Origin of the sequence: Mycolicibacterium austroafricanum (assembly GCF_902705885.1) — a bacterium.
Classification (GTDB): Bacteria; Actinomycetota; Actinomycetes; order Mycobacteriales; family Mycobacteriaceae; genus Mycobacterium; species Mycobacterium vanbaalenii_A.
The window spans coordinates 1-55991 of the sequence record NZ_CACSIP010000032.1; the positions used below are offsets into that span (position 1 = coordinate 1).

Below are 55991 nucleotides of genomic sequence, written 5' to 3' on the forward strand. Positions count from 1 at the left end.
CCCGTCAAACTCCTACAGGACACCTGGGCCGCCGCCGACCGCGACGGCGCCCCACAGATCGTGGCCCTGGACTTCAAACCCGACCCCGACAAACTGCACCGATGGAAAGACCTCGGCGTCACCGAAGTCCTCTTCGGCCTACCCGACAAACCCGAACCCGACATCGCCGCCTACGTCGAACGCCTCGCCACCAAACTCGACGGCTACGGCCTCCGCTGCTGACAGAACCGGTAACGATCACCGACCGGGAGCGCGATACTCCAGGTGATGATGAGGTTCTCGATGGGGCGCGCCCAACTCGCCTTCGGCGTGGCGGCGCTGGCGCTGACAGCAGGTTGCGCGCAGGCGACGGCCACCCCGCCGGCAGGATTTCCCGACCTGTCGGCCTACCCGACCGTCGACACGCAGACCTACAGTCAGAGTTACCCCCGCTTCATCGGCTTCGACTTCACCACCCCGGACGGCCAGTTGTGCAGCCACAACACGATGAATTCGCTGGGCGATCCGGCGCGGCTGACCCTGTCGTGCGAGGGGCCCCGCCCCGACCTGGGGCCGGGCACGTGGCTGGTCCGCGTCGCCACCGATGAGCCGGCGGTCGTGGAACCGTCGTACCCACCGCTGGACCCGGCCTCCGTGGCAGCCAGTGGAATCCGACAGCTACCCCCGATGCACAAGATCGTGCACCAGGCCATCGAGTGCGGTGTCGACGACCACGGTATGACCGCCTGCCGGGTCGGCGATCACGGGTTCGTGCTCACCCCCACGGCGACGGACCTGTTCTAACGCAGCACCGCGCGATTGCCGTTGTCGGTTGTGCTGACGACGATCTCTGCGCCCAGCGGGTCGCCCTCGGTCATCAGCGACACCAGGTCGGCGTCTTCGGTGGTCGCCATCAACCGCGAGCCGTCGGAATCGAGTCGGCCGACGATGATGCCGGTGCGCACCGGCCAGTCGTAGCGCACCGAGTAGGTCTCGATCCTCGCGGCGCCCTCGGGCGTCTTGACGACGGGCACTTTCGGCAGCTCGGCGACCTGCGCCGTCAACTCCGCGCTGCGCGAGGTGCGCCACGGTACCGGCTCGGTCGAGTAGATGCCGACCGCGTACTTGCTCTGGATGCCGCCGTTTGCGCCGACGAAGCCGAACTGCCCGGGCTTGTCCCGCATCTGACAGACGGTCTCGGCGATCGCGTGCAGCGAGTAGCTGTTTCCGGGACCACCGAAATACGGAAGACCACCGGTGAGCGTGAGGCCCCGCGGATCGTCGGCCGCCAGTCCCAGTGCCTCGCAGATCACGAATACCGGGAACGGGAAACAACTGTAGAGGTCGAAGGTGGCGATGTCGTCGACACCGATTCCCGCTACCCGCAACGCCTCGTGGGCGGCCAGCACCGAGGCCGGAGCGGCCCCGAGATCGGCCCGCACCATCAGGGCCTGCTCGATGAGGTTGGAGTGCCCGTGCAGGTACACCCATTTCTCTTCGGGCACCCCGAGGCGGCGCGCGGCCTCGATCGACATGATCACCGCGGCCGCGCCCTGGTTGACGGTGTCACGCGCGACCAGTAGCCGGGGATAGGGGTCGCAGATCATCCGGTTCTCGTCGGTGACCGTCTCGACCTCCTCCACCGAACGCTCCACCGGCGAGAACGAGAAGGGGTTCTTTGCAGCGACTTTCGACATCGGCGCGAACAATTCGGCCATCTGGTGCCGGTACTCATGGACGCTCAGGCCCAGTCGTGACCTGCGGGCGTTGTCCAGCAGTCCGTACTGGACCGGGGCGCCGGTGAGCCCGTGCTGCACGGTGTATTCGTCGATGTAGCTGAAGATCTGGTGGCCCCGGTCCTCGAGCTGGCCGTCGACGTTCTCGGTGAAGTCGGGTTTGTCGTCCCGGCTCGCGAAGTACTTCGCGGTCGATCCCGGCTCGGAACCCATGATCATGACGACGTCGGCGTCGCCCGCTACGATCGTGTCGCCGGCCTCGATGACGAGCTTCTGCGGACTCTGGCCGCCGACCGGTTCCAGGACCACGCGAGCAGGGTCCCCGCCGAGCCGCCTCATCACCGATCGCGGGTAGTTGTTCGACTTTCCCAGCGTCGCGGGCATCGGCCCGGAGATCTCGAACTGCCGCAGCCCGAAAACGGTGTCCACAGCCTCGGCCAGCCTGGCTTGGTCCACACCGGTGTCGGCCAGCGCAGCTCGCGCCGCTGCCGTCGCCAGGTCGACGGCTGACATGCCGTGGTAGTCGGGGTCATCCAATCGCTCGGTGAACTGCCCGACCCCGACGATGACCGGCGTCCGTGGATCAATTGCCATGCTGTCGTCCTCTCAATTACTTCGAAAGGCTAATAGAACACGTTATATTTTCGCCAACCGGCGCAATGTACGACGTCGTAGACGTACATCTACATTGATGTACGTCTACTTCGACGTATTATTGTCCCGTGAACTGGCAACCACGCCCGATGTCCCTGGTCGTCGGCGGCATCGTGCCCACCGAGGATGTCGTCGGACGCGTCCGGGAATCCACCGAGGTGCTCGCCTCACTACCGCACTCGGGTGCCGTCCTCGTCGGCGACCGCAGGCACGGCAAGACCTCGCTGTCCCGGCTTGTGCAACGACTGGCACACCAACAGGGCGTCGCCGTCCTCGCGGTCAGCGCCGAACGGGAGACCTATGCCGAGTTCGTGTCCGCTCTGATCGCCGAACTGGCCCGACTCGATCCGGCCTGGGCCAAGGAACTCGCCAAGATCAGGTTGACGCTCACCGCCGGACCCGTGCGTCTCGAACGCGACAGCCACGCCGCCGCGACACTGGACGAGTTGCTCGACCGTGCGATCCGCCGAGCTCGGGGGCGCACCCTGGCATTGTTCATCGACGAGGTGAGCGTGCTCGCCCGCAATCTGGAACGCGCGCAACCCGGATCGGGAGACACGTTCCTGCACCTGCTCCGCCGGGTCCGCCAGGACCACCCGGGCGAGGTCGCCACGGTGCTGTCGGGATCGATCGGATTCCATCACGTGTCCGACGACGCACCCAGCACCGTCAACGACATACCGAAGATCGCCGTGGGGCCGATCAGAACCGACCACGCGACCTACCTCGCCGAATGCCTGCTGCTGGGCACTGGCGTCCCGACCACCGATCAGCATGCCGTCGCAGCGGCGATCGCATCGGCCGCCGAGAACGTGCCCTACTACATCCAGCACCTGGTGGCCGCGGCCCGGAAGTCCTGGCAGGACAGCCAGGTCGCGGCCCATCCGGAGCTGATCGACCGGATGGTCGTGGAAGCTATCAAAAACCCCTATGACCCTTGGGATCTACGGCACTATCGGGACCGTCTGCCGCACTACTACGGTGCCGACGCGCACGCGATAGCCGGCGTGCTCGACATCTACGCGCACGCCGACGGACCGTTGGATGTGGATACCGTCTTGATGCGGCTGCGCGCTGAGGGAAGCCCGATCACCGACAGGACTCACCTGGTGTCCTTCATCGAACGGCTGACGCTCGATCACTACCTGGCCCGCGCGGGAAACGCCGACGGCTTCTCCTCACCACTGTTGCAGCGGGCGTGGAAAGCGATGCGCCGGTGAGTATCCCCCTGTTCACGCCTTCCGCAGTGCCCCCCGACGAACTCGACGCGCTGACCGTCGGGCGCTCGAATCTGCTGGAGACGCTGACGAACCGGATCAGCTCGTCCGCCCGGGACGGCTCGCGGCCGCACACCCTGTTGGTCGGTCCGCGCGGTGCGGGCAAGACCCACATCCTGCAGATCGCGCTGCACCGGGCGCTTTCCACCCCGTCGACGTCGAGAAGTGTTCTACCCGTGCGCATTGCCGAAGACTCGCTGGCAATCGCGTCCTACACCGACCTGTTGGTCGAAATCGCCCGTGCCATCAGCTCGGAACTCGGTGAGCGGGCCGGGGCCCTGCGGCGCGACAGGGACCCGGTCGGCATCGAGGCCGCCGTGATCGACGAGGCCGCGGGCCGGACGATCCTGCTCACGATCGAGAATCTCGACCGCGTCTTCGACGGCATCGGCACCGCCGGACAGGGCAGCCTGCGGGCGTGGGTCGAGACGTCAACGGCGATCATGATTTTCGCCACAGCGCCGGCACTCTTCGCCGGCATCTCGTCGCGGGACTATCCCTGGTATGGCTCGTTCATGGTCGAGATGATCCCGGACCTCGGCATCGACGACGTCGCGACCCTGGTGACCCAGGCGGCGCAGCGCCGCGGTGACAACGATCTCGTCGCGTTCCTGGGGTCGGCAACGGGTCGTGACCGGATCACCGCCATCCACCGGCTGGCCGGAGGCACACCACGGATGTGGCATGTGCTGTCCGAATGCGTGGACGTGGGCCGCCTCGACGCGCTCATCCCGGCAATCGAGGCACTGCTTGACCGGCTGGCTCCCCACTACCAGCAGCGGCTGTGGCAGCTGCCGGCCGGGGAGCAACGTCTCGTCGTCGAGCTTGCCCGAAGTCCGGGCCCCCGCACGGTGTCCGATCTCGCTGACGCCGTTGGGGTTTCGAACCAGTCCGCCTCGGCCGCACTCGGACGCCTGGCCGCCGACCACTGGGTGACCTCGTCGAAGACAGACGCCGACCGCCGGACCTCCTGGTACGACCTCACCGAACCGCTGCTGCGCGACTACCTGCGCTACCGCGGCGGCTGAACCACGCGACGAGCGCGCGCATTTGTACGTCTGCGACGGCGTGTCACCGCACAAACGCGCGCGCTCGCGGCACTTAGTTCAGGATCTCCCGGGCGAGGTTGGCCGTCTCCGACGGCGTCTTGCCGACCTTGACGCCCGCGGCCTCCAGCGCCTCCTTCTTCGCGGCGGCGGTGCCCGAAGACCCGGACACGATGGCGCCGGCGTGGCCCATCGTCTTGCCCTCCGGCGCGGTGAAGCCTGCGACGTAACCGACGACCGGCTTGGAGACATTGGCCTTGATGTAGTCGGCCGCGCGCTCCTCGGCGTCACCACCGATCTCACCGATCATGACGATGACCTTGGTCTCCGGATCCTTCTCGAAGGCCTCGATGGCGTCGATGTGGGTGGTGCCGATGACCGGGTCGCCGCCGATGCCGATGGCGGTCGAGAAGCCGAGATCACGCAATTCGTACATCATCTGGTAGGTCAGCGTGCCCGACTTGGACACCAGGCCGATCGGGCCCTTGCCGGTGATGTTGTTCGGCGTGATGCCGACCAGCGACTCGCCGGGGGTGATGATGCCCGGGCAGTTCGGCCCGATGATCCGGGTCTTCTGCCCTTTCTCCAGGTTGTAGGCCCACACATAGGCGGTGTCCTGCACCGGGATGCCCTCGGTGATGACCACGAGCAGCGGGATCTCGGCGTCGATGGCCTCGATGATGGCGTCCTTGGAGAATGCCGGCGGCACAAAGGCGATCGACACATCGGCGCCGGTCTCCTTCATCGCCTCGGCAACAGTGCCGAACACCGGGAGCTCGACGTCCTTACCCTCTTTGTCCTGGTGGGTGACCGTCGTGCCCGCCTTGCGGGCGTTTACGCCGCCGACGATCTGGGTGCCGGCCTTGAGCATCAGCTTGGTGTGCTTGGTGCCCTCGCCGCCGGTGATGCCCTGGACGATGACCTTGGAGTCCTTGTTCAGAAAGATCGACATAAGAAGTGTCCCTTACTTGTTCGCCAGCTCGGCGGCCTTGTCGGCGCCGGAGTCCATGGTGTCGGCCTGGATGACCAGCGGATGGTTGGCCTCGGCCAGGATGCGACGGCCTTCTTCGACGTTGTTGCCGTCCAGTCGCACCACCAGCGGCTTGTTGGCCTCGTCGCCGAGGATCTTCAAAGCGTTGACGATGCCGTTGGCCACCGCGTCGCAGGCGGTGATGCCGCCGAACACGTTGACGAACACGCTCTTGACCTGGCTGTCGCCGAGGATGACGTCGAGCCCGTTGGCCATCACCTCGGCCGAGGCCCCGCCACCGATGTCGAGGAAGTTGGCGGGCTTGACGCCACCGTGCTTCTCACCGGCATAGGCGACGACGTCCAGAGTCGACATGACCAGGCCCGCGCCGTTGCCGATGATGCCGACGGCACCGTCGAGCTTGACGTAGTTGAGGTCGTTCTCCTTGGCCTTGAGCTCCAGCGGGTCGGTGGCGTCCTTGTCCTCGAACTCCTCGTGGCCGGGCTGGCGGAAATCGGCGTTGGCGTCGAGGGTGACCTTGCCGTCCAGGGCCAGGATCTGCCCTGGATCCCCATCACCGCGGGAGGGCGTGCGCACCAGCGGGTTGACCTCAACCAGCGTGGCGTCCTCGCCGACGAAGACCTCCCACAGCTTGGCGATGGTCACCGCGGCGGCGTCGAGCACCTCGGCAGGCAGGTGGCCCTTCTCGGCGATCTCGCGCGCAAACGCCTCGTCGACACCCTTGACGGCGTCGACGGGCACCCTGGCGAGCCGGTCGGGCTTGGTCGCGGCGACCTCCTCGATCTCCACACCGCCCTCCACCGAGCACATCGCCAGGTAGGTGCGGTTGGCGCGATCGAGCAGGAAGGAGATGTAGTACTCCTCGGCGATGTCACTGGCCTCGGCGACCAGCAACTTCTTCACCACGTGGCCCTTGATGTCCAGGCCGAGGATGTTCTGGGCGTGAGTGAAGGCGTCATCGGGTGTCGCGGCGTACTTGACGCCACCGGCCTTGCCGCGGCCCCCGACCTTGACCTGGGCCTTCACCATGACCGGCTTGCCGATCTCCTCGGCGATGGCCTTCGCACCCTCGGCGGAGTCGGTGACCCGGCCCGGGGTGGTGGGGACGTTGTGCTTGGCGAACAGTTCCTTCGCCTGGTACTCGAAGAGATCCATGGACTCCGAAACACCTCTGTCTGTCTGTTGTTGTTGTCTGCAGTCGCTCGACTCGCCCGCCCGCCGAACATTTACGAAGTTGTTTGTCCCGCCGGGCTCGGGGGAACTTTATCGACACGAGCGCAGAGCGTTGTCACCGCCTGCCGCTCATGTGGTGGATCTCACCGCCGGCGAGTCGTGATTCAAGTCACAATCTCCGGCGGAACACGCGCTCGGGTTGCCACTTTGATTGGAATTTGGTTAACGTCCCTGTGGTCTCGGTAACGGTCCGATCACGACGACTCCGATCATCAGGACAGGACGTTTCAGCTTGCCCCAGCATCGTTCGCCTCGACCCTCTGCGGGATTTTCGGCGAATGCGCGCACCGCGAGAACCGGCAGTCGGCTCGCCGTCGCAGCGCCAAAGGCAACCGAAGTCACCGACATCATCCCGTTCAACGAGTTCGGTGAGATCGGCGACCTCGATGATCTGGACCTGCTGCCCCACGCCGCGTTCGACCGTGAGGCGCGCGTCATCCGCGCCCCTGAGCTCGACGATCTGCACGACACCGACGACCTGACGCCGCTGCGCCTCGAGGTGCCGACGCAGTTCCGCACCCCGCGTGACGGGAGCCGGGCACCCTCCCGGGCGTACCGCGACAGCCATACCGATGTCAGCGACGGCGCCGCGGCCACCGACGTCATCGACATGCGCGGCCGCACCGGCGGCATGCACCGCAAGCCCGAAGTACCCGTCAAGGGCCGCCTGATGGTCGCCGCCATGGCCGTCGGAGCCACCGCCGCGGGCGCCTACACCGTGACCAGCGGCACGCCGAAGGCTCCCGCGGAAACAGTCCTCGCCGCCGATCCGACGCCGACGGGCGGCGGCACGGTCATCACGGGATCCGTGGACGGCATGCAGGTCGTCACCGTCACCCCGGCAGCCAACTCGGCCGTCCATGCCGAGGAGATCACCAAGGCTGCGGCATTCGCCCAGGAGCGCGCCGAACGCGAAGCCCGGCTGGTGCGCCCGCAGTTCGCGATGCCGACCCGTGGCGTGTGGACGTCCGGCTTCGGCTACCGCTGGGGCGTGCTGCACGGCGGCATCGATATCGCCAACTCGATCGGAACGCCCATCATGGCTGCCGCCGACGGTGTGGTCATCGCGGCCGGTCCGACCGCCGGATACGGCGCCTACGTCAAGCTCAAGCACTCCGACGGCACGGTGACGCTCTACGGCCACATCAACACCTGGTCGGTCAGCGTGGGTGAGCGGGTCATGGCCGGCGATCAGATCGCCACGATGGGCAACCGGGGCAACTCGACCGGTCCGCACCTGCATTTCGAGGTCATGGTCAACGGCACCGACAGGATCGACCCGGTCGGATGGCTGTCCAAGCGGGGACTGACCCCCGGCGGCTACGTTGGCTGAGTGGCCAGCGATCCCCACGACGTAGACCAACACGGCGTAGACCCTGAACCAACCTCTTCGCGCGACACCGACACCGACGACACCCGGATCATCCGTCGCGCCCCGCTGAGCAATCCGTCCCAGCCGCTGTCGGCGTCCGCCGATCCGCCGACCAGCATCATCCGCCGCCACCCGACCGGCGAGATCCCCACCTCGGACGTCGACTACAGCTCGCGCGCGAAACCCGTCGCAGTAGGCCCGTCCCGGACGCCTGCGGCCGACCCGAAGCCGGCGATCGCGACCGCCGTCGTCAGCATCGTTTCCGGGTGGGCGACCGCGGTGATCGCCACCGACCTGATCACCGGCTGGTGGGGCACCGACCTGCTGTTCTGCATCGCCGTCGGGTTCCTGGCGGCGATCTCCGCAGCCGCCACGATCGGCGGGGTGATCGCACTGCTGCTGCGTCAGCGGGTCGGACGGCTCCTGATCGTGGTCGGGTCGGTGGTCGCGATGTTGATCTTCACGAGCCTGTTCATCGCGGGCGCCAAGCTACCCGGGCTGGTCTACGCCATGCCGCTGCTGCCGCTGGCGTCGATCGGGCTGGCCCTTCTTCCCGACACCGCCCGCTGGGGCCGTACGGGTTGACGCGGCGAAACTGTCCTACAGCTTGGCGATCGGCGCGTGGTTATGCATGAGCTTCACCCGTCCGGCGCTACCGAAGTCGATCAACGACATGGCCGACTCGCCCGCACCGGACACCTCCTCGACCCGGCCGAGACCGTACTTGTCGTGGGTGACCCGATCACCGGGTTCCAGCACGATCAGCGGACGCTTGCCCGCCGACGAGCGGGCCGGCGACGGACGCGGGGTGCCGTACCGCCCCGCGTTGCCGACCGGTGCCGAGAACTTCGAAGTCTGCTCGGTACGACGCCAGTCGATCAGCTCCTGCGGAATCTCCCGCAGGAAACGCGATTCCGGGTTGAGCATCGGCTGACCCCATGACGAGCGCACCTTGGCCCGGCTGAGGTAGAGGCGCTGCCGGGCGCGGGTGATACCGACGTAGGCCAGCCGGCGTTCCTCGGACAGCTCGCCCGGGTCACCCAGGGCCCGCATGTGCGGGAACATGCCGTCTTCCCAGCCGGTGACAAAGACCACCGGGAACTCCAGGCCCTTGGCGGTATGCAACGTCATCATCGTGACCACACCCGACCCCTGTTCGGGAATGTCGTCCGCGTCCGCGACCAGCGACACCCGTTCCAAAAACGCGGCGAGCACGCCGGTGTCGGGAACGTCCTCGTCCTCCGGTTCGGTCTCGGCCAGGACCTTCGCGTTGGCCAGGTCGATACTGAATTCGTGTGCGACGCTGACCAATTCGTTGAGGTTGTCCAACCGCGCGAGGTCCTGGGGATCGCTCGAGGCCTCGAGCTCGGCGCGGTAGCCGGTGCGGTCGAGCACGGCCTCCACCAGGTCGCCGAGTTCGTCGTCGAGCTTGCCCCGCAGTTCGTCGAGCAGCGCGACGAACCCGGCGATCGCCTTCTCCGAACGGGTGTTGAGCATCGGGACCCGGCCTTCGGCGGCGGCGAGCAACGCGTCGTTGAAATTGGCGCCGGTGCTCTCGGCGTGCACCGCCACGCACGCCTCGGCGCGATCCCCGATGCCGCGGCGCGGGGTGTTCAGGATGCGACGCATGCTCACCGCGTCCCCGGGGTTGTCCAGCACCCGCAGGTAGGCGACGATGTCCCGGATCTCTTTGCGCTCGTAGAAGCGCACTCCCCCAACGACTTTGTACGGGATCCCGGCACGGATGAAGACCTCCTCGATGGCGCGCGAGGAGTTGTTGGTGCGGTAGAAGACGGCCACGTCGTTATAGGAGAAGCCCGGCACGGAGTCCGACAGCGCATCGATCTCCTGGGCGACGAATCTCGCCTCGTCGTGCTCGTTGTCGGCGACGAAACCGACGATCAGCTCACCCTCGCCGGCGTCGGTCCACAGCCGCTTCTCGCGTCGCCCGGTGTTGCGTGCGATCACCGAGTTCGCGGCGTTCAGGATGGTCTGGGTGGAGCGGTAGTTCTGTTCCAGCAGAATCGTCGTGGCGTTCGGGAAATCGCGTTCGAAGTCTTCGATGTTGCGGATCGTGGCGCCGCGGAACGCATAGATGGACTGGTCGGCGTCACCGACCACGCAGAGTTCGGCAAGAGGTACCTGATCGGTGTCCGGGGCTGCCACCCCCACGAGCTCGCGCACCAGCATGTACTGGGCGTGGTTGGTGTCCTGGTACTCGTCGACCAGGATGTGCCGGAACCGCCGGCGGTAGTACTGGGCGATCTGCGGAAAAGCCTGCAGCACAGCGACTGTCTCACCGATCAGGTCATCGAAGTCCAGCGCGTTGGCCGCACGCAGCCTGCGCTGGTACTCCCCGTAGACCTCGGCGATGACGCGCGCCAGGTCGTCTGCCGCCTCTGATGCCTCGGCGGCCGCCTGCTCGGGTCCGATCAGTTCGTTCTTGAGGTTGGAGATGCCGTTGGCCAGCAACCGCGGTGAGTGCCGCTTGGTGTCCAGACCCATGTCCTTGCCGATCATCAGCAGCAGGCGCCGGGAGTCGTCGGCATCGTAGATGGAGAAGTTCGAGTTGAGGCCGGGCAGCAGCGACGCCTGGTTGCGCAGGATCCGGACACAGGTCGAGTGGAATGTCGACACCCACATGCTGCGGGCCCGCGGGCCGATCAGCCCGACGATCCGCTCGCGCATCTCGGCGGCGGCCTTGTTGGTGAACGTGATGGCCAGCACCTGGCCGACGCCGACGTCACGGGCGGCCAGCAGATAGGCGATCCGACGGGTCAGGACCGCGGTTTTTCCGGACCCCGCTCCGGCCACGATCAGCAGCGGGGAGCCCTCGTGCAGCACGGCCTGGCGCTGCTGTGGGTTGAGCCCTTCCAACAGGTGCTGCTGATCGATATCGCTGGTGGCGGATAAGGCGGTCATATGCGTTCAAACCTACCGCTGCCCGGGGACACCTTTGCGCTGGCACGGCCGGTAGTGGCACACTCGTTGAGTGCTAACTGCGCAGTGGCGATTTTTTTACGGGTACCGGCCAGCGGTGCCCGTGGTCTAGCTGCTTCCTCCAGCCCCGCGGTCCGCTTCCGGATCCGGGGCTCGTCTCTTGTGTGAGGCCCGAAACCGGATGAGACCAGGTCCACACAACGAGAAATCGGAGAACCAAGACATGACGACGATGGAAACTTCGGACACGGCTGACGCCTCTGCGACGCCCGGCGCCTCCGAGATCGACGAGCTGCGTCAGGAGATCGACCGCCTGGACGCGACGATCCTCGAGGCCGTCAAGCGCCGCACCGAAGTGTCTCAGCTGATCGGCAAGGCGCGCATGGCCTCCGGGGGCACCCGCCTGGTGCACAGCCGCGAGATGAAGGTCATCGAGCGCTACAGCGTGCTCGGTGTCGAGGGCAAGAACCTGGCGATGCTGCTGCTGCGGCTGGGCCGCGGCCGCCTCGGTCACTGACCCCGGCGATTTCGGCGCAGTTGGTCACGCCCGCCGTGACGAACTGCACCCGGTTCACCGCGGTTCGAGCGCCTCGGTCAGCCACGGCGTCAACCACTCGACCGCTTCCGGTGTCGGATGCACGCCGTCGCTACGCATCCTGATGCCCTCGACCCTGGTGGTGTAGACGCCGTTCGGGCTCAGCTTGCGGTTGAGATCCAGCACCGAGGCGTTCCGCCGCTGAGTGACCACGCTGCGCAACAACGTGTTCCAGCGGTCGACCCGGGTGGGCTGGTCCTCCGGGTAGAGACTGCCGTCCGGCTTCTCGGCGCGCCGGTTGTACGGTTCGGTCGTCACCACGATCCGCGCGCCGGTCGAACCCAGGATGTCGAGTGCCCGGTTGAGCTCAGCGCGCAGGTACCCGTCGTAACCCGGCTCGCCGATGTGGGTCCAACGACCCTCGTTCATCCGGTCGACGACCTCCCAACGCCCGACGATCAGCAGCACCACGTCGGGACGTTCGTGGCTGATCCGCTGCGCCCACCTGGCCGGCCACGCGTCGCACTCGGGTTTCTGGTCGAGCTCCCGGCCGACGTACTCGTACGGTCCGCCACGGGCGATCCCGCAGCCGATGGTGGTGTAGTCGGCGAAATGCAGCCCCGGCGTCGGCGGCAGATACCGCATCAGCGTCCACGCGATGGAGTCCCCGAAGACCGCCACCCTGGTCTCTCCGGGGACCTGCGGTCGTGCCGGTGCGGTCACCGCGACGGGGATCTCGGGGGCGATCAGCGCCGCGCTGTCCACCAGCGGCCCCGGCGCCGGCTCCGCGTCCTTCGCCCCGACGGGCAGCACGGTCATCGTCACCACCGCGGCGGTCGCCGCCGTCGCGGTCGCCAGCGGCAGCATCGGCACGGTCAGCGGCCGCCACCGGCGGATCGGTTGTTCGACCAGCCACCACACCACGGTCGCGACCGCGACGGTCGCCGCGCATCGCAGCGCGAACAGCTCCCACCCCGTCGTGCCGGTACGTTCACCGTTGATCAGCAGAAACAGCGGCCAGTGCCACAGGTAGACGCCGTAGGAGATCGCGCCGAGCCCCACCAGAGGGGGCAACGCGAGCAGTCTCGCGACCGGCCCGTCCTGCTCCAGGGCCACCGAGGCGACGACGAGGATCGCCGCGGCCGCGACCACGAGCAGCAGACCGCGGCGGAACTCCTGCGCGGTGCCGGTGGCGAGGTGGGCGGCCCCGCCGAGAACCACCAGGCCGGCCACCGGCGCGAGGCGCGCGAGCCACCTGGCCCACCGGGAACGCAGCACCACCCCGCCCTCGGCCAGCCCCCGCCAGTCGCGCACCAGCAACGCCGCGGCCGCCGCGCCGACCAGCAGGGCCTGCATCCGGGTGTCGGTGCCGAAGTAGACGCGGTTGAGGGTGGCTTGAGACGCTCCGGCGCTGAGAACGTGCGCCGCGGTCGCGGACCCGATCACCCCGGCCGTCGCCGTGACGAAGACCGCGGTGCGCACCGCCCGCGCCGTCAGCGGGACGCCCCGGCGGTAGGCCACCGCCGCCAGAGCGGCGACCACGCCGGCGACCAGCAGCGGCCAGAGCACGTAGTACTGCTCCTCGACCGCCAGCGACCAGGTGTGCTGCAACGGTGACGGCGGAGCGCCCTGGGAGAAGTAGTCCGTCTGCTCGGCGACGAACACCCAGTTGGACATCCAGAAGAAGGTGGCGACGGCATGCTCGCGAAGCGAGACGGTGGACTCGGCGGCAAACAGCTCCCGCGCCGCCACGACGGCGAGGACCATCACGACCAGCGCCGGCAGCAACCGGCGGGCGCGGCGAATCCAGAAGTCCTTCAACCCGATCCGCCCGGTGCGGCCGATCTCGTCGAGCAGCAGCGAGGTGATCAGGAACCCGCTGAGGACGAAGAAGACGTCGACACCGAGGAAGCCGCCGGACAGTCCGGGGATGCCGCCGTGGTCGGCCAGGACCAGCGCGACGGCGACTGCTCGGACGCCGTCGAGCGCGGGGATCCCCCGGCCCGGGCTGGAATATCGGCGTGGGCCCACACGGATCGGCGCCGCGGTCACGGCAGTCACGGTCCAGCGCCCTCCTGATCGTTCGCAGCCAGCTGCGAACCAGGAATTTTATGGGCTGCGCGGCGCCGGATCCGGAAGGCGCGCGGCCGGGGCCGGGTCGAGTTCGGGTGGCTGGCTCGGGCGGCTGGCTCGGGCGGCTGGCTCGGGCGGCTAGTTGGTCAGCGCGATGTACTTGGTGTCGAGATACTCCTCGATGCCCTCGGTGCCCCCCTCACGCCCGAAGCCGGATTCCTTGACACCGCCGAACGGTGCGGCCGGATCGGAGATGACGCCGCGGTTGACCCCGACCATGCCTGCCTCGATGCCTTCGGCGGCACGCAGCGCCCGGTCCAGCGACTGCGTGTACACATAGGCCGCCAGGCCGTATTCGGTGTCGTTCGCGGCCGCGATGCCCTGCTCGTCGGTGTCGAACCCGGCGATGGGGGCCACCGGCCCGAACACCTCCTCCTTGAGGATCCGGGCGTCGGCGGGGACGTCGGCGAGCACGGTGGCCGGATAGAAGTTGCCGGGTCCGCCGGGTGCGACGCCGCCGACGGCGACGGTCGCGCCGCGCGACACCGCGTCGGACACCAGATCCTGGACCGTCGACACCTGCTTGGCGTTGATCAGCGGCCCCAGGGTGGCCGACGGATCCAGGCCGTCACCGAGGGTGAACTCGCTCATCCGCTTGACCAGCTTCTCGGTGAACTCCTCACGCACCGCGTTGGCCACGTGGAATCTGTTGGCCGCCGTGCAGGCCTCGCCGCCGTTGCGCATCTTCGCCAGGATCGCTCCATCCACGGCAGCGTCCACGTCGGCGTCGTCGAACACGATGAACGGCGCATTGCCGCCGAGTTCCATCGACTGGCGCAACAGCGCGTCCGAGGCCTGCTTCGCCAGCGCCTTGCCCACCCCGGTGGACCCGGTGAAGGTCAGCTTGCGGATGCGGCCGTCGTCGATGAGCGCGGTGGTGACGTCACGAGGTTTGGTGGTCGGCAGCACCGACAGCACGCCCTTGGGAAGGCCGGCCTCGTCGATGAGCTTGGCGAGCAGCAGCATGGTCAGCGGGGTCTCCTGCGCCGGCTTGACGATCATCGTGCAGCCGGCCGCCAGCGCGGGCCCGATCTTGCGGGTGCCCATCGCCAGCGGAAAGTTCCACGGCGTGATCGCGTAACACGGACCCACCGGCGCCTTGGTGACGATGATGCGCCCGGTGCCCGCCGGCGCCGGCGTGTAGCGGCCCCCGATGCGCACCGCCTCCTCGGCGAACCAGCGGAAGAACTCCGATCCGTACTTCACCTCGCCTTTGCTCTCGGCGAGCACCTTGCCCATCTCGAGCGTCATCAACGCCGCGATCTCGTCGGTCCGTTCGGTGATGGATTCGAAGACCGCGCGCAGGATCTCGCCGCGTTCCCGTGGTGCGGTCGCGGCCCATTCGGCCTGCACGGCACACGCCGCGTCGAGTGCGGCGACGGCGTCCTCGGCGGTCGCGTCGGCGACGCTGATCAAGACTTCCTCGGTAGCGGGGTTGAGCACGTCGAACGTCGAGGAGCCGGCGCGTTCCTCACCGCCGATCCACAAGCCCGTCGGTACCGATGCCAGCAGTGCGGAAGTATCCATACTCCAATCATCTACTCCGTTGCGCGCCGGCCCGCACTAGGGTTCTTCACATGGCCGCAGAGTTTTCCGATATCTCCACCACCCCGGCATGGCAGGCGCTGTCCCGGCACCACGACGAGATCGGCGCCGAGCATTTGCGCGAGCTGTTCGCCCAGGATCCCACCCGCGGTACGGAACTGGCGCTGACGGTGGGCGACCTCTACATCGACTACAGCAAGCACCGGGTCACCCGGCAGACCCTGACGTTGCTGCTGGATCTCGCCCGGGCGGCCAACCTGACCGAGCGCCGTGATGCGATGTTCTCCGGCGCCCACATCAACACCTCGGAGGACCGGGCCGTCTTGCACACCGCCCTTCGGCTGCCTGGCGGCGTCGAACTCGAGGTCGATGGCCAGGACGTCGTCGCCGATGTACACGAGGTGCTCGACCGGATGGGCGACTTCACCGATCGGCTGCGCAGCGGCGAATGGCGCGGCGCCACCGGGGAGCGCATCACCACGGTGGTCAACATCGGCATCGGCGGGTCGGATCTGGGTCCGGTGATGGTGGACCAGGCGTTGCGCCATTACGCCGACGCGGGCATCTCGGCCCGGTTCGTCTCCAACGTCGACCCGGCAGACCTCGTCGCCAAGCTGGCCGGACTCGACCCGGCCACAACACTTTTTGTCATCGCGTCGAAGACGTTCTCGACGTTGGAGACATTGACCAATGCGACCGCCGCACGTCGCTGGCTCACCGACACGCTGGGGGACGCAGCGGTGGCCGAGCACTTTGTGGCGGTGTCGACCAACAGCAAGCTGGTCGACGAGTTCGGCATCAACACCGACAACATGTTCGGGTTCTGGGACTGGGTCGGCGGGCGCTACTCCGTCGACTCGGCGATCGGCCTGTCGGTGATGGCCGTCATCGGCAGGGAGCGGTTCGCCGAGTTCCTGGCGGGGTTCCACCTCGTCGACGAGCACTTCCGGACCGCGCCGCTGGAGGCCAACGCCCCGGTGCTGCTCGGCATGATCGGGCTCTGGTACAACAACTTCTTCGGCGCCGGAACTCGCGCGGTGCTGCCGTATTCCAACGACCTGTCGCGCTTCGCGGCATATCTGCAGCAGCTGACGATGGAGTCCAACGGCAAGTCGGTGCGCGCCGACGGCACAGCTGTCAGCACCGACACCGGCGAGATCTTCTGGGGCGAACCAGGCACCAATGGTCAGCACGCCTTCTACCAACTGCTGCACCAGGGCACCCGGCTGGTGCCCGCGGACTTCATCGGGTTCAGCGAGCCCACCGACGATCTGCCTACCGCCGACGGCACCGGCAGCATGCACGACCTGCTGATGAGCAACTTCTTCGCGCAGACGCAGGTGCTGGCGTTCGGCAAGACCGCCGACGAGATCGCAGCGGAAGGCACCTCGCCAGATGTGGTGCCACACAAGGTGATGCCAGGCAACCGGCCCAGCACGTCGATCCTCGGGACCAAGCTGACGCCGTCGGTGGTCGGCCAGCTGATCGCGCTCTACGAACACCAGGTGTTCGTCGAGGGCGTCATCTGGGGTATCGACTCGTTCGACCAGTGGGGCGTCGAACTGGGCAAGACGCAGGCCAAGGCACTGCTGCCGGTGATCACCAGTGACGCCTCCCCCGCCGAGCAGACCGACTCGTCGACGGATGCCCTGGTGCGCCGCTACCGCACCGAACGTGGCCGCAGCGCGTGACACCGGCGGCCCCGCCGGAATCGGCTAATCGGGGTCAGGGCGGGTCCACCCCAGGATCATCGCCGGGAGGCACCCACCGATGAGCAGCACGGTCAGCGCCATCAGGCCGCCGGCGTACGCCATGTCGGTGTCCGTGCCATCGGTCCGCACCGCGCCGAAGATCAGGTAGAAGATCGGCAGCAGCATCAGGTTCTGGGTCACGGTCAGGCCGATCGATCGGGCGCTGTTACGTTGCGCCAGTTCGTATTCGTCGAGCGCGGCGTCGGGCGCGTCGCCCTGGCGACCGGAGACGATCTGCAGCATCAGGTACAACGGAAAGAACACCAGGCACGCCGGAAGCCACAGCAGCGGCGCCCACTCGATCCCGAACGCGCACATCACGCTCACCGTCGCCATGAACGCGAACGTGATGGCAAGCCCGACGACGAGCATGCGTCGCCGCTGCCGACTGCGCCACGCCGGTAGCGAATTGGCATACGTGCGTTCATGTTTGAGAAAGCGGCGGGTGCGGTAGGCCTGGTAGCGATCGATCAGGGTCGCTTCAGGCATGATTCCCTCCTTGCGGTTTCCGGTACAGCTCCGTCGACAAGGGGGTGAACGGGACCCGCGAGAACACGGCCTCGACGGGTAGGTCGAAGACATCACAGATGCGGAACGCGAGATCGAGGCTGGGGTAATGGTCGCCTCGCTCCAGCGCGCCGACGGTCTGCGGGTTGACGTCGATGAGTCCCGCGAGCTCCGCGCGGCTCATCCGCCGCTCGGCGCGCAGCACGCCGATCCGATTATGAATCGGAGTTGTTTCCCCTCGCCTGACCGGGCTCATCTAACCAATTGTTAGGAAAACCCAACGATCTGTCAAGGTGCTCACATGGTTGCACCCTCAGGCGAAGCGTTTGGTAAACCGCGGCGGCAACACCTTCATCAGCTCCACCAGCGGCCACCACGGCCACCCGGGCACGACGGCGCGCCCCTTCTCCTTCTCGATCGCGTCGATCATCGCTTTGACGCCTGTCTCGTTGTCGACCATCAGCATCGTGGAGTTGGACTTCGCGGTCATCTCCGACTCGATGTAGCCGGGTTCGAGCACGGTGATCTTGATCGGTCCGGAGGGGTATTCGGCACGCAACGACTGGCCGAGCGAGATCACACCCGCCTTGCTCGCCGAGTAGGCGGCCTTGTGTCCGGGCACGCCGACGTTGCCGAGCACGGACGCCACCAGGACGAGGTGCCCCTTGCCGGCCTTCTTGAACATCTCCAGCGCGGTCTCGATCTGCACCAGTGCCGCAACGAGATTGGTCTCGATGGTGGCCTTGTTGGCCCACGGCTTTCCGCCGCCGAGCGGGTAGCCCTTGCCGATGCCGGCGTTGACGATGACGCAGTCGATGCCGCCGAGTTCGTCGGAGAGCTCCGCGAACACCTTCGGCACCTGCTCGTGATCGTTCACGTCCAGCGCGGCGACGGCGACCTTGATGCCGGGGTGACGCGCGCTGAGTTCGGCCTGCAGTTCACTGAGGTTGTCGACGCGGCGTGCACACAGCGCGAGGTCGCGTCCCTTGGCGGCGAACTGGCGGGCCATTCCGGCGCCGAGTCCGGAGCTCGCCCCGGTGATGAGGATCTTCTGCCGAGTCATGCCGGGCAGGATAACCGAGTTAGACAAGTGGCTTCCACTTACGACAGGCCGCCGGAACTGTATTCCCTGCGCGATTGCCCGAGTGAGCCCCTGCTGGAATACCGTTCCGGCGCTACTTGAGCAGTCGGGACATCCGCCGGTCGGCCAGGATCTTGCCCGCGGTCTGGCAGGTCGGGCAGTACTGGAACGACTTGTCGGCGAACGACACCTCCCGCACGGTGTCACCGCAGACCGGACACGGTAGCCCGGTACGGGCGTGCACCCGCAACCCGGAGCGCTTCTCCCCTTTCAGCGTGGCCGCCTGCTGGCCCACCGACCGCGTCACCGCATCGGTGAGCACCGAGATCATCGCGTCGTGCAGCGCCGCGAGTTGCGCGTCGGTCAGCTTGTTCGCGGTCGCGAACGGCGACAGCTTGGCGACGTGCAGGATCTCGTCGCTGTAGGCATTGCCGATGCCGGCGATCACCTTCTGGTCGGTGATCACGGTCTTGATCCGGCCCGAGTTGGTCCGCAGCGCCTCGGCCAACCCCTGCGGGGTCAGTGACAGCGCGTCGGGCCCGAGCGAGGCGATCTGCGGCACCGCCATCGGGTCGGTGACGACCCAGACCGCCAGTCGCTTCTGCGTCCCGGCCTCGGTCAGGTCAAAACCCACCGTGTGGTCCGAAGCGCTCGGATCCTTCAAGTGCACCCGCAGCGCGATCGGCCCCTTGCCCGGCTTCAACGGCGCGGCGGCGAGCTTGTCCGACCAGCGCAGCCAGCCCGCCCGGGACAGGTGCGTGATCAAATGCGCCTCTCCCACCTGCAGCCCGAGGTACTTGCCCCACCGGTGGGCGCCGGTCACCTGGTGGCCCGCCAGTGCGGACACCGGCGGATCGAACGTCTTGAGCACCGACAGCGCCGCCACGTCGACGCGCCCAACGGTCAGGCCGACCGCGTGCCGGCGCAGATGATCGGCGAGCGCTTCGACCTCCGGCAGTTCAGGCATGGCACTCAGTCTGCCTTGACGACCAGCGAGAGCACCCAACTCACGATCGACAACACGATCGCGGCCCAGATCGCCGTCCACCAGAAGCTGTCGATCGACAAGCCCCAGTGCGTCGTGTGTTCGGTGATCCACGAGGTGATCCACAACATGAACGCGTTGATGACGACGTGGATCAGACCGAGCGTGAGGATGTAGAGCGGGATGGAGATGATCTGCACGATCGGCTTGATCACCGCGTTGACGAGGCCGAAGATCACCGCCACGACGAAGATCACCCCGACCCTGGCCACCGTCGAGTCGCCGCCGACGAATCCGATGCCGGGGACGACGAGCGTGACGACCCACAACGCGAGCCCGGTCAGCGCGGCGCGCAGCAGAAAAGATCCCATAGCCAGCATGATCGCGCACCGCCCCTGATTCCGGGGCCTACATTTGTCGATACCAGAGGTATGCGATACCCGAGGTATTGACATCGTGCGCGACGCGGCCATAGTTTCGATTCAATACCCAGCGACGACGGGACATTCGCGATGACAGCTCCGGCGAGACCCTCCACGGCGGCGCCCGCCGGACCCACCCGCGACGAGTTCGCCGAACGCCTGCTGAAAGGCTCGGCGAAGAAGTCGTTCGCACCGGTCGTCGACATCGACTGGGATGCGCCGCTGGACCCGGACAAGTTCTTCCTGCCGCCCAAGACCGTGTCGCTCTACGGCACCCCGCTGTGGGACAGCATGACCCGGGAGCAGCAGATCGAACTGTCCCGGCAGGAGCTGGCCAACACCCTCTCGGCCGGGATCTGGTTCGAGAACATCCTCAGTCAGGCGCTGCTGCGCAAGATGATGCACCAGGATCCGACGACCCGCGCCACGCACTACGAGCTGACCGAACTCGGCGACGAGACCCGGCACATGGTGATGTTCGGCAAGGCGATCGACAGGATCGGAGCCAAGCCGGTGCGCCCCAGGCGGTATCAGCGGGTCATCATCAACACCCTGCCCTTCGCCTTCCAGGGCTCGATGCTGTGGCTGGCCGCCTTGATCGGCGAGGAGATCTTCGACTCGTTGCAGCGCCAGATGATGGACGATCCCGAGCTGCAGCCGATGGTGCAGCGGCTGATGCGGATTCACGTCGCCGAGGAGGCGCGCCACATCCAGTTCGCCCGCGACGGGCTGCGCAAGCGGGCACCACACCTGCGCCGCGTCCCGAAGTTGTTCGTGGCCAACATCAACGGCGTGGGCGGTGTGTTCTTCGCGCGGCTGTTCACCAACCCCGTGCAGTATCGCCGCGCCGGGCTGCCGGACCCTCGCGGTGCCCGCCGCGCCGCACGCACCAGCGCGCACCGCCACCGGGTGCAGGTGCTGGGCTTCGCTCCGCTGGCGGCGTTCCTGGAGGAGGTCGGGTTGATGGGGCCGATCGCCCGGCGGATGTGGAAGCGCAGTCGCTTCCTGTGACCGACGTCGACACCGTGGCGTACCTACGGAGACCCGACACAGACAACGCCGTCTTCGACGAGACGACCCACACCTGGACCGTCGATGACCGCCGAGTCCGGGTGGTCATCGCGACCGACGGCACGTTGCCCGGCTCACGGCCGACGACCCTCGCTCCCTACCTCGGCGTGGCCGTGCGCGGCGTCCCCAACTACTTTCTGCTCACCGGGCCCGACAACGCCGCCCAGAAGGGCTACATCGCAAAGTGTCTGGCGTACCTGAGCCGTACCGGCAACACCCGCATCGAGGTGCGGGCCGGCACCCAGCAGTACTACGCGCAGCACTCGAGCGGACGAACCGGCCGCCGCGGCCATTTCTGGCGCCGGGTGGGCAAGCGGATCCCGTCGGCGTTCGAGGTCAGCTCACAGGGAGGCGACAGCGACGCAGACGATGCTGTGTATGACGGGTCCGCCGTGGTCCTCGTCGGCGAGCACCGCCACGACACCCGAGTACGGCTCACCGGCAGGGTCGACCCGATCGACGGCCGCTACCACTGGCAGGGAACGATTCTGGAGGCCGAGTTCGACGTGAAGTTGCCGCAGGATGTGACCGTGGTCGTGCAGGAGCATGCCGCCCCGGCCCGGTTGACCGAGCGCACACCGTGGTCGACGTACTCGGTCGTCGGTGTCGGTGCACCGCCGTTCACGCTGGCAGATGTCGAGGTCGACGTTCCGCGGCTCTGAGAGCCGAAACGGGCAACTCGCTTGATCCGCCCCCCGGCCCGCCCGGCACCGGCATACTAGAACACGTTCTAGTATGTGCTCACCGACGAGCAGGAGGCGATGTGCGGTTCACCTACGCGGAAGCGATGACCGACCCGACGTTCTACATTCCGCTGGCCAAGGCCGCCGAATCCGCCGGCTATCACGCGATGACGATCCCCGACAGCGTCGCCTACCCATTCGAATCGGATTCGAAGTACCCCTACACGCCGGACGGGAGCCGCGAGTTCCTGGAAGGCAAGGCGTTCATCGAGTCCTTCGTACTGACCGCGGCACTGTGCGCCGTGACGACGACTCTGAAGTTCAACCACTTCGTGCTCAAGTTGCCGATCCGGCCGCCCGCGCTGGTGGCCAAGCAGGCCGGTTCGCTGGCCGCGCTGTTCGACAACCGGCTCGGCCTCGGTGTCGGCACCAGCCCGTGGCCAGAGGACTACGAGCTGATGAACGTGCCATATGCCAAGCGCGGCAAGCGAATGGACGAGTGCATCGACATCATCAGGGGTCTCACCTCTGGTGAGTACTTCGAGTATCACGGGGAGTTCTACGACATCCCCAAGACCAAGATGACGCCCGCGCCGTCGAAACCGGTACCCATCCTCATCGGCGGACACGCCGACGCCGCCCTCAAACGCGCAGCCCGCAACGACGGCTGGATGCACGGCGGTGGCGACCCCGAGGAACTCGACGCACTCCTGAAGAAACTCAACCAGTTCCGCGCCGAGCAGGACCGCGAGGGGCCCTACGAGATCCATGTGATCTCGATCGACGCCTACACCCCGGACGGCATCAAACGGCTGGAGGACAAAGGCGTCACCGACGTGATCGTCGGCTTCCGGATTCCCTACGTCATGGGGCCGGACACCGAACCGCTCGATGCGAAGATCCGCAACCTGGAGATGTTCGCCGAGAACGTCATCGCGAAGGTGTGACCCCCGCCGTGCCTGGTGGCCCGGAGATGCGGCGGCAGCAGCTATGCATAATCGAGGCAGAACTGGGTATCTCCTGGCTTCGATGACATCGGCGCTGGACCCGCCACGAACGGGGGCAGGTAGGGACAGTGAAGGCCCGCACCACGACGCGACCCCACGCGACGCGCAGGGGACACGGCGCGCCGGCGCACGCCGGCCACGATGCCGATATCGCCAGCTGGCAGACGCTGATCGTCGACGTGGGTAGCGTGGACCGGATCGACCGACACACCCACCGGCGACCGAGACAGGCGCTTGACAGTTCTGGCACCGCGGCGCGGGCCGGCGACGCCGGCACCGAGCGGGTCCTCTGATGCGTACCGTCCCCGGATCCACCGACCGCGTGCTCGTCGTCGGCGCCGGGCTTGCCGGCCTGTCGGCAGCGCTGCACCTGGCAGGCCGTGGGCGAGCCGTCACCGTCGTCGAACGGGGAGCCCATCCCGGTGGCCGCGTCGGCCGAGCCGACATCGCGGGCTACCACCTGGACACCGGGCCGACGGTGCTGACGATGCCCGACATCATCGAGGACACGTTCGCCGCCGTCGGGGAGTCGACTGCCGCGTGGCTGGACCTGCAGCCGGTGCTGCCGGCGTATCGCGCCGACTTCGCCGACGGCAGCAGCCTGGACGTACACAGTGACGCCACGACGATGACGGCCGAGATCGAACGCTTCGCCGGCCCCCGGGAGGCCGAAGGCTACCTGCGCCTGCGCCAGTGGTTGACGCGGCTCTACCAGCTCGAGTTCGACGGCTTCATCTCGGCCAACTTCGACTCGCCGCTGTCGCTGCTGACCCCTGCGCTCGCGAAGCTGGCGGCGATCGGCGGGTTCCGGCATTGGGAGCCGATGGTGCGCCGTTTCATCAGCGACGAACGACTGCTGCGGGTGTTCACCTTTCAGGCGCTCTATGTCGGGGTTCCGCCGAAGAAGGCGCTGGCCGCCTACGCCATCATCGCCTACATGGACACCGTGTCCGGCGTGTACTTCCCTCGAGGAGGCATGCGGGCTCTGCCCGACGCACTCGCCGGTGCCGCCGCTGCTGCCGGAGTCGAATTCCGCTACAACGCGACCGTCACCGCGCTGGAACGCTCCGGCGACCGGGTCACCGCGGTGCGCACCGACACCGGCGAGCGGTTCGCGGCCGATGCCGTCGTCCTCACCACGGAACTGCCGGACACCTACCGACTGCTCGGACGCACCCCACGGAGGTTGCTCGGGCTGCGCCCCGCCCCGTCGGCGGTCGTGGCCCACATCGGCTGCCGGGCGGTCGAACCCCCCGCCGACCAGGCCCACCACACCATCGTGTTCGGAGACGCCTGGGCGCAGACCTTCGACGAGATCATCGACGAAGGCCGCCCGATGGCTGATCCGTCCCTGCTGGTCACCCGGCCCACCGCCGGGGACCGCAGCCTTGCCCCGGCGGGCCGCGATCTGCTCTACGTCCTCGCTCCCGCTCCCAACACCGCTGTGGGGCAGCAGGACTGGGATACACGGCGGAACGACTACGCAAACCACATGTTGGACACCGTGACTGCCCGGCTCCCCCACGTCGGCGACGACGCCGAGATATTGCACATCGTCACGCCGCAGGACTGGGCCCGCCAGGGCATGGCCGCCGGAACCCCGTTCGCGCTGGCGCACACCTTCGGCCAGACCGGTCCGTTCCGGCCCGGCAACACTGTGCGTGGCATCGACAATGCGGTGCTGGCCGGGTCCTCCACCGTGCCGGGTGTCGGCATTCCCACCGCGATCGTGTCGGGTCGGCTCGCCGCCGACCGCATCACCGGAATCGCGACCCGGGCGCGACCTCGGGCGGTGCCGCAATGATCGGCTCCGAACTCGACGCCGCCGGCGTACACGACGAGGCGTTGCGGGATGCCTACCGACGCTGCCGTGCGATCAACGCCGAACATGGGCGGACGTTCTTCCTGGCAACGCGGCTGCTCTCACCGGCCCAGCGTCCCGCCGTACACGCGTTGTACGGTTTCGCCCGCCGGGCCGACGACGTACTCGACGGATTCGACTCCCGCAGCGCGGTTCAGCGCGCCGAAGAACTGCAGACACTGGCGGGGGCGCTGTTCGCGAGGTTGGTGGAGAAGCGGGAGGCCGGCGACGACCCGGTCGTGGAGGCCGTCGTGGACACCGCCCGCAGCTACCAACTGGACTGGCAGCTGTTCGACGACTTCCTCGCCTCGATGCGGATGGATCTGACCGTCACCGACTATCCCGACCGGGCCGCGCTGGACCGGTACATGTACGGATCTGCGGAGGTGATCGGTCTGCAGCTGCTGCCGGTGCTGGGCACGGTCGCCCCGCGCGAGGAGGCGGCACCGTATGCGGCGGCGCTCGGAAAAGCCTTCCAGCTGACCAATTTCCTGCGCGACATCGACGAGGACCTGACGCGCGGACGGATCTACCTGCCCGCCGACGAGCTGGCCGGCCACGGCGTGGACCGCGACGTGCTGACCTGGTGTCAGCAGCAGCGCCGTACCGACCGCAGGCTGCGGGCCGCGCTGATGGAACAACATGCGTTCACCAGACGGATATACACCCAGGCTCAGAGGGGTATTGCGCTGCTGCATCCGAGGTCCCGGCCGTGCGTCAGCACCGCCTTGACGTTGTATTCGGAGATACTGGACCGCATCGAGGAAATGGATTTCGCCGTGTTCGCCCAGCGGGCCCGCGTGTCGACGTCTCGCCGCCTGCAGGTCGCGTCCGTCGGACTGGTCAGAGCTTGGCGTGCCCGGGCAACGCGCTCGCACGAGGTGCGACCATCGACCGGTACCAGTATCTGATGCTGCTGGTCGCCCGCTGCCGTCAGAACACCGCCGCGTCACGAGCGAACAGAAGGTGACATGAACCTCCAACCGCAGGACGTACCCGACGCATTCGATGCCGGGGCCGAAGACTACGACGGCCTGGTCGGCGCCAATCCCGGATACCACGAGCATCTGAGAATATCCGCGGAGCGGATGCAGTTGCCCGACAAGGGCCGTGGACTACGACTCCTGGACATCGGCTGCGGCACAGGCGCTTCCACGGCAGCCCTGTTGGAGGTCGCGCCGCACGCCGAGATCGTCGCCGCCGACGGCTCGGCCGGCATGCTGGCCCAGGCGCAGGCGAAGACCTGGCCGGAGTCGGTGCGCTTTGTCCACAGCCGTGCCGAAGACCTCGCCGCGGCCGGCGTCACCGGGCCTTTCGACGGCATCCTCGCGGCCTATCTGGTGCGCAATCTTGCCGACCCGGACCCCGTACTGCGGTCGTTGTGCGCCCTGTTGCGGCCCGGTGGTGTGTTCGCCGCCCACGAGTACTCGGTCCGCGATTCCCGCGCCGCGACCGCGGTGTGGAACGCGGTGAGCTGGGCGATCATCATCCCTGCGGGCCGGCTCCGCTCCGGCGATGCCGGGCTGTACCGCTATCTGCGCCGCAGCGTCAACAACTTCGACGGTGCCGAGGCATTCCTCGATCGGTTGCAGCGCAACGGTTTCACCGATGTCCACAGCCTCACCGTCCCCGGCTGGCAGCGCAACATCGTGCACACCTTCCTCGCGCGAGCGCCACAGTGAGCGATCCCCGCCGGGTGCGCCACCCCGCCGGGCCCGGGCTGGACGACGCGGGCGCCCTGCCCGCCCGTCCCACGGTGGCCGTCGTCGGCGCCGGCATCGCTGGGCTTGCGGCNGCCACCGCGCTGGCCGAACGCGGCGTGACCGTGGAGCTGTTCGAGAAGCATGACCACCTCGGCGGCCGGGTGGGTGGCTGGCAGGAGCACCTGCCCGACGGCACCCCGCTGGCGATGAACCGCGGCTTCCACGCCTTCTTCCGCCAGTACTACACGCTGCGTGACCTGCTGCGGCGCGTCGACCCGCAGCTGTCGATGTTGCGCCCGCTGGACGACTATCCGCTCGTCGACGCCGCCGGCCGGCGTGACACGTTTCGTGGTCTGCCCCGCACTCCCCCGCTGAACGCCGTCGCTTTCGCGATTCGGAGCCCCACCTTCCGGGTACGCGATCTGATCCGCCTCGACGCCCGGGCCGCGGCTCCGCTGGCGGCAGTGTCGGTACCGGAGACCTACTCCCGGCTCGACGACCTCGACGCGGAATCGTTCCTGCGCGACATCAACTTTCCGGTGGCCGCCCGACATCTGGCGTTCGAGGTGTTCTCCCGCAGCTTCTTCACCCGCCCCGCGGCGCTGTCCGCCGCCGAACTGGCCACCATGTTCCACATCTACTTCCTGGGCTCCAGCGAGGGTCTGGTCTTCGACGTCGCCGATGCCAACTTCGATGTCGCGCTGTGGGAACCGTTGGCCAAGTATCTACAGAACCTGGGGGTGCAGGTGCACACCGGGACATCCGTTCGCAGCGTCACCACCGCAGGCCCCGACATGTTCGTGGTGACAGCCGAGTCCGGCACCGGCGTCGACGCCGACGGCGTGGTGCTGGCCACCGACATCGCATCACTGCAGAGCATCGTCTCGGGTTCACCGGGCCTCGGCGACGACCGATGGCGCACCCAGATCGGCCGGTTGGGCACCGCGGCACCGTTCATCGTGACGCGACTGTGGCTGGACCGTCCGGTTCGCGACGACCGGCCGGCCTTCCTCGGAACCGGCGGCCTGGAACCGCTGGACAACATCAGCGTGCTGAACCGCTACGAACGCGAAGCCGCCGAATGGGCTCAGCGCACCGGAGGGTCGGTGGTGGAACTGCACGCCTACTCGGTCGCCGACGACACGCCCCAGCTTCGCCGCGACCTGCTCGCCCGGCTGTACGCGCTCTACCCGGAGACCTCCTCGGCGCGAGTGGTCTTCGAGAAGACGCTGTGCCGCAACGACTGTCCACGCCTGGCCCCCGGCGACCACGCCGACCGGCCAACGGTGCAGACCCCGCACCCGACCTTGGCGCTGGCCGGTGACGGCATCCGGATCGACCTGCCGGTGGCATTGATGGAGCGTGCCGCCACCACGGGTACCGCGGCAGCCAACACCCTGCTCGCCCATTTCGGCCTGAAAGGGCACGATATGTACACCGTGCCGGTGCGTGGACGCTCACCAGTCCTGCGGAAGCTCGCCGGCCGCGTCGAAAGGCGGACACTGCGATGAAGCCCCTGAACCGGTTGACGACCTCCCTCGGCAAGGCCTGGCCGTTCGAGCTGCTGCCGCGCATCCCGTGGAGCCGGCAGAGCCCCACCTACCGGCAGGCGTCGCCTGCGGTGATCGATGCCGCGATGGCACGCTCCCAGAAGCGGCCCAGCGGCAACTGGTATGTCATCGGCGCGAGCTCCGACGTCGCGTCGAAACCGTACGGGGTCAACATCGCCGGAGCCGAACTGGTCTGCTGGCGTGGCGTCGACGACCAGTTGAGCGCCGGCCCGGCGCGCTGCCCGCATCTGGGAGCGGACCTGTGCACCGGCACGCTCGATCGCGGCGCCCTGATCTGCCCGTGGCACGGACTGCGTCTGACCGGGCGATCCCGCCCCGACTGGATGTCGTTGCCGGCCTTCGACGACGGGGTGCTGGCGTGGGTTCGTCTCGACCGGATCGGTGGTGAAGTACCGACGCCGGCGCCGATCCTTCCGGTCCGGCCCGAGGGAGAACGGCTCGCGGCCGTCGCCAGCCTCACCGGCACCTGCGAACCGGTCGACATCATCGCCAACCGGATGGACCCCTGGCACGGCGCCTGGTTTCACCCGTACTCGTTCACCAGGCTGGAGGTGCTCAGCGCCCCGCCCGAGGGCGGTGACGTGCCGGAGGAATTGGACCGCTTCCTGGTGGCGGTGACCTTCCGTGTTGGCCGGCTCGGCATCCCGGTGATCGCCGAGTTCACCAGCCCAGAACCACGCACGCTGGTGATGCGCATCGTCGACGGCGAAGGCACCGGCAGCGTCGTCGAGACCCACGCCACGCCAAACGGATTCGGCCCGGACGGGCTGCCGCGTAGCACGGTCGTCGAAGCCGTCATCGCGCAGTCCGACCGTCCGGGGTTCGCGCGCGCGTTGCGGGCGGCCCCGCTGATCACACCGTTCATGCGGCGTGCCGCCAACCGATTGTGGCGTGATGACCTGCGCTACGCCGAACGCCTGCACACCGTGCGTCGCCAGGACGCCGCAGGCGTGACAGATCTGCTCAGCCCGCCGGGCGAGCCGAAGGGCTGATTGCCCAGCCTGCGACTACCGATCGGCGGTTCGAGCAACCAACACATCGATGGCCTCCGGACCGAGGACTCGATCGAGCACCATCATGGCACTGCCGATCACCCCGGCGCGGTCACCGAACGCCGACGGCACAACCTGCAGCGTCCGGGTGGCCAGCGTGGTGGCATTGCCGTACAACGTTTCTCGCAATCCGGCGACGAAGAAGTCGTAGGCGCCCGCCACGTCGCCCGCCACCACCAGTGCCGCGGGGTTGAGCAGATTGACCGCGGCAGCGAGCACCTCACCGACATGGCGGCCGCTGTCGCGGATCAGCCGCCGCGCCAACGTGTCTCCGCCATGTGCGGCCTCGACGACGTCGCGTAGGTTCCAGACGTCGCGGCCCTCCTCGCGCAGCATGCGGACCAGCGCCCAGCCACCGGCGACGGTCTCCAAGCAGCCGGTGTCGCCGCAGCGACACACCCGTCCTACCGCCGCCGCGGCCTTGTTGTGACCGAACTCGCCGGCCGCTCGGGTGGCCCCGCGCTGCAGAGCCCCGCCGGCGATGATGCCGGCGCCGAGACCGGTGGATGCCTTGATCACCAGGACGTCGTCGAAGTCGCCGGCCCCGCCGCGCCACTCGGCGAGCGCGATGACGTTGGCGTCGTTGTCCAGCACCACGGGCGCAGCGGTGAGTTCGCGGAAGTACGGCACCAGCGGTGCGCCGTCCCATCCGCTGAGCACCGGCGAATCCACGCTGCAGCCCCGCTCCTGGTCGACGGTGCCCGGCAGACTGAGACCGACGCCGAACACCTGCCGGGCGGTGTGTCCCGCGTCCGCCAGCAGTAGGTCGAGCCGTTTGACCACATCCGGCATCAGATCCTCGGAGGTCAGTCCGGGCGCTTGGTCGATGTCGGCGGCTGCCAGCACCTCAGCGGCCAGATTGCAGACGGCCAACCGTGCCCGGCTGCCACCGATGGCCGCGGTCAGCACCACACCGGCCTCGGCGTTGAAACTCAGCAGCGTGGGCGGCCTACCACCGGTCGACACCGCCTGATCCCGCTCGATGACCAGGTCACGCGCGGTGAGTTCCCTCACCCTGGCCGACACCGCCGTCCGCGACAAGCCAGTCAGCTTGCCGGCCTGCGCGCGCGTCATCATGCGCTTGTCCCTGATCAGGGCGTACAGGTCCCCCACAGAAACCGCGGACGCGGCCGGGAACAGGGGCATGCCCCAAAGCCTAACTACCGCCACTTCTGCATTTCAAATGCTTAAGTCAGATTGAGAAGTACGTTAACCCTGGTTACCGTTGATCTGATGAACGAGCCGAGATCGCTGCTGGACGTCGCCCCGGTGATGCCCGTGATCAGCGTGCGCGACGCATCTGATGCGTCCGTCGCGGTGCCCATCGCCCGGGCACTCACCGCGGCCGGATTGCCGCTCGTCCAGGTGGCGATCGACTCACCCGGATCACTGCAGGCCATCGAACTGATCGCGACCGAGGCGCCGGAAGTCATCGTCGGTGCCGGCGGGGTCGACAGCGTCGACCAGCCGGCACGAGTCCGCGCGGCAGGTGCCGAGTTCCTGATCGCCACGGGCGGCGGTGCGCCGCTGCGGACCGCGATGCGCGAGACCGAACTGCCGCATCTACCCGCGGTCACCTCCGCCACCGAAGCCATGGAGTTGCTCGAGGACGGCTACACCGACATGGTGCTGCACCCCGCCACCGCTGTCGGCGGTGTGCAATACCTCCGGGCGCTCGCAGCATTCGTGCCCGCTGCCCGGTTCTGCCCCTCGGGCGGGATCACCGCCGCGCAACTGACGGGCTATCTGGCGGTATCCAACGTCGGATGCGTCAGCGCGGACTGGCTCACACCGGCAGACGCCGTGCGCAACCGCGACTGGGATCGGATCCGCCGGTTGGCCGAGGTCGCTCTTCAGCTCGGCAAGCCCACCGCCCACGCCCTTCGAGCACTGTGACCGCGACCCTGGACCGACCCGCCGGACCCGTATCGGTGGTGGCACCCGACCCGGTGGTGCGCTGGCTCGCCGTGCTGGCGCTGGCGCTCGGCGGATTCGGCATCGGCACCACCGAGTTCGTGGCGATGGGCTTGCTGCCGGACATTGCCAGCGGCCTGGGCGTATCCGAACCAACTGCCGGACATGTCATCTCGGCGTACGCGATGGGAGTGGTGGTCGGCGCCCCGCTGATCGCCGCGGTCACTGCACGGATGCCGCGGCGCCGGCTCCTGCTCGGGCTGATGACGGTCTTCACCGTCGGCAACCTGGCCAGCATGCTGGCACCGTCCTACGAGTCGCTGATCGCCGCCCGGTTCCTGGCGGGCCTGCCACACGGCGCGTTCTTCGGTGTCGCCGCGATGGTCGCCGCGCACCTGATGGGTCCGCGCAATCGCGCGAAGGCGGTCGCCCACGTGATGTCCGGGCTGACCATCGCCACGGTGCTCGGTGTGCCGATGGCATCGTGGCTGGGCCAGACGCTCGGCTGGCGCGCTGCGTTCGGTCTGGTCGTGGGCGTCGGCGTGATCACGGTGACCGCGTTGTGGTTCTGGCTTCCGTTCCAGTTGCGGTTCATGCCGTCCACAAGCCCGATGACCGAACTCGGCGCGCTACGCCGTGTGCAGGTGTGGTTGGCGCTGGTGGTGGGCATGATCGGCTTCGGTGGCATGTTCGCCGTCTACACCTATATCGCCACCACGATGACCGACGTGGCCGGACTATCGCGTGCGCTGGTTCCGTTGGCGCTGATGGTGTTCGGCCTCGGCATGGTCGTCGGGAACCTGGTCGGTGGTCGGCTGGCCGACCACTCGGTGATCCGGGCGCTCTATCTGTCGATGGGCGCGCTGGGTGCCGCGCTCGCCGCGTTCAGCGTCGCGTCCCACAATCCGTGGGCGGCGCTGGTGCTGCTCTTCGCGATCGGAGCCGCGGGCTCGGCGGTCGCCCCGGCGCTGCAGACCAGGTTGATGGACGTCGCCCACGACGCGCAGACCCTGGCTGCGTCGCTGAACCATTCGGCGCTCAATGTCGGCAACGCCACCGGCGCACTGGTGGGTGGCCTGGTGATCGCAGCGGGTCTGGGCTACACGGCTCCCGCCGCGGCGGGTGCCCTGCTGGCACTGGCCGGGGTCGCGGTGCTGACGGTGTCGGTGCTGCTGCAGAGGCGCTCGAGCAGAGCGGGTACACCACATTCATGACTGTTGCTGTCGGCGAGATCGAGGTCGCTGACCCGGCGGACGCCTGGACGCGGGCCGGGTTCACAGTCGATTCCGGCGTGGACACCTGCCGGGTCGGTGGCGTGGGCATCAAGCTGGTCGGACGCGGCCGCGGCACCGGCATCATCGGGTGGTCGTTGCGCGGCCTGTCGACTGACGGCTCGCTGCGCGACCTCGACGGAGTGCCGACAACGCGATCGGACGCGGCCCCGGCGTCGCCGGCCACGCACCCCAACGGCGTCATCGGAATCGACCACGTGGTGCTGCTTTCACCTGATCTGGAACGGACGGTCGAGTCGCTGGCGGCGGTGGGCTTGCAGCCACGCCGAGAGCGCGACGGTGAACTCGGCGGACGGCCGATCCGCCAGATCTTCTTCCGGCTCGGCGAGGTGATCGTCGAGGTCGTGGGGTCGCCGCAGACGGCGGGCGAGGGTCCCTCGACTCTTTGGGGGGTCACCTACGTCGTCGCGGACATCGACGCAACTGCCTCGTTCTTCGGTGACCGCGCCGCCCCGGTCAAGGCCGCGGTGCAACCCGGGCGCCGGATCACCACGCTGCGGCATCACGATCTCGGGATGTCGGTGCGAACAGCCATGATGTCGGTGCCCGTCCGGGCTGCCGAGGCGCGTCGCTGAGCCGACTGCTCGACTCGATTGCCTATTCTCGGCGCATGACCGAATCCGCGGACCGCGGCTCCGTGTTCGACGGCGTCCGGGTTGGCAGGCCGGCGACCGGTGCGCTCATCGACGCCGGTTACCGCACCGTTGCGGATCTGCCGGCGGACCTCGATACGCTGCTCGCTCTTCACGGTGTGGGGTCGAAAGCTGTTCGTCTGCTCCGACAGGCGCAGGTGGACTGAACGCGTGAGCGATGATGTCGTGGTCATCCACACCGACGGCGGGTGCCGACCCAATCCCGGACCCGGCGGCTGGGGTGCGGTGCTGCGTCACCGCCAGCACGTCCGCGAGATGTTCGGCGGCGATTCCGGTGAGACGAGCAACAACCGGATGGAGTTGACCGCGCCGATCATGGCGCTCGAGGCGCTCACCAGGCCGGTGGTGGTGCATCTCTACACCGACAGCACCTATGTCCGAAACGGCATCACCAAGTGGGTGCTCGGCTGGGAACGCAACGGCTGGCAGACAGCGGCGAAGCAGCCGGTGAAAAACGTGGATCTGTGGAAGCGGCTCCAAATCGCCTGCGCGCTGCACCGAGTCGAATGGTTCTGGGTGAAAGGTCATTCCGGTGTCGCCGACAACGAGCTGGCCGATCAGCTCGCGACCCGAGGCATGCAACAGGCGATCGGCGACCGCGTTTGACCGCCGGCGCCGGCGGTGCCGGGGTTCGGTGAACCTGGCGAACTCGCCGAACCATGCTGTGGCCGTAAAGTATTTGCTCACAGCATTTTTCAGCGCCGCGAACACCAGGCGCCACTTCCCCACCCCGATGGTGATCGGCGGGGCTGGGTCGGTGAAGATGGCGGTCAGGCTGCTTGGTCTTCGGGTGGTGCGGGTCCGCCGGGTTGGCCGGGTTCGGCGGTGTCGGCTTGTTCTGCTGGTTCGGGGTTGATCGGTTCGGGCTCGCCGGCAGCGTCGCCGCGGGTCACCTCGTCAGGTTCGGTGTTTCCGGTGGTGTCGGATTGTGGGGGTGACGGCTCCTCTGGGCGCAGGAGTCGTTCGGGGCGATGGTAGGTGTTGAGGCGGGTTTGGCCGGTGTCCAGCGGCGGCGGCGGGATCCATTCGACCTCGCAGCGCTCATTCATCTCGGTGCGCCAGCCGCCGTCGGCGTCCACCGCGCGGTTATCAGGCCCGCACGCCAAACCCATCTCATCGACGTTGGTGTTACCGCCGCCAGCCCAGTCCGCGGCGGCGTGATGGACCTGGCAGCCGTAAGCACCCACAATGCAGCCCGGTTTGGTACAGCCCCCATCGCGGGCGATCAGCATGATCCGCTGCGCCGGGGAAGCGACCCGTTTAGCCCGGAACAACGCCAGCGCTGAGCCGGTCGCTTTGTCGAACACCGCCAGGTGATGGTTGGCGTGGGCGCCCATCCGGATCACCTCGGCGATCGGCATCACCGTGCCCCCACCGGTGGTCCCGACCCCGGCGCGGGATTCCAGATCCTGCAAGGTGGTGCGGATGATGATCGAGACCGGCAACCCGTTGAGATCGCCGAGGCCGCTCATCAACGCGATCCGCCCCACCACGACCAGCGCGTCGTGGCGGCGCTGAGCCAGACTACGGTGATCGTTGTCGATCTGGGCCTGTGACGGCGTGCCCGAGGTGCAGGGCTGCTCATCGTCGGGGTTACACATCCCCGGCACCGCATACTTGGCGAAGATCGCCTCGAGAGTCGCCCACGCCTCCGGGGTCAGCTCCCCTCGTACCGAAATGTTGCCGTTGCGTTGCTGGCCGCCTTTGGACAACCCGCGGGAACGGACCCGATCAGCGTCATCAGGGACCGGACCGTCCTGATCGAGCAGAAACAACCTCAGCGCCGCGGTGTCCTTGAGGTCCTTGGGCCCCACCCCCACCGCAGTCCGCACCAAATCGACCTCGAACTGCCCACGAGTGGCGGCGTCAACGAAACCGGGCAACTTGGCCACCGCATGGCGGATCACCGCGACATGCTCGGCGGTGATCAGTCCCAACGCCTGGGCGGCCGCGGTCGCCGGGAGTGCCGCCGGCATCGGCTCGCCGGTCAACGACCGCCGCGGCGCCAGCACCGCCGCCTCGCCAAGGCGACGGTTGGCTTCGCCGTGGGAGATCCGCCAGCGGATCGCCAGCACCTCTTTCCACGACTTGGCCCCCATCTGCTTGGGGGTGCTCTCCTGCTGCAACCGGGCCAGCAGCCGCTCCCGCACCGCGGGCAGCTGACACCACAACGTCTCCAGTTCATCGAGCGGCTCGATCAGCTCAGCACGGGTCAACAGGTCAACATCGCAAGCGGCCACCGCATCAAAGGCAGCCCGCAACGCCGACACCGCCTCCCGCAATTCCGTCCCCGACATACCTCGAACATACATTCGACCACCGACAAAAACGCTCCGCTGGGACTGCCATGTCTCAAGACATCGGTGACAGTTCTGCGTCAGGACATCGGTGACACTTCGAGGGTTCTTGGTGGTGACACTTCTGCACCGAGGCTGCGGGAGTGGCTGTCAATCAACCTATCGATCCTCGTGTCCGGTTGGCGATCTCGCAGTGACCTGATGACGCGCCGCGTGGGGCGGTCACGACGTCCAACGACGCACAACCCGCGCGCCAGATCGACATGAGGGCTGCTCGAAACGTTTGGCGTCACGCCAGTCACAGCCGTGATGTCGATGTCGGCGCGAGGGTCCCGACTCGGCGTCCTCAGAGCTTGAACCGGCCGGCAAATCCCCGCAGCGGCAGGTCGGCGCTGGTGACGATCCCCGGCGGTGCCGCGACCACCGACTTGATCGAGTTCAGCGCCGGCATCCCGGTGACGGTCATGCCGATGGACGCGAAGTTGGCGGGGTCGGACAGATCGACGCCCGGCTTCGGGAAGATCATGTGCTTGTTGTAGATGTTCGGGTCACCCTTGATCTGAGTGATGTAGCAGCCCTTGATGTCCCAGCTCGGATCGGTGTGCGGTGTCATCTGCCATTCGAGATGGGTCTCGACGCGCGGTACCCCGTCGACGATGCCCTGGTATTTGATGTAGTTGCCGCCCAGCGAGCCTTTCGGCAGCTGATACCAGCCCAGGTCGACATCCTTGGTACAGGCACCGAGTTCGTAGCTGAACTTGACCTCGTCGAGCACCAGGTCGAAGCAGTCGGCCATCATCAGCACGCTGTCGGCGAACACCCGGGTGTACTTCTCCAGCTTCCCCGGGATCGCCGGGTCGTCGACGGGCTGACCGTATCCCACCTCGATCCAGGTGTCCTTGGAGTGGTGACAGGACACGTCCACCGACTCGATCGTGGTGACGTTCTCGATCTCGGCGACGTCCGCCGAGCACACGACGCCGAGGATCTGGTTGACGCCGGGGTTCATGCCGGTGCCGTAGAACGTCGAACCGCCCTTCTCACAGGCCTCTTGGAGCAGCTGGGTCACCGGCTTGCCGGAATGGTGCGGGTGGTTGCGGTCGCGGTGCCACCCGGTGATCCAGTCAGCGGTGGTGACGATGTTGATTCCGGCCTCGAGGACCCGGACGTAGAGGTCTTCGTCCGGGAAGACTCCGTGGAACGTGAGCACATCGGGTTTCGCGGCGATGATCTCCTCGATCGTGCCCGTCGCCGTCACGCCGGTGGGCGCCAGCCCGACCAGCTCACCGACGTCCTTGCCGATCTTGTCCGGCGAATAACAGTGCACGCCGATGAGTTCGACGTCGGGCTGGGTGGCGATCCGCTTGATCATCTCGGAGCCGACGTTGCCGGTGGCGACCTGGAACACCTTGATAGGACTCATCATGCGCCTTTCTGAAGTGGTCATCTGCTGTCGGTAGCGGCCAGTTCGGCGGCGCTTCCGCCCCTGCCGTCGGGATAGAACTTCATCGCCCACCGGCGGATCGCGGTGAACCCCTCCAACTCCGAGCTGGCCAGAGCCGGCGGGTCGGAGTACCGCTGATGCGCCCAGATGTGGATGTCCTGGCTGAATTGCCGGATCACCTCGGCACCGAACTCGTGTGCCTTGGCCTCGGCCCGCGCGGGGTCCCGGGTGGCCGACGGTCCGGCGGGCCGGCCGATGTACACCATGAACCGCACGTCGGACGTGGACTCGTCGACCGGCGTGATCGCGGAGATGGTCCGGTTGTCGATCATCCCCCAGCTCTTGGTCACCGCGATGCCGAGCCCGCCGTTGATCGCCTCGACACCGCTGTTGATGTCCTCGATCTTCTGACCGTCGTCGCCTTCGAAGGTGATGGTGAAGTCGACGTAGGACACCGGTCCGTCGAAGTCGTGGCGCGTGAACACCGGCACGATCGGGGTGTTGTGCACGTATTTGAAGTGGGCGAAATCGACACCGTTCTCCAGGACGTACTGCGGGTGCATCTGCAGGCCCTGCCGGAACAGCCGTTGCTGGGGAAAGTAATCGGCGGCGCTGCGGTCGTCGCCGAAGTCGGCGAAGATATCGGGTGCCTCGAAGAACGGGTCGCGGCTGTTGATGTCGTGCCAGATGTACACCGACTCGTTGCGCTCCACCACCGGGTAGGTCTTGATGCGGCGGCCACGGTTGGGGCGGTCCTCATACGGGATGCACACGTTGCGCCCCTGCTGGTTCCACTGCCAACCGTGGAACGGACACTGCAGCACCTCGCCTTGGACGGTGCCGCCGTAGCCCAGGTGCGCGCCGAGGTGTTCGCAGTAGGCGTTCATCACCGTGAGGTCACCGGACTCGGACCGCCAGGCGATCATCTCCTGGTCGAAGTACTTCATCGGGTGTACGTCACCGACGCCGATCTCGTCGGACCAGGCGACCTGGAACCATCCCGTCGGTTTCATCGACAGGGGCGGTTTGGCCATCGACAATCCCTTCGCATCCGGCAGCGGTTTCGATGAATGGTAGAGCAGTCTATGAAAGAAACATAGTAGGTTCTACGAAACTTTCGCTATCCTCGATGCATGACCGAGGTGGCCGAACCGACCGGGGTGCCCGCGCGTCGCACCAACCGGCGCGGCCAAGCGACCCGCGAGAACATGCTCGAGGCCGCTCTGCGTTCGCTCGCGTCGGGTGATCCCGGGTCCGTTTCGGCCAACCGGATCGCCAAGGACATCGGCGCCACCTGGGGTGCGGTGCAGTACCAGTTCGGGGACGCCGACGGGTTCTGGGCCGCGGTGCTGCACCGGACTGCGCAGCGTCGCGCCGAGACCTTCGCCACCGTCGACGAAAGCGCGCCGCTGCGCGCTCGCGTGGCGGGCATCGTCGACACGCTGTATCACGGTCTGGCAGAGCCGGATTCCCGCGCGATCGAGAACCTGCGGGCCGCGCTCCCCCGCGACCCTGCCGAGCTGGAGCGGTTGTACCCCCACACGGCCGCCGAACTCTACTCGTGGGGCCAGTCGTGGCTGGAGACCTGCCGGAACGCATTCACGGGTCTGGATATCGACCCGGAGCGGGTCCGGGAGGTCGCCACGCTGATTCCCGGCGCGATGCGCGGACTGGTCTCCGAGCGCCAGCTGGGTTCCTACGCCGATCTCGACGTAGCCCGCCGTGGCCTGACCAACGCGCTGGTCGCCTATCTGCAGTCACCGGACTGAAATTCCGTTAGCTTTCACGGGTGGACATCTTCGACGAGTGGCTCCAAGGCGGAACGCGGCTGCGCTGGAAGTCGACCACGCCCGCCAACGACGGGGCAGAGGTCGAGGTGTTCACCCGCCGCTGCGGCACCCCCGGTGCGCCGGCACTGGTGTGCGTACACGGCTTCCCGACCTCGAGCATCGACTACCACGCGCTGGTCGATGAACTGGGCGCCGAGTTCGACGTGTTCACTGTCGACTTCCCCGGCTACGGGCTGTCCGACAAGCCGCCGCACCCTCACGTGTACTCGCTCTACGACGATGCGCGGCTGCTGGTGCATTTGATCACCGAGGTCTGGCAGCTGCGCGGGTATCGGATGATCACCCATGACCGCGGCAGCAGCATCGGGATGATCACGCTGGCCATGCTGGCCGACCGCGGCGCCGACGCCCTGCCCGACGATGTCTTCCTCACCAATGCCAACATCTTCCTACCGCTGGCCAACCTGACCGCCTTCCAGGAGGCGCTGCTCGACGAGGCCACGGGCCGGGCCACCGCCGCCGCTGCCTCGCCCGACATGCTGGCCGCGGGCCTGGGGATCACCACGTTCATGCCCAGGCGCACCCCGCAGGATCCCGAGATCGCGGCGTTGGCGCGGTGTTTCGCACACAACGATGGGATCGACGTGCTGCCCGACACGGTCAAGTACCTGCACGAGCGTGCCGCCGACGAGGCGAGCTGGCTGCAGCGGCTCTCCACTATCGACGTCGACATCACGCTGATCTGGGGTCTTCACGACAGCGTCGCGCCACTGCGGGTCGCCAACCACGTGTGGCAGACCTATCTGAAGCACAGCCCCGGTCACAACCGCTACTGGGTGGTCCCCGGTGCCGACCACTACGTGCAGTGTGATGCGCCCGGCGAACTGGCCCAGATCATCCGGCTCACCGCCGCCGGCACCGAGATCGCACTCCAGACGATCGGCGATCGACCCGAAGGCTCGGTGCTGGTGGACCAGTCAGGCGGCGATGGCCAATGATGCTGCGGTGCTCAGGATCCCGACCGAGTCGAATGCGTCGGCGATCGCGGCGAGCTGCGGCGCGGTCAGCCCCTGTGCGCTCGCGGCACTGAGCACAGCGGCGCGTCCGTCGGTGAACTGCGCACCCGGACTCAGCCGGTACAGCGAGTGGTAGAACACCCTTGCCCAGGTTTCGTCGGAAACTCCGCTGGTGGCGGTGTCCGTCATCATGCGGTAGACGGCGTGACTGAAGATGGTGCTGTTGATGTGTTCGCCCCCGTCGTCACCGGTACCGGTGTAGCGCGTCGAATAATGATCGCGGTGGGGGCCGTACACCGTGACCACCGACGTCGGGTCGGCGAGATTGCGGACGATCCCGTAGTCGGAGTCCTCCCCCAGCAGCCACCGCCCAGCGCCCGACTTCCCCTCGATCAACACCCCGAGAACGTCAGCGTAGGCCTCGTTGAGAGCACCGGACTCGCCGTAGTCGAGCACCGACCCTCCCGTGCCGACCACGTAACTGACGACTGCGTGGGTGAATTCGTGTCCGACGATGTCCAGCGCCGCCTGCAGGTAACCGCTGTTGCCGTAACCGAACTGCTGTCGGGTGGGGTCCCAGAATGCGTTGGCGTAGCTACCGGCCAAGCTGTACGGGCTGTACCGGATGCTGACCTCGATGAGCGCGCCGGCACCGTCGAACGAAGTGCGTCCCAGAACGTCGACGAAGTAGTCGTAGACGACGGCGGTGTTGGCGTGCGCTGAGACCGCGGAGCGGTCCCAGCCGAACAACCAGCCGCGCTTGACGACGGAGCCGGGCAGTACCGGGCCGCCGAGACCGAAGAAACCGTAGGACGTCTTGTAGGTCGTGATGTTCCGGATGCTGTCGGCCATCTTTCGACTGGTGAAGATGAATACCCGACTGGAGTCGACGGTGATCGTCCGCTGCTCGCCGAGCCAGTCCGTCGCGACGTTGGTGGTGGTGAGATCCTGAGCGTTCGAAATCGCGACGATGATGTCGCCGGCGTCCTCACCGGCGGCACGGATCAGATACGTTGCGCCGGAGGGTGACAGGTCGCCGGTGTCGGGGAGTTGCACGATCACCTGCCACGCCAGTCCGGGATCGGTGTCCTCGTGCCGGTACACGACGAGTTGGTTCGCGAATGTGACTCGGGCGATGAAGGACTCGAGGTCCTCCGGGTCGGTGGAGCCGAGGTAGGCGCTGCCGGCGATCAGGTGCACCTCGGTGTCGGTGTCCACCGCGGCATGGGGCGTGACGTCGAACCCCGCCGCCAGCCCGAGATAGTTGTTGAACAGACTGGTCACGGCGCCCTGGGAATCGGTCACCAGAATCACTTCACTGCCGACGACGGTGATACCGGCGATGGTCTCGTTGAGCTGGTAAAAATGCTCGCGGTAATCCCCTGCGCCTGCCTGAGTGACGGTGATGGCCGACGGATCGGCGAATCCCGCTGCGGCACCGAGAGCCGGCGCCACCGAGTTCATCACCGCGGCGGCGTCGGCCGCCGACCTCACCAGGGTGTCGGTGAAACGGCCGTCGATGATGCCGACGCCACCCGTGGCGTCGGCAACGACCGACACGTCCTCGCGTGAGAGCAGATCGGTGAAGCCGATGCTCGCCAGGTCGTCACGGTTGGCGGAGGCCGGCGCAGCGACGACGATGGTCACCTCGGTGGGGCCGGTGATGCCGAGAAGGCCGAGCAGTCCGTGCACGTGGAACGGGTTCCCGACGGTGTCGTCCACGGTGATCGTGAATCGGTCACCGCGAAGAGGTGAGCCGGCGTCCGGGGTGTAGGTGAAGTTGCCGAGCGCATCGACGACAACGCTGCCGCGCTCGGGTGCCGCACTGACGGTGTAGGTCAGCGTGGTGTCGTCGAAGTCGACGGCGTTGAGGCGGCCGGTGAGCACACCGTCGGGACCCGGCCCCGACGTGGCTACGTGGGTTGTGGGCCGCTGGTTGTTCAGCACGTACTGCGCTTGGCGCACGGCAAGCCAGAGCGACTGCACAAGCGCGGACACCGGCGCCGCGGGAATGGGCAGATCGTCGGCCAGCGGCCGCACCCCGGCCCACGTGAGCACGTCGGTGACGATGCTGTTGACCGTGACGGGCCGGGAGCTGACCAGCTCCTCGAGGGTGGGGCCACGCAGCGCCACGGCCGCCGTGGCCGGCTCCCGGGTCGGTGGTGTCACGGCGGGCAACACGGCCTCGTCCGCCGCACGCGGCTCGATGGGCGCGCTCTCGGTGGCGGCTGGTCTGTCGGTGGTCGGTTCGTGGGCTGCTTGTTCGGCGAGGTGAGCTGCCGGCTGCGCGGACTTCCTCGATTGGCGGAGCTCCTCGCCCGTGCGATCCGGTTCGTCGGCAGCGGGGTCGTCGGCAACGTCGGCGTCGGGGTCGGCGTCAGTGTCGGCAACATCAGCGTCGGCGTCGGTGTCGTCGGCAACGTCGGCGTCGGCGTCGGCGTCGGCGTCGGCGTCGGCAACATCAGCGTCGGCGTCGGCAACGGCGGTCTCGGTGTCGTCAGACTGCTCAGCGTCCCGCGCTTCCCCCGCGTCCTTGCCGGGTGCCCGGGAGGCGGTGTCGGCGCGTTTGGTCGGCTCCGACGTCTCGGCGGACTGCGACGCGCCCGACGGTTCCGACGGGGTTGCCGCGGCGACGCCCGGGCCGACGGCCAGGCTCATCCCGATCCCGAGCAGCGCGACACCGGCGTAGAGGCCTGGCCCCGGACGGATCGGACTGCGTTGTCTATCGCACCTGGCCACGTTGACCCCCCAGAGTTGAGGAAAACCTACCACCCCGCAGCAAACATCCGAAGCGTCTGCGCGATTCTCAGATCTGCCCGGTCAGTGCGGTGCGGAATCCAGACCGGCCTGGTGGAGGACAAACCCAGCCGATCCTGAAAACTGCTGCCCGGCACTCGGCCTCTAGCCTGGGCCGGTGACACTTGTGCTGGGTCCCATTCTGCGCCACGTGGGTGACACCACCGCCCTGGTGTGGGTGCAGACTGATGCACCGGCCGAGGTGGCGGTGCTGGGCTGCACCGCCAGGACTTTCGAAGTGCAGGGACACCACTATGCGCTGGTACCGGTGCAGGGACTCACCCCGGACTCGGTGACCGAGTACCAAGTGCGCCTCGACGACGTGTTGGTCTGGCCAGAACCGGACTCCCACTTCCCACCGAGCGTGATCAGGACTAGAGGTCCGGACAACGCAGACCGGCTGAGGGTGATCTTCGGCTCCTGCCGCTACCCGAAAACCGGTGACGAAGCGCTCGACACCAAGCTCGGGGTGGATGCCCTGGACAGCTACGCCACCCGGTTGACAGCGTTGCCGATCGACGAGTGGCCGGACGCACTGCTGCTGCTGGGCGATCAGGTGTACGCCGACGAACTCACCCCGCAGGCACGCCGCCACCTGGCCGGCCGTCGGGCCAGGGGCCGGCGGCCACCGGACGAGGTGGTGACCTTCGACGAGTACGAGGGCCTCTACCGGCATACCTGGGGTGATCCGGAGATCCGGTGGATCATGTCGACGCTGCCGACGGCGATGATCTTCGACGATCACGACATCCGTGACGACTGGAACACCTCCGCGACGTGGCGCGCGGAGGTCGACAAGACACCGTGGTGGCGCGACCGCATCCGCGCGGGTCTCGGATCGTATTGGGTTTACCAGCATCTCGGGAACCTGAGTCCACAGGAGCTGGCCACCGACGATGACTACCGCAAGGTGCTGGCCGCCGAGGGCGACTGCTGGCCTCATCTGGTCGACCTGGCCGACCGCGCCGACACCGAGGTCGACGGCAGCAAAGGGCTGCGCTTCAGCTACCGCTGGGATCTGGGGCGCAGCCGTCTCGTCGTGGTCGACTCGAGAAACGCCCGGATCCTCGACGGCGGTGCGCGAAAGATGTTGGGCGACGGCGAGTTCAGCTGGTTGGAGGCGCAGGTCAACGACGACCTGGATACGATCGACCACCTCGTCATCGGCTCCTCGCTGCCGTGGCTGTTACCCCCGGTGCTGGCAGATCTGCAGACGGTCAACGAGATCGCCGCCGGCCGCGGCGGGGTGCGCGGACGGCTCGGCGAGAAGATCCGCCAGGCAGCGGACTTGGAGCACTGGCCGGCGTTCATGGAATCGTTTCTGCGGCTGAGCAATCTGATCGTCGGCGCGGCCGCGCAACCGGAGCACGGACCTGCGACCGTGTCCGTGTTGTCCGGCGACGTGCACCACAGCTATGCCGCGCGCGCCGACTTCGACCAAGCGGCCACCGGCCGGGTGCATCAGCTGGTGTGCTCGCCCGTGCACAACTACGTGCCGACCTACGTCAAACCGGCCTTCAGGCTCGGCTGGTCACCGCGGCTCGCGAGGCTCTCCCGGCGATGGGCTCGCAGTCACGGCTCTGCCGCGCTGCCGGTGTCGTGGCGCAACCTCAGCGGCCCGCTGTTCGGCAATACGATCGCGACGTTGCAGGCCCACGGTCGCAGCGCCGACGTGATCTTCGAGCAGCCCCGCGAAGACGGCGAGTTGACCACGGTGGCCAGGATCGACCTCACCGACTGAGCAGGTCCGCGATCGGTTCGATGCGCACCGCCACACCGTTGAGCACCGACATGCCGGCCAGGCGCTCCAGGTCGGCGGCGTCGTTGGAGGTCAGCTCGTTGACGTTGGCACCGCCGGCACGGTTGGCCAGCTGCCAACCACCCTGGTGTCCCCAGCCGTGCGGGATCGCCACGGTGCCCGGCGACATCTCGTCGGTGATGTGCACTTCGGTCTCGATCGCCCCGTGGGGCGAGGTGATCCGCACGGTCGCGCCCTCCGACAGCCCCGCTGCGGCCGCGTCGGCGGGGTGAATCCTGGCGCGATGACGGCGGTTGCCCTTCATCAGCGTCGGGCTGTTGTGCATCCACGAATTCTGCGAGCGCATCTCGCGCATACCGATCGCCATCAACGGGAAGTCGGGGTCGTCGGGGTGGCGATCGCCGAGACTGCACACCTCGGTGAGGATCTCCTCGGGCGCCAGCACGACCTTGGACTCGGGCTGCCTGACCGCTGCGGCACGGATCCCGGTACGAGCATGCTCGGCCAGCACGATGCCGTGCGGGTTGGCCTTGAGCTTGCGCGGATTGATGCCCTTGCGCCGCAGGCCGAACCGGTCGCCGTAGGGCCCGATCCGCATCAACAGCTCGACCAGCCGCCGGGGTGTGATGCGGCCGATCCCATGCCGATCCAGCCAGTGCAGGACGGCGTTGAAGCGCTCGAGCGGACCGGCGGCGAAAAGGGACAAGCCCATTCGGCGGGCGAGCTCGTCGAACACCTCCCATTCGTTGCGCGCCTGGCCGTATGGCGCGAACACAGGCTCAGCCGCCTGGATGAACACCGTCGGCGAGCAGTTGGCGAAGCTGTACGGCACGTCGTGACGCTCCAGGAACGTGGTGGCAGGCAACACGTAGTCGGCGTGACGATTGGTCTCGTTGACATACAGATCCAGCGAGACCAGCAGATCGAGTTCGTCGAGCGCCTTCTCCAGCATCGGCCCGTTGGGCACGGTCAGCACCGGGTTGCCCGCAGTGACGAACAGTGCGCGCAGCTGTCCGTCGCCGGGGGTGATGATCTCCTCGGCGATCAACGCGGCCGGATAGGTGCTGATCACCTCGGGCAGGTCCCCGATGCGGGAGCGGGCGCTGTTGTACGTCAATCTTCCCGCCTTCTCGCCCATGTCCTCCAACGGAATCACAGCCTGGGAGAACAGCATTCCGCCTTCGCGGTCGAGGTTGCCGGTGACGATGCTCAGCGCGTCCAGCAGGAAACTGACCAGGGTGCCGTGCCTACCCAGACACGCCCCGGTCCGTCCGTAGGCCACCGCGCTGCCGGCGGTGGCGAAATCGCGGGCGATACCGCGGAGCACTTCGGCGTCGACGCCGGTACGGGGCTGGGTGTCTTCGGGCGGGAAGCCGGCGGCGATGTGGCGCAGCGTCTGCCAGCCTGTCGTCTGTGCGATCAGTGCATCGGTGTCGGCGAGATCTTCGGAGAAGATCACCTGCAGCATCGACAGCAGCAACCACGCGTCGGAGTCCGGCCGCACGGGCAGATGTTCGTAGGCGCGCGCCGTTTCGGTGCGCCGCGGGTCCACCACCACCACACGTCCGCCGCGGCGGGTGATGGCCGACAGGTCATCTCTGATCCGCGGTGAGCGGACTGCGCTGCCATGCGATACCAATGGGTTGGCGCCCAGCATGAAGAGGAAATCGGTGCGGGGAAGGTCGGGAAACGGGATCTGGCTGGCCGCTCCGTAGAGCAGCTTGCTCGCGACGAAACGCGAGTTGATGTCCTGCGAACCCGACGAGTACTGGTGGTGACCACCCAGTCGGGTGAGGAACATCCCCGACCACAGACCGGTGGCGTAGCCGAAGGCGATCGGGTTGCCGAAGTACTGTCCGACCGCGCTGCCGCCGTGTTCGGCGACGATACGGGTGAGCCGGCCGGCGATGTCGTCGAGCGCGTCATCCCAGCTGACCTGCTCGAAAGTGCCGTCCGCGCGTCGGCGCAGCGGTGCGAGCACCCGGTCGGTGTCGTTCTGGATATCAGCGAACGCGACGCCCTTCGGACACGCTCTGCCCCGCGACAGCGGATTGTCCGGGTCGGGGCGCAGCGACTGCAGGCGACCGTCCTCGACGGTGGCGATCATCCCGCACAGCGCTTCGCAGATCCGGCAGTAGGTGACGTGTTGCTCGACAGCCATCGAGATCCTTCCTGTTCGCCCCTACAGTCGCACCCCCGCCGACATTTTGCTAGACATAATCGAGAAAGTGTTCACTGGGATGAGAGTCAGTGCACACCCTCCATCTGGCGACTGATCCACCCTGCGATCACGAACACGACCAGGCCGGCGGCGACCGCGACCCCGCCGAGGATGCCGAAGTAGGCAACCTCGCGGGACGGCTCGTAGTAACCGGCCAGCACACCCGACATGGCCGTCCCGAGGCCCACCGAGAAGAAGTACAGCGCCATCATCTGTGCGCGGAACGCATCCGGCGCCAACTTGGTGGTCACCGACAGGCCGATCGGCGACAGCAGCAGCTCGGAGACCGCGAACACCGCCATGATCGCCATCACGAGCAGCGCCGGCACCGCGGAGATACCGGCCAGTGGAACGAAGCACAGGAAGGCCAGGCCCATACCGATCACGCCGTAGGCGAACTTGTGTGGTGTGGTGGGCGCCCGTTTGCCGAGCCGTGTCCAGACGATCGCGAACACCGGCGACAGCACGATGATCCACACCGGTTCGATCGATCCGATCCAGTTCGCCGGTGCGGTCCAGCCGAAGATCGACCAGTTCATCCGCTCGTCGGAGTACACCGCCAGCACGGTGAAGATCTGCTGGAACAGCGACCAGAAGATGGCGTTGGCGATGAACAACGGGATGAACGCACGCACCCGAACGCGTTCCGGCACAGTGACCTTGGCACTGGTCAGCATGATGGCGAAGTAACCGATCGAGGCGACCACGATGACGCCGGTGGTCACCTGGGACAGGTTGGCCAACGTGATGAGCTCCAGCACGACAGCGACGCCGATCACCAGCAGCCCGGCAACCATGACCGCGATGGTCTTGGTGATTGCACTGCGCGGCAACGGGTTCGGCACGTGACGGCCGTGCTCACCCAGGTTGCGCCGGAATATCACGTACTGGGTCAGACCCAGTGCCATTCCGACGGCCGCGGCGCCGAACCCCCAATGGAAGCCGATGCGGGTCTGCAGCAGGCCGGTGAGCAGCGGGCCGACGAACGCGCCCAGGTTGATGCCGAGGTAGAACAGCGTGAACCCGCCGTCGGCCCGCGGGTCCCCCTTGCCGTACAGCGTGCCCAGCAGCGACGAGGCGTTCGCCTTCAGCGCACCCGAACCCAGCGCTACGCACACCAGGCCCACGCCGACACCGACCAGACCCGGCAGCACCGCGAGCCCGATGTGGCCGATCATCACCACGACACCGCCGTAGAACACGGTGCGTTCCATGCCCAGTAGCCGGTCGGCGACCCACGCACCCAGCACGGTGGACAGGTACACCAGGCCGCCGTAAGCGCCGACGATGCCGGTTGCGGTGCTCTGCGGCAGGCCGAGCCCGCCGTCGGTCACCGAGTAGTAGAGGTAGTAGCCGAGGATGGTGAGCATCCCGTAGAACGAGAACCGCTCCCACAGTTCGACGCCGAAGAGGTTGGTCAACCCGATCGGATGACCGAAGAAGGTGCGCGGGTGCTCCTGCTCGCGGATTGTCATGCCGATACCTTGCACCTTCCCCGCCCCGCGCGCGGCGATTGTGGAGGCAAGTTGCATGCGGTCGTGTGACACGAAGAGACTGAGGTCGGCGACGTGAGCATGCCGACTGTCGCCCTATGTGACCGTCGTCGTCTGTAACCATGGGGTGAGTGGTCCCAGAGGAGACGCCGCACATGAGCGAACTGAAGTTTTTGGAGCTGCACGGCGATCGCGTCGCCTACCAGGACGCCGGCGCCGGTGACGAGGCGTTGTTGCTGATCCACGGAATGGCCGGGAGTTCGGAGACATGGCGGGCGGTGATCCCGCCGCTGTCGAAGAAGTACCGCGTGATCGCACCCGATCTGCTGGGGCACGGGCAATCCGCCAAACCCCGCAGCGACTACTCGCTGGGCGCGTTCGCGGTGTGGCTGCGAGATTTGCTGGACGAACTGAAGGTCTCCCGCGCCACGGTCGTCGGCCAGTCGCTCGGCGGTGGTGTGGCAATGCAGTTCGCCTACCAGCACCGCGACTACTGCGCGCGGCTGGTGCTGATCAGCAGCGGCGGCCTGGGCCCGGACGTCGGGTGGACGCTGCGTCTGCTGTCCGCCCCGGGCGCCGAGCTGCTGCTGCCGGTCATCGCACCGCCTCCGGTGGTCACCGCCGGCAACAAGCTGCGCTCGTGGTTCTCGGCAAGCGGCATCCAATCCCCGCGCGGTGCGGAGATGTGGAGCGCGTACTCGTCGCTGGCCGACTCGAAGACACGGCAGGCGTTCCTCAAGACGCTGCGCTCGGTGGTCGACTATCGCGGCCAGTCTGTGAGCGCGCTGAACCGACTGCACCTGACATCCGACCTGCCCACCCTGGTGATCTGGGGCGACCAGGACAAGATCATCCCGATCGAGCACGGCTACGCCGTCCACGATGCGCAGCCCGGATGCCGCCTCGAGGTGTTGGGCGGAGTGGGTCACTTCCCCCACGTCGAACGCCCCACCGAGGTGTCAGAGCTGATCGACGACTTCATCACGACGACGAACCCGTCGCCCGAGGCGGTGCTCTCGCCGGTGCCGGAGCAGACCGACAACTGAGCCCCGGGCACGGTCCGATCCCTACACTCGGCGACATGCCCGTTCCCGACAAACCTCGCCGCGGACAAGAGTCGGTGTGGGACTACCCCCGACCACCCCGGTTGGAGGAGTTCGCCGGCTCGATCACCGTCGAGTTGGGCGGTCTGGTCGTCGCCGCCACGGACCGGGCCTGGCGGGTGCTCGAGACCAGCCACCCGCCCACGTACTACCTGCCCCAGGAGTGCTTCGGCGACGGCGTCCTGCGCGCGGCCCAGGGATCGTCGTGGTGCGAGTGGAAGGGGCGGGCCAGCTACTTCGACCTGGTCACGCCATCGGTCGTCGCACCGCAGGCGGCGTGGACCTACTTGAAGCCGACGCGTCCGTTCGCCGACATCGCGGGTGCCCTCGCGGTGATGGCCGCGCAGGTGGACCGGTGCACCGTCAACGGTGAAGAGGTGGTGCCGCAGCCGGGCGGTTTCTACGGCGGATGGATCACCAGTCGGGTCGCCGGTCCGTTCAAGGGTGTGGCGGGCTCGATGGGATGGTGACCCCGGACTGGGTCACCGTCGCGCTGGTGGTCGTCGTCGTGCTGCAGTTCGTCGGGCTGGTCGCGCTCGGTGTCTGGCTCATCGTGTCGCGGCGGACGCTGGCCGACGCCCGCAGGCAACTCCGCCGACACCGCGACGCCGCACCACATCGGCCCCGCCGCAGGCCGGTCGGTGTCGCGCCCCGCGCGGTGCGCACCGTGGTGCACACCCTGCAGGGTGCGGATTCGCTCATCCGCAAGGGCATCGTCGGATCGGTACGAAGCTCGGTGGAGGACCTCGCCGGGTGGGCGAGGGTGGAACGGCCTGACCTCGCCCGCATCACCGCCGACGGCCGCGTGGTGCTGGTCTTCTCTGACATCGAGGGTTCGACCGAGCGCAACGAATCGCTCGGCGACCGCGCGTGGGTGAAAGTCCTGGAACGGCACAACGACCTGATCGAACGGCGGGTTGCCGGCCATCAGGGCTACGTCGTGAAGAACCAGGGCGACGGTTTCATGATCGCCTTCGCCCGCCCCGACGAAGCGCTGCGCTGCTGCGTCTCGGTGCAGCAGGCGCTGCGAGCCGAGCCGGAACGCTATGACGGCATCCGGGTGCGCATCGGTGCGCACGCGGGCTCCTCCGTCCGTCGCGGCGACGACCTGTTCGGCCGAGATGTCGCGATGGCGGCGCGGATAGCGGATCTGGCCGACGGCGGCGAGATCCTCGTCAGCCAGGCGCTGCGGGACTCGGTCGACGACGCCGACGTCAGGTTCGGCGATCCCATCGACGTGGAGTTGAAGGGTCTCAACGGTACGCAGACGGTGTACGCGGTCGGGATTCCCGCTGGTCACTGACCCAGCAGCGGTGTTTCTGAAATCGGCTGCCGGGCCGGAACGTTTGAATTTGACGGATGTGGCAACTCTGTCCCGGCAGTTGTAAACACTACGTACCGGATCGGATTGACCATGATTGTGCTCGGCATCATCCTCCTGTTGATCGGCTACTTCACCAGCCTCTCGATCCTCTACACCATCGGCGGAATCCTCGTCGTGATCGGCATCGTGCTGTGGATCCTGGGCGCAGTCGGCAAGCCCGTCGGCGGACGAAAAGTCTGGTTTTAGGACCGCGACGTCTCAACGTCGCGGGCTGCCCGGGTAGTCGACGGGTGATCCGCGCCATGTGACGGCCGAATTTCTTCCGAAAGGCGCGGGGTGTTCGCACCCCGCGCCTTTCCGTGTGTGCGGAGCACGAGACCAACGCCGCGGTTGGTTGCTCACTGGATCGCGCCCGCGGGTCGCCGTGTATTTCCCCGTTCATCTGCGCTCGAGCGCGTAAATTGAGCGCGGGCGGGTGTTGACAAGCAGTGGGGATCCGGGATGAGACGTTCTACGCGCACGATCCTGACGACCGGTATCGCGGCGTTGTCGGTCGGTGCCCTGGTGACGACCCCGTCGCTGCCGCCGGAGTCCTTGCGGACCGTCCTCGGCTTCCGACCGGTCACCTTGGCGACCGAGATCACCCAGCCCACGTCGGGCGTGTCGGTGACGAGGGTTTCGGACGCCGAGTTGGAGACCGCCCTGGCGCTCATAGAACAGCTCGCCCCGGTGACCGACGGCAGATTGGTCACCGTCGGTATGGGTGGTCACGACGGACCGGGCGCCGCCACTGTCGCACCGGCGAAGTCGGATGACACCGGGCCGGCGGACAGCCCGGCCGATGCGCAGACGATCGACGATCCCGCCCCGCTCAACGCGGCGTCGGACCTCATCGACGGCGTCTACTCGTTCACCCGGTACTGGGCCAACTACGTCTCGCTGGAACTCGGTCCCTGGCTGATCAACTGGATCCCGTTCGGATACCTGATCTCCGATCAGATCTACATCTGGTATCCGGACTTCGTCCTTCCCGTGGTCGACAGCTTCGTCTACGACTTCCTCGATCCGGTGGTCAACAACCCCCTGGACCTCGGGGTGTGGATCAACGGCATCGGCGACATCATCAACACCGCCGTCACCGGGGTCTACAACGGCATCGTCAGCGAGATCGACTACGTGCTGAGCTTCGGCTGGTTCCCGATTCCGCTGCCACCGCTGCCGGACTTCCCGCTGCCCGGACTGACCTCGGACTCGGCGGTCACCGCGACCGCGCTGACCGCCGACGACCTCGGCGCACCGGCCACTGATGCCGTAGACGATGCCCCCGCTGCGGAAGATGCTGGGACGGAGGACGCCGGCGAGGAGGCCACCGAGGATGGCGCCGAGGATGGCGGCGCCGAGCTGCCGGCCACGGAAGATCCGGGTGAAACGGTCGTCGACGATACCGAGGCACCGGCGGAAGCGAAGCGGCACGACGGCGCCGATGCTCCCGTCGACGACGTGGACGAGGGCGCCGAGATCGACGAAGAATCCACCGAGGTGGACGAGGAAGCCGATGACCCCGCGGCCGAGGTCAGCGAGGATGCACCGGAAGGCGCCGCCGACGAGCCCGACACCACCGACGCCGATCAGTCCGGCGACGAGGACACCGCGTCCGACTCAAGCGAGCAGTCCGACTCAAGCGAGGCGTCCGGCGACGAAACCGGCGGCGACACCGACTCTTCCGAGTCGGACGACTGACCTCACGAGTTCTGCTCGATGTAGCTGTCCGCGTCCCGGTCCCGGCCGCTGATGCCCCGACCCGCCTGATGTTCGGCATAGAAGCGCAGCCACTGCATTCCCAGCTCGTGGCGCAGGTCCAGAGACGCACTCTTGATGAAGTCGGGCATGGCCTCGCGCTCTTCCTCGTCGAGGTGCACGCCGTTCTCCTTGCGCGCGGCGATCACGGCCTCGAACCACGCTTCGCTGCCCGGGGCGTGCTGACGTGACCGGCGCACCGCGTCGCGGATGGAATTGTGGTCGGTGATGGCGTCTTCGGTTTCATCCTCGGGGTCACCTTCGGGGTTGCCCGGGTGGTCCCTGCCCCCGTGCTTGAGCAACGCCGGGTAGAACACCGACTCTTCAGCGTCGGCGTGAGTGTCCAAACGGGTGCTGAGGACATCCCAGATCGCCGCGAGTTCCTCGGCGGTAGCGGCCGTCGTCGAGACGGAAGAACTCCCGGCGCAGCCAGTCGTGGTCGGCGTAGATCAGCTCGATAATGTCCGCCATGGTTGCTCCCTACCTCCCCCGGGGGTCCAGGCGCAGGATCGTCTGCACCGCACCGTTGCAGAATCCGCACACCCCGTCGTAGAGCAGCACCGGTACCGTTGCCGAGGCCGCCATGGTCAGCGGGCTGTGTCTGGTCGCGTGTGTCTGTCACCGGATCCTTCTTTCTCGCCTGCGGTTGGCATTCCCCGCCCTGCCGCGGGCCAACCAGCATGTGAGCGATTCGACGGTGCGCGGCAGCGCGGGGAGATCGGATGCATAGTGAGGAGGATGTCGGACCAGTCCCCCACCACTGACGAGCTTGCCCGCCGTGTCGGCGAGGCGAAATTCGTATCTCTGGTGACCTACAAGCGCGACGGCAGCGCGGTGGGGGCGCCGATGTGGGTGGCGCAGGACGGGCCTGACCTCGTCGCGTGGACGCCGACGGAGGCGTGGAAGGTCAAGCGGGTGCGTCGCGATCCGCGCGTCGTGCTGATCCGCTCGGGCCGCGCCGGGAAAGTTGACCCCGTCGAGCCCAGCCTGCTGGGGACCGCGGTCGTCGAGGACGCCCCGGAGACAGTGGCGAGGGTCGAGCAGTTGATGCGCCGCAAGTACGGCCTCGAGTTCATCCTCATCACGACGATCGAGGCGGTGGTGGCCCGTGGCCGCAAACCCCGGGTCGTGCTGCGAATGTCGCCGCAGCAGGTGGAGTCCAAGGGCGTCTAGCGTGGCGCGGCGTCCGCCCCGCCTTGTCGCAGGGGGCGCCCGCGACCCTGGTAGAGGGCGGCGTCGGCCTGTGCGTACAGATCGGCGACGTCGGCCTCGATCGAGGTCTGCGTTGCAGCCCCGTAACTGACCCCCGGCGTCTGCCGTTCGACGTCGCGGCGGAACTGCTCGACAACCTCGGGTTTTTCCCCGGCGATGCAGACGGCGAACTCGTCGCCGCCGAGTCTGGCCAGGACAGCCTGCCGGGGAACGGCCCGTCGCCAGCGGTGCGCGTACTCCACGATGCGACGGTCCCCGGCTTGATGTCCGTAGGTGTCGTTGATCTGTTTGAGGCCGTCGATGTCGAGGACCACAACCGTGACCGCGGTGGACGTCTCGCGTGAGCGGCTCAGCAGGTCCGCCGTGCCGATCTCCCACCCCGCGCGATTGAGCAGGCCGGTCAACGGGTCGGTGCAGGCCGCGGTGAACATCGCGCGTACCAGCAGGCCGAATGACTCTGCGGCGCCGACGATCGCGACGGCGATGATGAGAAACGTGATCACGCCGACGTGCGGCGCCGGGGCGACGGCGACGGCCACCACGCAGGCGACGGTGAGGGCGGCGATCAGGACCCACGCCTGCCGAGTCGGGTGGAACGCCCGGATGTACATCGCCAGGAACATCGGGGCGATCAGGCAGACGTACTCGGCGGTGATCGAGATATGGAACGCCATGACGATGGGGGTCGCCGCCATCGCCGCGACGGTGGCCAACCCGAACCGGTCCGGCTTGACGGCCAGATAGACCAGCGCCGAGAGTCCGAGGACGATGGCGATGATTCCCCCGACCGGGTTGCCGTAGGCGATGTCGGTGCGCACCGGGAACAGCGTGAAGACCACACCGTAGGTGTAGAGGAAAGTGGTTGCGCCCAAATAGATCCGCAACAGCCGCACGCGCTGCCTGCCGAGAACGTTGCTGCCTGCGCCGGCGAGCGAACTGAGGCGGTACATGAGGTCAACCTGCCTGGCGGCTGAGGTGGCCGTCAACCGGAGGGGCGCCGGCTGCACTACAGTCGGCCGTGATGGGAAAATTAACAGTACTGACAATTGGACTCGCCGTGAGTCTGGCGTTCGCTCCGGCTGCGGCCGCCGATACCGGCGGTGTGCCGTTCGCGCAGTTCGCGGGCACCTATGCAACGCCTGTACCGCAACAGCAAGGCTCGTGTGACCCCAACTATTCGGGCGCCTGCGTGCCGATCGACAGCGATGTCGATTGCGCTGGCGGTAGCGGTAACGGTCCGTCCTACGTTTCAGGTCCTGTGACTGTCGTCGGCGAGGACATCTACGGCCTTGATCGCGACGGTAACGGCACCGGTTGCGAATAGCCGCCATCGGCAGCGCGGGCTCGTAGGACAACCCCGTTGCGGCCGGCCAGTTACGTCAGCCTGTGGTGATGATGAGTTTGCCGCCCTTGGGAGTGTGGTGGCATTCGAGCTCGGTGAGTGCTGCGATGGCGTCGCTGAGCGGCACCGTCTGAGCGATCGGTAGCCGCAGCGTTCCCTTTGCGCAGGCTTGCGCGAGCTCTGCCAGGTCCGCGGCGTCGTGGTGGGCGATCAACACGTTGTAGGGACCAGGTAGGAAACTTTTGATGAACTTCGCAGCAGAAGGGACGATATCGACGATGCGGCCTCCGGACTTGAGCAGCATCCGCGCCGTCGCCGGCGCAAGCGTACCCACGGTGTCGAAGACAATGTCGAATTGACCCGTCAATGTAGTTGGGATGGAGTCGAATTCGACGATCGGGTCGACGCCGAGGTCGCCCGCATCCGGAAAGCCACTGATGCGGCAGCTGCCGCCCACCGACGCGGCACCGCGCTCTGAGGCGATCTGGACGGCGGCTCGCCCGACTCCACCGAGACAGCCGTGCACGAAGACCGCTTGTCCTGCTTGCAGTTTCCCTTTGGTGACCAAAGCCTGCAGGGCGGCGAGCCCGATCGTGGGAATCGCAGAAGCTTCCTCGAAGGACAGCTCTGCGGGCTTCTTGGCAATTCCCGTCTCGCTGGCGACCACCACCTCGGCGAACGCGCCGCCCGTCTTGATCTGCGACCCGCCGAACACGTGGTCGCCGACAGTGAACAGGGTGACACCCGGCCCAACAGCCTCGATGACACCGGAGAAGTCGTGGCCCACTGCCTGGGGAAATTTGCGGCCGGTCACCAGCTTCATCTCGCCTCTGCGGATCTTCCAGTCGAGCGGGTTGGCCGCGGCTGCACGTACACGGACCGACACCTCGCCGGGACCGGGACTGGCGGGCTCGAAGTCTTCCAAGCGCATCACCTCGGGCCCGCCATATTGGTGGTACTGGATGCGCTTCATCGTCGCGGCCCGCCCTCGCCGCCGACGAGTGGAGTTTCTTTCATGGTGTCCTTCAGTTCGGTCAGAGGTGATTCGCGCCTACGTGATGTGTTGGGGCCGAGTCTGATTGCTCGACCAGCAGCCTTGCCTAGTGCGCGGTGGGATCGGCGACCGAGAGGTCCCAGGTTCCCTCGGCGATGTCAGCGAGACGCTGCAGGTAGGCCTCCCGCATTTCCTGCGAGGTCGCCATGCGCTCCCTGTCCAACACCGGAGCTGCGGCGTCTGCCGGCGGAAGGGTCTGAGCCGTTGCCTCGGCGCCGTAAAACGGAAGGTGATCGTCGAAACCGCCCGGAGCGTAGAAGTTCAGCAGTCGCGCATCCTCGTCGGAGACGACACGGAACGAGTGCCTGGTGGATTTCGGAACCCAGACTGCAGATCCCGATCCTGCACG

Annotated in this window: 54 protein-coding genes and 2 pseudogenes (1 of these 56 running past the window's edge); 32 read left to right on the plus strand and 24 right to left on the minus strand. The window is 67.3% G+C overall.

The features are described from left to right. Together BEMPMBAN_RS20150 and BEMPMBAN_RS20155 are read left to right on the plus strand one after the other, a co-directional pair. Window positions 1–222, plus strand: a pseudogene (locus BEMPMBAN_RS20150) (LLM class F420-dependent oxidoreductase); the annotation flags it as partial. A gap of 45 nt (window positions 223–267) precedes the next feature. Further along, window positions 268–783, plus strand: coding sequence for a hypothetical protein (locus BEMPMBAN_RS20155; protein ID WP_234897598.1), 516 nt, complete (start codon window positions 268–270; stop codon window positions 781–783). Here BEMPMBAN_RS20155 and BEMPMBAN_RS20160 read toward each other — a convergent pair. Continuing rightward, window positions 780–2309 carry an acetyl-CoA acetyltransferase gene (locus BEMPMBAN_RS20160; RefSeq protein WP_159233029.1) on the minus strand — a complete coding sequence of 510 codons (1530 nt, stop codon included), beginning with the start codon at window positions 2307–2309 and terminating at the stop codon, window positions 780–782. The genes BEMPMBAN_RS20155 and BEMPMBAN_RS20160 overlap by 4 nt on opposite strands. 149 nt (window positions 2310–2458) lie before the next feature. Here BEMPMBAN_RS20160 and BEMPMBAN_RS20165 point away from each other — a divergent pair, with 149 nt between their 5' ends. Then, window positions 2459–3589 (plus strand): ATP-binding protein, encoded by a 1131-nt coding sequence (locus tag BEMPMBAN_RS20165; protein ID WP_159233080.1) that lies wholly within the window; start codon window positions 2459–2461, stop codon window positions 3587–3589. Then, window positions 3586–4674 (plus strand): AAA family ATPase, encoded by a 1089-nt coding sequence (locus BEMPMBAN_RS20170; RefSeq protein ID WP_234897599.1) that lies wholly within the window; start codon window positions 3586–3588, stop codon window positions 4672–4674. Before BEMPMBAN_RS20165 ends, BEMPMBAN_RS20170 begins: the two co-directional genes overlap by 4 nt. A 73-nt stretch (window positions 4675–4747) precedes the next feature. Here BEMPMBAN_RS20170 and sucD read toward each other — a convergent pair whose 3' ends face one another. Next, window positions 4748–5644 carry a succinate--CoA ligase subunit alpha gene (sucD, locus tag BEMPMBAN_RS20175; protein WP_159233031.1) on the minus strand — a complete coding sequence of 299 codons (897 nt, stop codon included), beginning with the start codon at window positions 5642–5644 and terminating at the stop codon, window positions 4748–4750. Between the two features lie 12 nt (window positions 5645–5656). Then, entirely contained in the window at window positions 5657–6838 is a 1182-nt protein-coding gene (gene sucC, locus BEMPMBAN_RS20180) for an ADP-forming succinate--CoA ligase subunit beta (RefSeq protein ID WP_159233032.1), read from the minus strand. 310 nt (window positions 6839–7148) lie between these two features. On the opposite strand from sucC, the gene BEMPMBAN_RS20185 reads away from it, so the two are divergent. Then, window positions 7149–8249, plus strand: a complete 1101-nt coding sequence (locus BEMPMBAN_RS20185) for a M23 family metallopeptidase (protein ID WP_159233033.1) — start codon at window positions 7149–7151, stop codon at window positions 8247–8249. Continuing rightward, window positions 8250–8873 carry a hypothetical protein gene (locus tag BEMPMBAN_RS20190; RefSeq protein ID WP_234897600.1) on the plus strand — a complete coding sequence of 208 codons (624 nt, stop codon included), beginning with the start codon at window positions 8250–8252 and terminating at the stop codon, window positions 8871–8873. It begins immediately after the preceding gene. A gap of 15 nt (window positions 8874–8888) precedes the next feature. Here BEMPMBAN_RS20190 and pcrA read toward each other — a convergent pair whose 3' ends face one another. After that, window positions 8889–11210, minus strand: a complete 2322-nt coding sequence (gene pcrA / locus BEMPMBAN_RS20195) for a DNA helicase PcrA (RefSeq protein WP_159233034.1) — start codon at window positions 11208–11210, stop codon at window positions 8889–8891. 199 nt (window positions 11211–11409) lie between these two features. Here pcrA and BEMPMBAN_RS20200 point away from each other — a divergent pair, with 199 nt between their 5' ends. After that, complete coding sequence (locus BEMPMBAN_RS20200; RefSeq protein WP_159233035.1) at window positions 11410–11745, plus strand: chorismate mutase; 336 nt, start codon at window positions 11410–11412, stop codon at window positions 11743–11745. 54 nt (window positions 11746–11799) lie between these two features. Here the strand turns inward: BEMPMBAN_RS20200 and BEMPMBAN_RS20205 are convergent, their stop codons facing one another. Both BEMPMBAN_RS20205 and BEMPMBAN_RS20210 read right to left on the minus strand, forming a co-directional pair. Continuing rightward, the gene (locus BEMPMBAN_RS20205; RefSeq protein WP_159233036.1) at window positions 11800–13824 is read right to left on the minus strand and encodes an SGNH/GDSL hydrolase family protein; all 2025 of its coding nucleotides are present in this window, start codon (window positions 13822–13824) and stop codon (window positions 11800–11802) included. A gap of 150 nt (window positions 13825–13974) precedes the next feature. Then, a complete protein-coding gene (locus tag BEMPMBAN_RS20210) occupies window positions 13975–15423 on the minus strand; it encodes an NAD-dependent succinate-semialdehyde dehydrogenase (protein WP_159233037.1) in 1449 nt (482 codons plus the stop codon). Between the two features lie 50 nt (window positions 15424–15473). Between BEMPMBAN_RS20210 and pgi the strand changes: the two genes are divergently transcribed. Further along, the gene (pgi, locus tag BEMPMBAN_RS20215; protein ID WP_159233038.1) at window positions 15474–17132 is read left to right on the plus strand and encodes a glucose-6-phosphate isomerase; all 1659 of its coding nucleotides are present in this window, start codon (window positions 15474–15476) and stop codon (window positions 17130–17132) included. A gap of 24 nt (window positions 17133–17156) precedes the next feature. On the opposite strand, the gene BEMPMBAN_RS20220 is transcribed toward pgi, so the two are convergent. The 5 genes from BEMPMBAN_RS20220 to BEMPMBAN_RS20240 all read right to left on the minus strand — a co-directional run bounded on the left by BEMPMBAN_RS20220 (window position 17157) and on the right by BEMPMBAN_RS20240 (window position 20136). Beyond that, on the minus strand, window positions 17157–17681 hold the full coding sequence (locus tag BEMPMBAN_RS20220; RefSeq protein WP_159233039.1) for a hypothetical protein: 525 nt from the start codon (window positions 17679–17681) through the stop codon (window positions 17157–17159). After that, complete coding sequence (locus tag BEMPMBAN_RS20225) at window positions 17674–17955, minus strand: helix-turn-helix transcriptional regulator (protein ID WP_159233040.1); 282 nt, start codon at window positions 17953–17955, stop codon at window positions 17674–17676. The genes BEMPMBAN_RS20220 and BEMPMBAN_RS20225 overlap by 8 nt, the downstream gene beginning before the upstream one ends. Before the next feature lie 57 nt (window positions 17956–18012). After that, a complete protein-coding gene (locus BEMPMBAN_RS20230; protein WP_159233041.1) occupies window positions 18013–18762 on the minus strand; it encodes an SDR family oxidoreductase in 750 nt (249 codons plus the stop codon). 112 nt (window positions 18763–18874) lie between these two features. Continuing rightward, window positions 18875–19747: an Fpg/Nei family DNA glycosylase gene (locus BEMPMBAN_RS20235; protein ID WP_159233042.1), complete on the minus strand. Its 873-nt coding sequence runs from the start codon at window positions 19745–19747 to the stop codon at window positions 18875–18877. A 5-nt stretch (window positions 19748–19752) separates the two neighbouring features. Next, a complete protein-coding gene (locus BEMPMBAN_RS20240; protein ID WP_159233043.1) occupies window positions 19753–20136 on the minus strand; it encodes a phage holin family protein in 384 nt (127 codons plus the stop codon). A 141-nt stretch (window positions 20137–20277) separates the two neighbouring features. Here BEMPMBAN_RS20240 and BEMPMBAN_RS20245 point away from each other — a divergent pair, with 141 nt between their 5' ends. The 9 genes from BEMPMBAN_RS20245 to BEMPMBAN_RS20285 all read left to right on the plus strand — a co-directional run bounded on the left by BEMPMBAN_RS20245 (window position 20278) and on the right by BEMPMBAN_RS20285 (window position 29075). Further along, complete coding sequence (locus BEMPMBAN_RS20245) at window positions 20278–21198, plus strand: AurF N-oxygenase family protein (protein ID WP_159233044.1); 921 nt, start codon at window positions 20278–20280, stop codon at window positions 21196–21198. Then, window positions 21195–21920, plus strand: coding sequence for a DUF4873 domain-containing protein (locus tag BEMPMBAN_RS20250; RefSeq protein WP_159233045.1), 726 nt, complete (start codon window positions 21195–21197; stop codon window positions 21918–21920). Before BEMPMBAN_RS20245 ends, BEMPMBAN_RS20250 begins: the two co-directional genes overlap by 4 nt. Window positions 21921–22021: 101 nt before the next feature. After that, a complete protein-coding gene (locus tag BEMPMBAN_RS20255; protein ID WP_159233046.1) occupies window positions 22022–22888 on the plus strand; it encodes an LLM class flavin-dependent oxidoreductase in 867 nt (288 codons plus the stop codon). Window positions 22889–23016: 128 nt separating this feature from the next. Continuing rightward, a complete protein-coding gene (locus BEMPMBAN_RS20260) occupies window positions 23017–23241 on the plus strand; it encodes a hypothetical protein (RefSeq protein WP_159233048.1) in 225 nt (74 codons plus the stop codon). Continuing rightward, window positions 23241–24752, plus strand: coding sequence for a phytoene desaturase family protein (crtI, locus tag BEMPMBAN_RS20265; RefSeq protein ID WP_159233049.1), 1512 nt, complete (start codon window positions 23241–23243; stop codon window positions 24750–24752). Before BEMPMBAN_RS20260 ends, crtI begins: the two co-directional genes overlap by 1 nt. Further along, window positions 24749–25720 (plus strand): phytoene/squalene synthase family protein, encoded by a 972-nt coding sequence (locus tag BEMPMBAN_RS20270; RefSeq protein WP_159233051.1) that lies wholly within the window; start codon window positions 24749–24751, stop codon window positions 25718–25720. The genes crtI and BEMPMBAN_RS20270 overlap by 4 nt, the downstream gene beginning before the upstream one ends. A 60-nt stretch (window positions 25721–25780) precedes the next feature. Then, window positions 25781–26491 (plus strand): class I SAM-dependent methyltransferase, encoded by a 711-nt coding sequence (locus tag BEMPMBAN_RS20275; RefSeq protein WP_159233052.1) that lies wholly within the window; start codon window positions 25781–25783, stop codon window positions 26489–26491. Further along, the gene (locus BEMPMBAN_RS20280; protein ID WP_159233053.1) at window positions 26488–28023 is read left to right on the plus strand and encodes an FAD-dependent oxidoreductase; all 1536 of its coding nucleotides are present in this window, start codon (window positions 26488–26490) and stop codon (window positions 28021–28023) included. The genes BEMPMBAN_RS20275 and BEMPMBAN_RS20280 overlap by 4 nt, the downstream gene beginning before the upstream one ends. Next, window positions 28020–29075 (plus strand): Rieske (2Fe-2S) protein, encoded by a 1056-nt coding sequence (locus tag BEMPMBAN_RS20285; RefSeq protein WP_159233054.1) that lies wholly within the window; start codon window positions 28020–28022, stop codon window positions 29073–29075. Before BEMPMBAN_RS20280 ends, BEMPMBAN_RS20285 begins: the two co-directional genes overlap by 4 nt. A 15-nt stretch (window positions 29076–29090) precedes the next feature. Here the strand turns inward: BEMPMBAN_RS20285 and BEMPMBAN_RS20290 are convergent, their stop codons facing one another. Further along, on the minus strand, window positions 29091–30281 hold the full coding sequence (locus BEMPMBAN_RS20290; protein WP_159233055.1) for an ROK family protein: 1191 nt from the start codon (window positions 30279–30281) through the stop codon (window positions 29091–29093). An 87-nt stretch (window positions 30282–30368) separates the two neighbouring features. On the opposite strand from BEMPMBAN_RS20290, the gene eda reads away from it, so the two are divergent. Genes eda through rnhA form a run of 5 tightly spaced genes read left to right on the plus strand, consistent with a single transcriptional unit; the run spans window position 30369 to window position 33600 of the window. Then, window positions 30369–31031 (plus strand): bifunctional 4-hydroxy-2-oxoglutarate aldolase/2-dehydro-3-deoxy-phosphogluconate aldolase, encoded by a 663-nt coding sequence (gene eda / locus BEMPMBAN_RS20295; RefSeq protein ID WP_159233056.1) that lies wholly within the window; start codon window positions 30369–30371, stop codon window positions 31029–31031. After that, window positions 31028–32263, plus strand: a complete 1236-nt coding sequence (locus BEMPMBAN_RS20300; RefSeq protein WP_159233057.1) for an MFS transporter — start codon at window positions 31028–31030, stop codon at window positions 32261–32263. Before eda ends, BEMPMBAN_RS20300 begins: the two co-directional genes overlap by 4 nt. Continuing rightward, window positions 32260–32916, plus strand: coding sequence for a VOC family protein (locus BEMPMBAN_RS20305; RefSeq protein WP_159233058.1), 657 nt, complete (start codon window positions 32260–32262; stop codon window positions 32914–32916). The genes BEMPMBAN_RS20300 and BEMPMBAN_RS20305 overlap by 4 nt, the downstream gene beginning before the upstream one ends. A gap of 35 nt (window positions 32917–32951) precedes the next feature. Continuing rightward, window positions 32952–33140 carry a helix-hairpin-helix domain-containing protein gene (locus BEMPMBAN_RS20310; protein WP_159233059.1) on the plus strand — a complete coding sequence of 63 codons (189 nt, stop codon included), beginning with the start codon at window positions 32952–32954 and terminating at the stop codon, window positions 33138–33140. 4 nt (window positions 33141–33144) lie between these two features. After that, complete coding sequence (rnhA, locus tag BEMPMBAN_RS20315) at window positions 33145–33600, plus strand: ribonuclease HI (protein WP_159233060.1); 456 nt, start codon at window positions 33145–33147, stop codon at window positions 33598–33600. Between the two features lie 164 nt (window positions 33601–33764). Here rnhA and BEMPMBAN_RS20320 read toward each other — a convergent pair whose 3' ends face one another. The 3 genes from BEMPMBAN_RS20320 to BEMPMBAN_RS20330 all read right to left on the minus strand — a co-directional run bounded on the left by BEMPMBAN_RS20320 (window position 33765) and on the right by BEMPMBAN_RS20330 (window position 37769). After that, complete coding sequence (locus tag BEMPMBAN_RS20320) at window positions 33765–35306, minus strand: HNH endonuclease signature motif containing protein (RefSeq protein WP_159233061.1); 1542 nt, start codon at window positions 35304–35306, stop codon at window positions 33765–33767. Between the two features lie 331 nt (window positions 35307–35637). Further along, window positions 35638–36717: an NAD(P)H-dependent amine dehydrogenase family protein gene (locus BEMPMBAN_RS20325; protein ID WP_159233082.1), complete on the minus strand. Its 1080-nt coding sequence runs from the start codon at window positions 36715–36717 to the stop codon at window positions 35638–35640. A 17-nt stretch (window positions 36718–36734) separates the two neighbouring features. Then, complete coding sequence (locus BEMPMBAN_RS20330) at window positions 36735–37769, minus strand: Rieske 2Fe-2S domain-containing protein (RefSeq protein WP_159233062.1); 1035 nt, start codon at window positions 37767–37769, stop codon at window positions 36735–36737. Window positions 37770–37868: 99 nt separating this feature from the next. Between BEMPMBAN_RS20330 and BEMPMBAN_RS20335 the strand changes: the two genes are divergently transcribed. Next, on the plus strand, window positions 37869–38504 hold the full coding sequence (locus BEMPMBAN_RS20335) for a TetR/AcrR family transcriptional regulator (RefSeq protein ID WP_200846058.1): 636 nt from the start codon (window positions 37869–37871) through the stop codon (window positions 38502–38504). 20 nt (window positions 38505–38524) lie between these two features. Further along, entirely contained in the window at window positions 38525–39523 is a 999-nt protein-coding gene (locus BEMPMBAN_RS20340) for an alpha/beta fold hydrolase (RefSeq protein ID WP_159233063.1), read from the plus strand. Here BEMPMBAN_RS20340 and BEMPMBAN_RS20345 read toward each other — a convergent pair. Then, window positions 39503–42280: a M4 family metallopeptidase gene (locus BEMPMBAN_RS20345; RefSeq protein WP_234897601.1), complete on the minus strand. Its 2778-nt coding sequence runs from the start codon at window positions 42278–42280 to the stop codon at window positions 39503–39505. The genes BEMPMBAN_RS20340 and BEMPMBAN_RS20345 overlap by 21 nt on opposite strands. A 175-nt stretch (window positions 42281–42455) precedes the next feature. Between BEMPMBAN_RS20345 and BEMPMBAN_RS20350 the strand changes: the two genes are divergently transcribed. Further along, the gene (locus BEMPMBAN_RS20350; RefSeq protein ID WP_159233064.1) at window positions 42456–44078 is read left to right on the plus strand and encodes an alkaline phosphatase D family protein; all 1623 of its coding nucleotides are present in this window, start codon (window positions 42456–42458) and stop codon (window positions 44076–44078) included. On the opposite strand, the gene BEMPMBAN_RS20355 is transcribed toward BEMPMBAN_RS20350, so the two are convergent. Together BEMPMBAN_RS20355 and BEMPMBAN_RS20360 are read right to left on the minus strand one after the other, a co-directional pair. Further along, a complete protein-coding gene (locus BEMPMBAN_RS20355; RefSeq protein ID WP_159233065.1) occupies window positions 44068–46257 on the minus strand; it encodes a molybdopterin-containing oxidoreductase family protein in 2190 nt (729 codons plus the stop codon). The two genes, BEMPMBAN_RS20350 and BEMPMBAN_RS20355, sit on opposite strands and share 11 nt — an antisense overlap. A gap of 86 nt (window positions 46258–46343) precedes the next feature. Beyond that, window positions 46344–47792, minus strand: coding sequence for a peptide MFS transporter (locus tag BEMPMBAN_RS20360; protein ID WP_159233066.1), 1449 nt, complete (start codon window positions 47790–47792; stop codon window positions 46344–46346). Window positions 47793–47965: 173 nt separating this feature from the next. Between BEMPMBAN_RS20360 and BEMPMBAN_RS20365 the strand changes: the two genes are divergently transcribed. The 5 genes from BEMPMBAN_RS20365 to BEMPMBAN_RS20385 all read left to right on the plus strand — a co-directional run bounded on the left by BEMPMBAN_RS20365 (window position 47966) and on the right by BEMPMBAN_RS20385 (window position 51977). Then, window positions 47966–48856: an alpha/beta fold hydrolase gene (locus BEMPMBAN_RS20365; RefSeq protein WP_159233067.1), complete on the plus strand. Its 891-nt coding sequence runs from the start codon at window positions 47966–47968 to the stop codon at window positions 48854–48856. 35 nt (window positions 48857–48891) lie between these two features. Further along, on the plus strand, window positions 48892–49383 hold the full coding sequence (locus tag BEMPMBAN_RS20370; RefSeq protein WP_159233068.1) for a DUF427 domain-containing protein: 492 nt from the start codon (window positions 48892–48894) through the stop codon (window positions 49381–49383). Then, window positions 49377–50216, plus strand: a complete 840-nt coding sequence (locus BEMPMBAN_RS20375) for an adenylate/guanylate cyclase domain-containing protein (RefSeq protein WP_159233069.1) — start codon at window positions 49377–49379, stop codon at window positions 50214–50216. Before BEMPMBAN_RS20370 ends, BEMPMBAN_RS20375 begins: the two co-directional genes overlap by 7 nt. Before the next feature lie 105 nt (window positions 50217–50321). Then, on the plus strand, window positions 50322–50483 hold the full coding sequence (locus tag BEMPMBAN_RS20380; RefSeq protein WP_200846063.1) for a hypothetical protein: 162 nt from the start codon (window positions 50322–50324) through the stop codon (window positions 50481–50483). 255 nt (window positions 50484–50738) lie between these two features. Further along, window positions 50739–51977 carry an ICP22 family protein gene (locus BEMPMBAN_RS20385; RefSeq protein WP_200846059.1) on the plus strand — a complete coding sequence of 413 codons (1239 nt, stop codon included), beginning with the start codon at window positions 50739–50741 and terminating at the stop codon, window positions 51975–51977. 2 nt (window positions 51978–51979) lie between these two features. On the opposite strand, the gene BEMPMBAN_RS20390 is transcribed toward BEMPMBAN_RS20385, so the two are convergent. The 3 genes and pseudogenes from BEMPMBAN_RS20390 to BEMPMBAN_RS33205 all read right to left on the minus strand — a co-directional run. Next, window positions 51980–52381, minus strand: coding sequence for a hemerythrin domain-containing protein (locus tag BEMPMBAN_RS20390; protein ID WP_234897602.1), 402 nt, complete (start codon window positions 52379–52381; stop codon window positions 51980–51982). After that, complete coding sequence (locus tag BEMPMBAN_RS32780; RefSeq protein WP_234897603.1) at window positions 52359–52505, minus strand: hypothetical protein; 147 nt, start codon at window positions 52503–52505, stop codon at window positions 52359–52361. The genes BEMPMBAN_RS20390 and BEMPMBAN_RS32780 overlap by 23 nt, the downstream gene beginning before the upstream one ends. A 15-nt stretch (window positions 52506–52520) precedes the next feature. After that, window positions 52521–52619, minus strand: a pseudogene (locus BEMPMBAN_RS33205) (thiol-disulfide oxidoreductase); the annotation flags it as partial. A gap of 153 nt (window positions 52620–52772) precedes the next feature. Here BEMPMBAN_RS33205 and BEMPMBAN_RS20400 point away from each other — a divergent pair. Further along, window positions 52773–53207 (plus strand): PPOX class F420-dependent oxidoreductase, encoded by a 435-nt coding sequence (locus BEMPMBAN_RS20400; protein ID WP_159233070.1) that lies wholly within the window; start codon window positions 52773–52775, stop codon window positions 53205–53207. Here BEMPMBAN_RS20400 and BEMPMBAN_RS20405 read toward each other — a convergent pair. Further along, window positions 53204–54196, minus strand: a complete 993-nt coding sequence (locus tag BEMPMBAN_RS20405) for a GGDEF domain-containing protein (RefSeq protein WP_159233071.1) — start codon at window positions 54194–54196, stop codon at window positions 53204–53206. The genes BEMPMBAN_RS20400 and BEMPMBAN_RS20405 overlap by 4 nt on opposite strands. Before the next feature lie 107 nt (window positions 54197–54303). On the opposite strand from BEMPMBAN_RS20405, the gene BEMPMBAN_RS20410 reads away from it, so the two are divergent. Next, entirely contained in the window at window positions 54304–54570 is a 267-nt protein-coding gene (locus tag BEMPMBAN_RS20410) for a hypothetical protein (protein ID WP_234897604.1), read from the plus strand. A gap of 55 nt (window positions 54571–54625) precedes the next feature. On the opposite strand, the gene BEMPMBAN_RS20415 is transcribed toward BEMPMBAN_RS20410, so the two are convergent. Both BEMPMBAN_RS20415 and BEMPMBAN_RS20420 read right to left on the minus strand, forming a co-directional pair. After that, on the minus strand, window positions 54626–55561 hold the full coding sequence (locus BEMPMBAN_RS20415; RefSeq protein ID WP_159233073.1) for an NADP-dependent oxidoreductase: 936 nt from the start codon (window positions 55559–55561) through the stop codon (window positions 54626–54628). A 127-nt stretch (window positions 55562–55688) separates the two neighbouring features. Beyond that, window positions 55689–55991: the 3' portion of a cupin domain-containing protein gene (locus tag BEMPMBAN_RS20420; RefSeq protein WP_234897605.1), read on the minus strand. 252 nt of this gene lie beyond the right edge of the window; only the last 303 of its 555 coding nucleotides appear in the window; the start codon falls outside the window, past its right edge; the stop codon is at window positions 55689–55691.

What these genes read in the sequence shown, in the direction of transcription:
- BEMPMBAN_RS20155 (WP_234897598.1), top strand. Translation starts at nt 268, where the DNA reads ATGATGAGGTTCTCGATGGGGCGCGCCCAACTCGCCTTCGGCGTGGCG.
- BEMPMBAN_RS20160 (WP_159233029.1), bottom strand. Translation starts at nt 2,309, where the DNA reads ATGGCAATTGATCCACGGACGCCGGTCATCGTCGGGGTCGGGCAGTTC.
- BEMPMBAN_RS20165 (WP_159233080.1), top strand. Translation starts at nt 2,459, where the DNA reads ATGTCCCTGGTCGTCGGCGGCATCGTGCCCACCGAGGATGTCGTCGGA.
- sucD (WP_159233031.1), bottom strand. Translation starts at nt 5,644, where the DNA reads ATGTCGATCTTTCTGAACAAGGACTCCAAGGTCATCGTCCAGGGCATC.
- sucC (WP_159233032.1), bottom strand. Translation starts at nt 6,838, where the DNA reads ATGGATCTCTTCGAGTACCAGGCGAAGGAACTGTTCGCCAAGCACAAC.
- pcrA (WP_159233034.1), bottom strand. Translation starts at nt 11,210, where the DNA reads ATGACCGCCTTATCCGCCACCAGCGATATCGATCAGCAGCACCTGTTG.
- BEMPMBAN_RS20200 (WP_159233035.1), top strand. Translation starts at nt 11,410, where the DNA reads ATGAGACCAGGTCCACACAACGAGAAATCGGAGAACCAAGACATGACG.
- BEMPMBAN_RS20210 (WP_159233037.1), bottom strand. Translation starts at nt 15,423, where the DNA reads ATGGATACTTCCGCACTGCTGGCATCGGTACCGACGGGCTTGTGGATC.
- pgi (WP_159233038.1), top strand. Translation starts at nt 15,474, where the DNA reads ATGGCCGCAGAGTTTTCCGATATCTCCACCACCCCGGCATGGCAGGCG.
- BEMPMBAN_RS20220 (WP_159233039.1), bottom strand. Translation starts at nt 17,681, where the DNA reads ATGCCTGAAGCGACCCTGATCGATCGCTACCAGGCCTACCGCACCCGC.
- BEMPMBAN_RS20225 (WP_159233040.1), bottom strand. Translation starts at nt 17,955, where the DNA reads ATGAGCCCGGTCAGGCGAGGGGAAACAACTCCGATTCATAATCGGATC.
- BEMPMBAN_RS20230 (WP_159233041.1), bottom strand. Translation starts at nt 18,762, where the DNA reads ATGACTCGGCAGAAGATCCTCATCACCGGGGCGAGCTCCGGACTCGGC.
- BEMPMBAN_RS20235 (WP_159233042.1), bottom strand. Translation starts at nt 19,747, where the DNA reads ATGCCTGAACTGCCGGAGGTCGAAGCGCTCGCCGATCATCTGCGCCGG.
- BEMPMBAN_RS20240 (WP_159233043.1), bottom strand. Translation starts at nt 20,136, where the DNA reads ATGGGATCTTTTCTGCTGCGCGCCGCGCTGACCGGGCTCGCGTTGTGG.
- BEMPMBAN_RS20245 (WP_159233044.1), top strand. Translation starts at nt 20,278, where the DNA reads ATGACAGCTCCGGCGAGACCCTCCACGGCGGCGCCCGCCGGACCCACC.
- crtI (WP_159233049.1), top strand. Translation starts at nt 23,241, where the DNA reads ATGCGTACCGTCCCCGGATCCACCGACCGCGTGCTCGTCGTCGGCGCC.
- BEMPMBAN_RS20270 (WP_159233051.1), top strand. Translation starts at nt 24,749, where the DNA reads ATGATCGGCTCCGAACTCGACGCCGCCGGCGTACACGACGAGGCGTTG.
- BEMPMBAN_RS20275 (WP_159233052.1), top strand. Translation starts at nt 25,781, where the DNA reads ATGAACCTCCAACCGCAGGACGTACCCGACGCATTCGATGCCGGGGCC.
- BEMPMBAN_RS20285 (WP_159233054.1), top strand. Translation starts at nt 28,020, where the DNA reads ATGAAGCCCCTGAACCGGTTGACGACCTCCCTCGGCAAGGCCTGGCCG.
- BEMPMBAN_RS20290 (WP_159233055.1), bottom strand. Translation starts at nt 30,281, where the DNA reads ATGCCCCTGTTCCCGGCCGCGTCCGCGGTTTCTGTGGGGGACCTGTAC.
- eda (WP_159233056.1), top strand. Translation starts at nt 30,369, where the DNA reads ATGAACGAGCCGAGATCGCTGCTGGACGTCGCCCCGGTGATGCCCGTG.
- BEMPMBAN_RS20305 (WP_159233058.1), top strand. Translation starts at nt 32,260, where the DNA reads ATGACTGTTGCTGTCGGCGAGATCGAGGTCGCTGACCCGGCGGACGCC.
- BEMPMBAN_RS20310 (WP_159233059.1), top strand. Translation starts at nt 32,952, where the DNA reads ATGACCGAATCCGCGGACCGCGGCTCCGTGTTCGACGGCGTCCGGGTT.
- BEMPMBAN_RS20320 (WP_159233061.1), bottom strand. Translation starts at nt 35,306, where the DNA reads ATGTATGTTCGAGGTATGTCGGGGACGGAATTGCGGGAGGCGGTGTCG.
- BEMPMBAN_RS20325 (WP_159233082.1), bottom strand. Translation starts at nt 36,717, where the DNA reads ATGATGAGTCCTATCAAGGTGTTCCAGGTCGCCACCGGCAACGTCGGC.
- BEMPMBAN_RS20330 (WP_159233062.1), bottom strand. Translation starts at nt 37,769, where the DNA reads ATGGCCAAACCGCCCCTGTCGATGAAACCGACGGGATGGTTCCAGGTC.
- BEMPMBAN_RS20335 (WP_200846058.1), top strand. Translation starts at nt 37,869, where the DNA reads ATGACCGAGGTGGCCGAACCGACCGGGGTGCCCGCGCGTCGCACCAAC.
- BEMPMBAN_RS20355 (WP_159233065.1), bottom strand. Translation starts at nt 46,257, where the DNA reads ATGGCTGTCGAGCAACACGTCACCTACTGCCGGATCTGCGAAGCGCTG.
- BEMPMBAN_RS20360 (WP_159233066.1), bottom strand. Translation starts at nt 47,792, where the DNA reads ATGACAATCCGCGAGCAGGAGCACCCGCGCACCTTCTTCGGTCATCCG.
- BEMPMBAN_RS20365 (WP_159233067.1), top strand. Translation starts at nt 47,966, where the DNA reads ATGAGCGAACTGAAGTTTTTGGAGCTGCACGGCGATCGCGTCGCCTAC.
- BEMPMBAN_RS20370 (WP_159233068.1), top strand. Translation starts at nt 48,892, where the DNA reads ATGCCCGTTCCCGACAAACCTCGCCGCGGACAAGAGTCGGTGTGGGAC.
- BEMPMBAN_RS20375 (WP_159233069.1), top strand. Translation starts at nt 49,377, where the DNA reads ATGGTGACCCCGGACTGGGTCACCGTCGCGCTGGTGGTCGTCGTCGTG.
- BEMPMBAN_RS20385 (WP_200846059.1), top strand. Translation starts at nt 50,739, where the DNA reads ATGAGACGTTCTACGCGCACGATCCTGACGACCGGTATCGCGGCGTTG.
- BEMPMBAN_RS32780 (WP_234897603.1), bottom strand. Translation starts at nt 52,505, where the DNA reads ATGGCGGACATTATCGAGCTGATCTACGCCGACCACGACTGGCTGCGC.
- BEMPMBAN_RS20400 (WP_159233070.1), top strand. Translation starts at nt 52,773, where the DNA reads ATGTCGGACCAGTCCCCCACCACTGACGAGCTTGCCCGCCGTGTCGGC.
- BEMPMBAN_RS20405 (WP_159233071.1), bottom strand. Translation starts at nt 54,196, where the DNA reads ATGTACCGCCTCAGTTCGCTCGCCGGCGCAGGCAGCAACGTTCTCGGC.
- BEMPMBAN_RS20415 (WP_159233073.1), bottom strand. Translation starts at nt 55,561, where the DNA reads ATGAAGCGCATCCAGTACCACCAATATGGCGGGCCCGAGGTGATGCGC.